The organism is Chromobacterium sp. CCUG 76385, from assembly GCF_059916625.1.
Genome location: NZ_JAUCGU010000012.1, coordinates 33,041 through 90,266 on the forward strand (window position 1 = coordinate 33,041; position 57,226 = coordinate 90,266).

Sequence of the window (57,226 nt, forward strand, 5' to 3'; positions counted from 1 at the left end):
CCCCCCTCTCCGCCAAATAAAAAGCCCCGATTTTATCGGGGCTTTTTGCATTGCGCGTTCGTTCGCGCAGCCGTTTTTGTATGCCCCCGCATGAATTGCGGCCGTCCGATTCATAACCGCCTATTGTCTCAGTTCGCCCGCAGGAAGAATGTGGCCATCTACGAGGCATTGCCGCCCATCACGCGTCGCGGGCGGGAGCATGGCGATGGAGACTGTCCGCCACCCCAGGCACAGTCTGATCCCCGGCGTTGACGACCAGGTACATGTGGCTGTGGCATGTAAGGCACTGGATGTCGCCGGTCTGCCGCAAGGCAGGCAATACGCAGTTTTGCGAGTGGGCTTGCCTAGGGCGTCGTCGGCCAGCTATTCCTGAATGTAGTTTCCGGGTATGGCGGGCGGGGACCGGGTCTCTTTACCCGTTGTCTGCCGGGCTTCTAGGTTGGTGCAGGGAGGGCAAATGTTCAATGAGCGGCTGCGGGAGCCGGAGCGGATTCTGATTATCGACGACTCGCCGAGCAATGCGCGCGTGGTGGCCGAGGCGCTGCGCGGGCAGGCCGAAGTGCATCATGCTTCGGGTGAGCGGGCGGCGCTTGGCATGGCCAGAAGCCTGAAGCCGGATTTGATCTTGCTGGACATCGCCGTGCCTGGCCGGGATAGCCGCGCCGTTTACCATGCGCTCAAGGCCATGCCGCCATTGCGGGATGTGCCGATCATCTGCATCACGGGCAAAGACGCGGACGACGATCAGTTGCAAGCCCTGGGCATGGACGGCGCCGACTTCCTGCGCCAGCCTTTGAGCGTGCAGGAGACCCGCGCTCGCATCCAGACGCACTTGACCCTGCAGCGCAAGGCGCGGCTGCTGGAGAGGGCGGCGCAGGACATGTCCGATATGCGGCGTTATTTTCCGGTGTTCATCGCTTACTGGAACGCCGACTTGCGCAATATTTCCTGCAATGACGCGGAAGGCTGCTGGTTTGGGCTGCCGGCGGCGGACATGGCCGGCCTGCACGCGCGCGACGCGCTTGGCGCAGACAATTACCGGGCAATGGCAGAGCCGCTGCGGCAAGCACTGGCCGGCAGCGACGCCTTGTTCGAATCGCGTTTTTCACGGCCGGACGGCGAGATCTGGTATGGCAGAGTCGCCTTGATCAGCCGCGGAGCGAATGTGCTGATGATGTCGATTGCCGATGTGACCGACGACAAGCGGACCCAGCACGCCTTGTTTGACGAGAAGGAACGCGCTCGCGTCACGCTCAATGTCTTGGCCGACGCGGTGATCGCCACCGACGACGATGGCCGCGTGACTTTCTTGAATCCCATCGCCGAGAACCTGACTGGGTGGCAGTTTGACGACGCGCTGAACCAGCCTGTCGATATGATACTGCTGCTGCGCAACAGCCAGGGGCGAGCCCTGCCCAGTCCGACGCATCTGGCCTTGGCGGAGCGAAGAACCGTTGGCATGGCGCTGGACTGCGAGCTGCAACAGCGAGACGGCGGACTGCTGGCGGTCGTGGGCCGCGCCGCGCCGGTCATGGACCATGCCGGCAGGCCGGGCGGCGCCGTCGTGGTATTCCACGATGTCAGCGAGGCGCGGGCGATGGCCGTGCGGATGACGCATCTGGCCTATCACGACGCGCTGACCAATCTGCCCAACCGCATCCTGCTGCAGGATAGGCTGTTGCAGGCCTTGCAGCAGGCGGAGCAAAGCGGCGAGCGTTTGGGTCTGCTGATGCTGGACCTGGACCATTTCCAACTGATCAACGACTCGATGGGACATGCGGTGGGCGATCAGCTGTTGCAGTTGGTGGCCTTGCGTCTGCAGCAGGGATTGCGGCCTGGCGATACGGTCAGCCGCCAGGGGGGCGACGAATTCATCATTCTGATGCCGGGCCTGGGCAGCATAGAGCAGGCCGGCATGCTGTCGGAAAAGTTGAGGCGGCTTGTCGCCGAACCTTTCCAGTTGGGCGAGTCGCGCTACGATCTGTCCGCCAGCGTGGGAATCAGCCTGTATCCCGATGACAGCCGCGATGCCGATGAGCTATACCGTCATGCCGACGCCGCGCTGTATCACGCCAAGCAGCAGGGGCGCAATCATTGCCGCTTCTTTTCCGGCGAGATAGAAGAGGCGTTGTTGACGCGGCAGGCGCTGGAGCGGCACTTCCGGATGGGCGCGGAGCAAGAGAGCTTTTTGGTCTACTACCAGCCCAAGGTGGATGTGGAAGACCTCAGCACTGTCGGCGTGGAGGCGCTGATGCGCTGGCGCAAGGAGGATGGCGCTATCCTGGCGCCGGCGGAGTTCATTCCGCTGGCGGAAAAAACCGGCCTGATCCTGCCGCTGGGACAGCTGGTATTGCGCCAGGCTTGCCTGGACGGCAAGCGTTGGCATGACGCCGGCTGCGATCTGCACGTGGCGGTCAATGTCTCCGCCATGCAGATCGCCGCGGCGGGGTTCTGCGAACAATTGCGGGCGACGCTGAAGGAAACCGGCATGGCGCCGGACCGCCTGCAGCTGGAGCTGACTGAAAGCGTGCTGGCGCGGGATGTCGAGCTGACGATGGCGATGCTGTCCGAACTCAAAAGCCTGGGCGTTTCCATCGCCATCGACGATTTCGGCACCGGTTACTCCAGCCTGTCTTATCTGAAGTCTTTTCCCATCGATGTGTTGAAGATAGACCAGAGCTTCGTGCGCGACATGCTCAGCGATAGCAGCAGCGGGGCGATTGTGGCGGCCATCGTCCGGATGGCGCAGGCGATGGGGCTGAGCCTGGTGGCGGAGGGGGTGGAGTCGGCCGAGCAGGCCCATGCCCTGGCCAGGCAGGGGGTGCGGATCATGCAAGGGTTTTATTACGGCAAGCCGATGCCGGTCGAGGAAATGGACCGCCGGCTGAGTTGATCCCGCCGACGGCCCTTCTTGGCTGCCGTGTCGCCCGTTCAGCTCGCCGCCGAGCGGCGCAGCAGCACCGGCACCGATTTGGACGTCGGCGTGTTGGAGATGTCGGCCACGCTGTCCAGCGGAATCAGCGGATTGGTTTCCGGGAAGTAGGCGCCCAGACAGCCGCGCGAGATGTCGTACTCCACCAGCAGGAAGCCGTCGGCGCGGCGCTCGATGCCGTCATGCCATACCGTGAAGATATCCACGCGCTCTCCGGCGGCGAAGCCCAGTCGCGCGATGTCGTCGCGGTGGATCAGCAGCACCCGACGCTGGCCGTAGACGCCGCGGTAGCGGTCGTCCAGGGCGTAGATGGTGGTGTTGTACTGGTCGTGGGAGCGGGCGGTCATCAGCACCATCAGCTTGTCGCCGTGCAGCGCGCGGGCGCGGGCGATGGGCGTGTCCTTCTCCAGCGCGTTGACGATGAATTGCGCCTTGCCGCTGGGCGTGAGCCAGCGCCGCTCGCGCGAGGCCGGCGTCAGGTGGAAGCCGCCAGGCTGGGCCACGCGGGCATTGAAATCTTCAAAGCCAGGCAGGCACTTGGCGATCTCGTCGCGGATTTTGGCGTAGTCGTCCGCATAAGACAGCCAGTCCACTTTGCCGCTGCCCAGCGTGGCATGCGCCATGCGCGCGGTGATGGCGGTTTCGGACAGCAGCTGCTTGGACGCCGGCGGATTGATGCCGTAGGACAGGTGCACCATGCACATCGAATCTTCCACCGTCACGCCTTGCGGACCGGTCTGCTGCAGGTCGATTTCGGTACGGCCCTGCGTCGGCAGGATCAGCGCGTCCTGGCCGTGAATCAGGTGGCTGCGGTTCAGTTTGGTGGAAATCTGCACCGTCAGCGCGCAGTTTCGCAGCGCTTCAAACGTGCGCGGCGTGTCCGGCGTGGCCATGGCGAAGTTGCCGCCCAGGCCGACGAAGACCTTGACCCGGCCGTCCAGCATCGCCTTGATGGTGTCCACCGCGTCCAGGCCGTGCTGGCGCGGCGGCTCGAAGTCGTAAACTTGGGCCAGCCGATCCAGGAATGCCTGGCCAGGCTTGTCCTCGATGCCCATGGTGCGGTCGCCCTGCACATTGGAGTGGCCGCGCACCGGGCACAGGCCCGCGCCGCGGCGGCCGATATTGCCGCGCAGCATCAGCAGGTTGGACAGCATCTGGATGGCGGCCACCGAGTCGCGATGCTGGGTCAGGCCCATGCCCCAGGTGCTGATCACCGCCTTGCCCTTGACGTAGACGCGGGTCAGCGCCTCGATATCCTGAAACGGCACGCCGGAGGCGGCGATCAAATCTGGCCAGCTCTCGCCGCGCAGATCGGCGGCGAAGGCGTCGAAGCCGCTGCAGTGTTCGGCCAGGAAATCCACGTCCAGCACGCGCTCGCCGCCGCTGGCCGCGGCCTCGTCATCGAGTTCCAGCACCCGCTTGGCCACGCCCTTGATCAGCGCGAAGTCGCCGCCCAGGGTGGGGCGGATGAAGAGCGAGCTGATCTCGGCCCCGCCGTTCAGCAGGTCCATTGGGTGCTGCGGGCTGGCGAAGCGGTCCAGTCCTTTTTCCTTCAGCGGATTGATCGAGACGATGGTGGCGCCCCGCTTGGCCGCCGCGCGCAGTTCGTTCAGCATGCGCGGATGGTTGGTGGCCGGGTTCTGGCCGAACACCATGATGGTGTCGGCGTGTTCGAAGTCGTCCAGCACCACCGTGGCCTTGCCCACGCCCACCGTCTGCGGCAGCGCGCGGCTGGACGATTCGTGGCACAGGTTGGAGCAGTCCGGAAAGTTGTTGGTGCCGTACAGGCGCACGAACAGCTGGAACAGGAAGGCGGTTTCGTTGCTGGTGCGGCCGGAGACATAGAACGAGGCGCGATTGGGATCGTCCAGCGCCTTCAGATGGCGGGCGATCAGCGCGAAGGCTTCGTCCCAGCTTATCGGCAGGTAGCGGTCGCTGGCGGTGTCGTAGGCCAGCGGCTCGGTCAGCCTGCCGTGCTGCTCCAGTTCGTAATCGCTCTGTTGCAGCAGTTCCGTCACCGTATGGCGGGCGAAGAAGTCCGCGCCTATGCGTTTGGAGGTGGCTTCGGCCGCCACCGCCTTGACGCCGTTCTCGCAGAACTCAAACGTGGACGTGTGCTCGCGGTCCGGCCAGGCGCAGCCGGGGCAGTCGAAGCCGTCCGGCTGGTTTTGGTGCAGCAGCGTCTTGTAGCGGCTGCCGGGTACTTTTTCCTTCAGCAGCGTGATGGTGGTGCTTTTCAGCGAATCCAGGCCGCCGGCCGGCTGTGGGTAGGGCGCGATGCGTGCCTTGCGCTTGTGATCCATGGTGGGTGTTCCTGCGGTAAAACGCGTACCGCCTGGCATGGCTGCGGGCGGCGCGGTGGCTGAGCTTACTAGGGGCTGTTGACGTTTGGTGAGCGGTCGCGCCGGGATGCGTTTTGCGGCGAATCGAGGCGTTTCGCGCGCCGCATAGTCATTCTCTGCCAGCGCGGAACAACGAAGAGTCGGCGCGAAAGGCGCCCGGCCCTGCGGGTTTGGCCGCTTTGGGCCGGAAGCCGCGTTGCCCAGTCCTTGCATAGAATGACTATGCGTCGGACTGCGCGCCTTGCTTCCGGGCCAAATCGGCTCAAACGCGATCCACTCACCAAACGTCAACAGCCCCTAGGATAATTCCTCGTTGCGGGGCGAGGTCAAGTTTTTATACCCATGACATGGCGTGGATGTGTCGACTCATGCAGCCTGCTGGCTCCGCCGCGCATGCAGGGGGATAATGTCAGCCGTGGCCCGCCGCTGCGAACAGCTGGCGGCACAAGGTTTTTCCGTCTTCGGTCAGGCTGGCCTCGCCATGGCCGGCTTCGTCGATGCGGACGGCGGCGAGTTCCAGCTGGCTCAACAGCGTCAGGCCGCGGCGCAAGGTGCTCATGCGCAGGCCGGCTTGCTTGCACAGCCGCGGCAGCGACCAGGGGCCGTCGCTGGCGTGCTCGGCGCGCCACAATTGCGCCAGCAGCGCGGCGATGGCTGGGGCCAGGTGTTCTGCCTGCAAAGGGGCGTCGGCGGTCATGGGAATCAGTATTAACGGAAACGACGCGTAGTCTAGCGTATTCCCGTCGCCAAGGCGCGGGAGGGAGGGGGCGAGTGGAAGGGATGAGCGAGCAGGCCGGGGCCGCCCGGCTGGAGGTGATGCGTCACCGCGATGGCGCGGCGCAGTCCGCCATGGATTGGGTGGCGGAGGAGGTGCCGGTGGCGCTGGTGTTCAACGGCATCTCGCACGCCGTGATGATGGCGACGCCCTGCGACTTGGAGCAACTGGCGGTGGGCTTCGCGCTGAGCGAGGGCATCGTGGCGCGGCGGGCGGAAATTTTCGATGTCGAGGCCGAGCGGGTTTGCGGCGGCGCCGAGGTCCGGCTGGACATCGCCCAGCCGGCTTTCCTGGCCTTGAAGGACCATCGCCGCTCCTTGGCCGGCCGCACCGGCTGCGGCGTGTGCGGCATCGAGAGCCTGGGCCTGCTCGATCTCTCGCCTGGTCGGATCACGCCGCCGCCGCGTCCGCTGGTCGCCGACGCCGCGATCCTTGCCCGCGCGGCTTCCGAGCTGCCGGCGCGGCAGCGTTTGAACCAGCTCACCGGCTGCGCGCATGCGGCCGCCTGGTGCGGCTTGGATGGCGAGGTGAGGGCGGTGTTCGAGGACGTGGGCCGCCATAATGCGCTGGACAAGCTGATAGGCCATCTGGCGCTGCAAGATGCCTCGCCCGGCGATGGTTTCGTCTTCATGTCCAGCCGCGCCAGCTATGAGCTGGTGCGCAAGGCGGCGCGGGTCAACATCCCGATGCTGGCCACCATCTCCGCGCCCACGGCCCTGGCGGTGGACATCGCGCGTCAGGCCGGCGTGGTGTTGGCCAGTTTCTGCCGGCAGAACGGTTTTGTCGAGTACACCGCCGGCCGCTAGTCGCCATTCAGCGCTGTTGCAGCGCGGCCAAATCTTCTGGCGTGTTGAGATTGCGGAACGCTTGCGGCGCGTCGTCGAAATCCACTGCCAGCGCGCCGGCTTGCGCCTGCCACTCGCGCACCCTGCGGCCGCCGCCGCGCAGATAGTCGCGCAGCGATGGCAATAGCGTGATCGATAGCGCCATGCACACCGGATGCGCTTGCCCCGCGCTGTGCGCCACCGCCAGCTGGCTATGGCCATCGCGCAGCGGCGCCAGCAGCCGCGCGGCCAGGTTTTCCGGCAGCAAGGGCAGGTCGCATGGCGCGGCGATCAGCCATGTGGTCTCGCAAGCGGCCAGGCCGGCTTCCAGCCCGGCCAGCGGGCCGCAGTTGGCGAACTCCGCCGTGTCCGTCACCACCCGGCCCAGCGCGGCGTAACGCTCCAGATTGCGGTTGGCGCTGATCAGCAGCGTGTCGGCCTGCGGCCGCAGCCGCGCGGCGACACGCTCCGCCAGCGCGACGCCATCCAGTTCCACCCATCCCTTGTCCACGCCGCCCATGCGCGAACCCTGGCCGCCGGCCAAGAGCAGGGCGGTGATGCTTTCATTTTCCGAGCGGGTAGGCATGGTTATTTCCTGTCTGGGTAAACAAAACAGGCGGCCGGATGGCCGCCTGTCGAATCATAACGTAGCAAGCGCCGCTCAGTGAGCCGGCTGCGTTTGCTCGCCAGAGGACGTCGCCTCCTTGGCGTCGCGGCGCGAGGCGAGGAACATATACATCGCCGGCACCACGAACAGCGTGAACAGCGTGCCGATGGACAGGCCGGTGAAGATCACCAGGCCCATCGCGTAGCGGCCGGCCGCACCGGCGCCGGAGGCGATCACCAGCGGGATCACGCCGAATACCATGGCGGCGGTGGTCATCAGGATGGGGCGCAGCCGGATCGACGCGGCCTGCTCTATGGCCTCGCGCTTGGACAGGCCGGTCTTGCGCAGCTCGTTGGCCACTTCCACGATCAGAATGCCGTGCTTGCTGATCAGGCCCATCAGCGTCACCAGGCCCACCTCGGTGTAGATGTTCAGCGAGGAGAAGCCCAGGAAGATGAAGATCATCGCGCCGAACAGCGCCAGCGGCACCGACACCAGAATCACCACCGGGTCGCGGAAGCTTTCGAACAGCGCGGACAACGCCAGGAACACGATGATCACCGCGAACAGCATGGTCACCAGGAAGCCGCCGGATTCCTGCATGAACTGGCGGGACTGGCCAGCGTAATCCACACTGTAGCCGGAAGGCGCGGCCTTCTGCACTTCGTCGCGCAGGAATTGCAGCGCTTCGTTTTGCGATACCCCGGCCACGCCGGAAATGGTGACCGAGTTGAGCTGCTGGAAGCGGGTGATGGACTGCGGCACCACGCTGTAACTGAGCTTGGCCACGGTGCCGACCGGAATGACGCCGCTGGCGGGCGTCTTGATGTAGTAGTCCATCAGCTGCGACGGGTTGAGACGGTCCACCTGCTGCACCTGCGGAATCACCTTGTAGGAGCGGCCGTCGATGGAGAAGTAGTTGACGTAGCCGCCGCCCAGCGCGGCGGACAGCGCGTTGCCCACATCCTGCTGGGTCAGCCCCAGCGCGGTCAGCTTGTCGCGGTCCACTTCCACCGTGGCTTGCGGCTTGTCGATTTTGAGGTCGCCGTCGATAAAGTAGAATTTGCCGGAGGCGCGCGCCTTGTCCATCACCTGCTGCGCGACCTGATTGAGGTTTTCGAACGGTTCGGTGGTGTTGATCACAAACTGCACCGGCAAGCCGGAGGCGCCGGGCAGCGGCGGGAACTGGAACGCCGCCACCCGCGCGCCGGCGATCTTGTTCCAGCGCGCTTGCAGGTCAAGCTGGATTTCGTGGGCGTTGCGCTTGCGTTCGCCCCAGTCCTTGAACAGCACGCCGCCTATGCCGGCGTTGACGGTGGGCACGCCGGTGATCTGGAACATCTGCTCGTACTCGGGCATTTCCTTGGCCACCTGGAATACCTGGTTGGCGTAGGTTTGCATCTGGTCGGACGTGGCCGTCGGCGCGCCGACCACCTGCGACATCACGATGCCCTGGTCTTCTTCCGGCGCCAGTTCGGACTTGGACATCTTGAACATCACGGCCAACAGGGCGATCAGGATGACGCCCATCACGATCAGCACCGGCCAGGTTTCCAGGAGGCTGTGCAGAATGCGCTGGTAAGCATGGCGCACGCGCTCGAAGGTACGGTCGATGGCATGGACGAAGGGGCTGTTGTCCATGTCGTTGTTGAAGAAACGCGAGCACATCATCGGCGACAGCGTCAGCGCCACCACGCCGGACACGGTCACGGCCGCCGCCAGGGTGAAGGCGAACTCGGTGAACAGCGCGCCGGTCAGGCCCCCCTGGAAGCCGATCGGCACGTATACGGCCACCAGCACCACCGTCATCGCCAGAATCGGGCCGCCCAGCTCGCGCGCGGCGGTGATGGACGCCTCGAACGGCGACATGCCGTCGCGCATGTGGCGGTCGACGTTTTCCACCACGATGATGGCGTCGTCCACCACCAGGCCGATGGCCAGCACCAGCGCCAGCAGCGTCAGCAGGTTGATGGAGTAGCCCAGCATCAGCATGATGAAGAAGGTGCCGATCAGCGACAGCGGCATGGCGATCACCGGCACCAGCACCGCGCGGAAGCTGCCCAGGAACAGGAAGATCACCACGGTCACGATGACCAGCGCTTCCAGCAGCGTCTTCACCACCTCATGGATGGAGGTGTTGATGAAGTCGGTGGAGTCGTAGACGATCTGGCCGGTCAGGCCGGTCGGCAGCTGCTTCTGCACATCGGGGAAGGCCTTGCGCACTCGCTCCGCCACGTCGAGGATGTTGGCCTCCGGCGCCACCTTGATGCCGATGAACACCGAGCGCACGCCGCTGAAGGCGACGTTGAAGTCGTAATTGTCCGAACCCAGCGTCACGTTGGCCACGTCCTGCAAGCGCACGATGGCGTCGCCGTTGCGCTTGACGGCCAGTTGCTTGAACTCTTCCACCGAGTGCAGGTCGGTGGCCGCGGTCAGCGGGATGGTCACCATCTGTCCCTTGCTGGACCCGAGCGCGGCCAGCGTGTTGTTGCTGGCCAGCGCGGCGCTGACGTCGGCCGCGGTGACGCCGTGCGCCGCCATTTTTGCCGTATCGAGCCAAGCGCGCAGTGCGAAGGGCCGGCCGCCCAGGATTTCCGCCGTCTGCACGCCCGCGATGGAGTCCAGCTTGGGCTTGACCACGCGCACCAGGTAGTCGGTGACGTTGTTGGTGGGCAGCGTGTCGCTATAGAAGCCCATGTACATCGCATCGGTGGTCTGGCCGGTCTGCACCGTCAGCACCGGCTGCTGCGCCTGCGGCGGCAGCTGGTTCTTCACCGAGTTGACCTGGGTGTTGATCTCGGTCAGCGCGCGGTTGGCGTCGTAATTCAGCCGCAGCGTGGCGGTGATGGTGGACACGCCGCTGCTGCTGGTGGAGGACAGGTAGTCGATGCCCTGCGCCTGGGCGATGGCGGACTCCAGCGGCTGAGTGATGAAGCCGGCCACCGTCTTGGCGTCGGCGCCGTAGTAAGCGGTGGAGATGGTCACCACCGCGTTCTGCGTGCGCGGGTACTGGTTGATCGGCAGGCCGAACAGCGAGCGCAGGCCGAGCACCACGATCAGTAGGCTGACTGTGGTGGCCAGCACCGGCCGCTTGATGAAAATATCGGTAAAGTTCATGGCGAGCCTCAGTGTTCTTGCGGCGTCGGGTTCGGGCTATTGGCCGGCTGCACCGAGTTGTTGACGGTGACCGGGGTGCCGGTCTTCAGCTTAAGCTGGCCGCTGGTGACCACTTCCTGGCCTTCCTTCAGGCCGGCGGTGATCGCCACCTGGTCGCCGCGGGTATCGCCGGTGGTGACGAAGGCCTGCTGCGCTTCCAGCCCGTTTTTGCCCTGTTTGACGATGAACACGGTAGAGCCGTACGGGTTGTAGGTGATGGCGGTCTGCGGCAGCGTCAGGTGTTTCTGTTTGCTGCCCACGTCGATGGTGGCGTTGGCGAACATGCCGGGCAGCAGCTTGTGCTTGGGATTGGCGATGGTGGCTTCGATCTGAACATTGCGCGTGGCGGGGTCGATCTTGGGGTTGATCGCGTTGATCTTGCCGTGGAAGGCCTCATCGCCAAAGGCATCGCTCTTGACCTTGACCGGCTGTCCCACGCGCACCTGGCCGATCTGGCGTTGCGGCAGGTTGAAGTCGACATACACCGGGTCGATGGTTTGCAGCGTGACGATCTTGTCGCCCGGATTCAGGTACTGGCCGGGATTGACCGTGGTGATGCCCAGGCGGCCGGAGAACGGCGCGCGTATGGTTTTCTTGGCCACCAGCGCGGCTTGTTGCGCCACCAGCGCGGTCTTGCTCTTCAAGTCGGCCATGTCGGCGTCCACCTGGGCTTGGCTGACGCCCTCGATCGCCAGCTGGGCGCGGTCCCGCTTCAGCGTGGTGGCGGCCAGTTCGGCGGCGGCCTGCAGCGAGCGCAGCTGGGCCTGGTCGGAGTCGGCGTTCAATTGCACCAGCACGTCGCCGGCCTTGACGTCCTGGCCGGACTTGAAGTGCAGGCTGCGCACCTGGCCGGCCACTTCGCTGCTGATGTCCACGCCGTGCACGGCGGTGACGGTGCCGACGGAGCTGAGCTGCGGCTGCCATTCGGCCATCTTGGCGACGGTGGTGGACACCGTCTGCGGGCCCGGCTTGGGCGAGCTGGCGATCAGCTTCTGGATGTGCAGGAAAAAGCCCACGCCCAGCACCACAATCAGCAGCACTACGCCGCCCAACATGATCAACATTCGCTTGGTCATGATTCGTCTTCTTCTTTCAATGGCGATTCGGATTCCGTGTTCCCGCGCCGCGGCGCGAGCCTTGTCTTGCTGCGGCTCAGCCGCCTGTCTGGTCTGTGGCCGCCGGGTGGTTCCACCAGCCGCCGCCCAGCGCCAGGAACAGCGCGGCGGTGTCGGCGTAACGCGCCGCCTGCGCCTGGATCAGGCCGATGCGCGCCTGCTGATAGCTGCGTTGCGCATCCAGCAGCGCCAGGTAGCTGATGCCGCCCAGCTTGTATTGCCGGGTGTTCACGTCCAGCGATTCGCGCGCCTTGGCTTCGGCGTCGGCTTGCGCCCTAAGGGCCAAGGCGTCGGCATCGATGGCGCGCAGGCTGTCGGCCACATTCTGGAAGGCCTTCAGGACCGTGGCGCGGTATTGGGCCTCGGCCTGCTGGTAGGCCGCCTCGGCGGCGCGGCGCTTGGCGCTGAGCGCGCCGCCGTTGAACAGGGGTTGGGTCAAGCCGGCGGTGACGCCCCACAGCGTGTTGCCGATGTCCATCGCGGGCAGCACCGTGTGCTGGGTGCCGTAGCTGCCGCTCAGCGTGATCTGCGGATACTGGTTGGCGGTGGCGACGCCGACTTGCGCGGAGGCCTGGTGCAGCAGGGCTTCGCTGGCGCGGATGTCCGGCCGCTGGCGCGCCAGCGCCGACGGCAGCGACACCGGCAATGCGTCCGGCAGCCGCAGCGATTCGAGATGGAATTCCGGCAGGCCGCCCTCGCCGGGGAAGCGTCCGGCCAGCACGGCCAGTTGGTGTCGGGTTTGCGCCAGCGCCTTTTCCAGCGGCGGCAATTGGGCGCGGGTTTGCGCCACCAGCGTGCCCTGGGTCAGCGCCACCGCGCGCGGATGCGCGCCCAGCTCGACTTGTTTCTCGGCAATGCGCAGCTGCGTCTCCTGCGCCTTCAGCAGCTCGCGGGTGGCTTCCAGTTGGCCGCGCAGCGCCGCTTCCTGCACCGCGGTGGTGACCACGTTGCCGATCAGCGTCTGGTAGGCCGCCTCGGCCTGGAAGCGCTGGTAGTCCGCGGCCGCCATCAGGCTTTCCAGCTGGCGGCGCTCGCCGCCGAACAGGTCCAGGGTGTAGGACACGCCGATGGTGCCGCTGTAGACGTTGAATTCGTTGGGCGTCGATCCGCTGAGGATGGCGCGCTGGCGGCCGCCGCCCAGTTGCGCGTTGACGCTGGGGAAATAAGTGGCGCCGGCCGCGGCGTTGTAGTTTTCCTGCGCCTGGCGCAGCGCGGCCTGGGCGGCGTCCAGCGTCGGATTGTGTTCCAGCGCGGCGCGGATCAGTTGGTCCAGCGGTTCGGAGCGGAACAGCTTCCACCACTCGGCCGGCAGATCCTGGCCATTGATCAGCCGCTGGCCGACGCCGGATGGGCCGACGCGGTCGCCATGCGCGCTGACGGTTTCGGCTTGCAATGGCGTTTCGGTGTACGGCGCGTCTGCGGCCTTGGGCAGGACGGGCGTCTTGAAATCCGGCCCGACGGCGCAGCCTGCCAGGGCCAGCGCCACGGCCAGCCCGACGGCGACTTGCCGCAGCGGCGGGCGGCTGCGGCTTGGATGCGGTTTGGAATGCACGGCATGCTCCTGGATGTACGGAAAGCCGACGCGCCGGGCGGGCCCGGCGCCGGCTTCCTGAATGGCTTCCCCTGCAGCGGTGCGCGGGGCGGGTCAGGGGATGAAGTTGCTATGCTCTATGGATTTGCGCCGTATGTCTACTGGGTTGAGGGTAGGGGTATCGAAATGTCGTATTGTTGAATGCTGCTGTCGCGACTGGCCTGGCTGGCGTCATGCCGGCAGTCGGCCGGCCGCCGCGAGAGGCTCCAGCCCTTGGCGCGCGACCAGATGATCCAGGTAGGTCAGGGCTTGGTTGCCCAGCCGCAGGCCGCGCAGCTCAGATGCGGCGGCTTCCGGCAGTCTGGCCAGCGCGTCTTTGCGGATCAATAGCGTGGCCTCATCGCGGCCGCGCAGCAAGCCTTCCGGGTCGGCCAGTTCGCGGATGCGGTGGGACCAATGCAGAAATTGCGGCTGCCACAGCGGCACCACTGCCCAGTCGCGGCGGGCGACTGCCTGTTCGAAGGCGGCGACGCAGTCGTCCAGGCTGCCATGCCGAAAGGCGTAGCCGGCCTGTTCCAGCCCGTAGCGCGCCATGATCTCCAGCGAGAAGCGGCTGATGCCGGCGCCGGGATTGATGCCCTGGATGGTCTTGACCATGCGCGCCGCGACTTCGGGTTTTCGCAGGTCCGCCAGCGTGGAGACGGCTTCTGGCGGCACGTAGTCGGGAACGCCCCACAGGGCGTACGGGGTGTACAGCACGGTCAGTTTTTCCACTTCATGCTCGATGGGCGCCAGGTAGGCGCCGTGGCTGCCGGGCAGCCAGGCGCTGCACAGCAGGTCGCCCTGGCCGCTGGCCAGCAGCTCGAAGGCGCGTTCGTGCGGCACGCGCCATTCGCTGACGGTGACGCCGTGTTTTTGCAAGATGGCGGCCACCACGCCGGCGCTGGCGGCGTGGAAGGAGAGGTCTATGGTGATCAGGGTGAGGTGGCTTCGCATGGATTCTTCCCATCAGTAAAAAGGCTGCGCGCAGGCGGCCGATAGCGGACAAGCAGACGGTCAGAAGCCCGACAGCACGATCTTGCCTTTGGCGGTATTGCTTTCCAGCAGGGCGTGGGCGCGTTTCAGGTTGGCGGCATTGATGGCGCCGAAGCGTTCGGCCACGGTGCTTTTCACGATGCCGGCGTCCACCAGGCGGGCCAGTTCGGTCAGCAGCGTGTGCTGGGCGATCTGGTCGTCGGTGGCGAACATCGAGCGCGTGTACATGAATTCCCAGTGCAGCGAGAGGCTTTTCGTCTTCAGCGGACGGACGTCCAGCGTGGCGGGATCGTCGATCAGCGCGAGCTTGCCCTGCGGCGCCAGCGACTCGACGATCTCGGCGAAGTGCTGCTCGGTCTGGTTCAGGCTGGCGACGTAATCGACGTGCTCGATGCCGATGCGCTTCAGTTCCTGGCTCAGCGGCTGGCGGTGGTCGATGACATGGTGGGCGCCCAGATCCTTGACCCAGGCCTGGGTTTCAGGACGCGAGGCGGTGCCGATGACAGTCAGCCCGGTCAGTTGGCGCGCCAGTTGGACCAGGATGGAGCCGACGCCGCCGGCGGCGCCGACGATCAGCAGCTTCTTGCCGGCCGGTTGGCCGTTGGCCAGCACTTGCAGGCGGTCGAACAACAGCTCCCAGGCGGTGATGGCGGTCAGCGGCAGAGCGGCGGCGGTTTCGAAGTCCAGGCTATCCGGCATCTTGCCGACGATGCGCTCGTCCACCGCGTGCAGCTCGCTGTTGGCGCCGGGGCGCTGCAAGGCGCCGGCGTACCAGACGCGGTCGCCCGGCTGGAACAGGCTGACCTTGCTGCCGACGGCGCGCACCACGCCGGCCGCGTCCCAGCCCAGCACGCGCGGCTGGCCGGCTGGCGGCGCCATATTGGCGCGGACTTTGACGTCCACCGGGTTGACCGAGATGGCTCTCACTTCGACCAGCAGGTCGTGTTCGCCGATGATCGGTTCGGGCAGTTCGACGTCCAGCAAGGCTTCGGCGTGGTCGATCGGCAGGTTTTGGTAATAGGCGATGGCTTTCATGGCATTTCCTTTGTTGCGGTGGCGTGAATCAGTGCCTGCATGGTATTGCTATTTGATTGAGAGAAAATCCAGCTATGATTGGAATCAGTTTCAAAATTAAATTGATAAAATGATCAGATTGGACGATTTGCAGGTCTTCATCCGCGCGGCGGACCACGGCAGCTTGTCGGCGGCGGCGCGCCAGCTGGACCTGAGCCCGGCCGTGGCCAGCGCCGCGCTGAAACGGCTGGAGGCGGAAGTCGGGGCGCAACTGTTGGCCCGCTCCACCCGCAGCCTGAGACTGACGCTGGCCGGCGAGCGCTATCTGGTCCACGCCCGCGCCGCGCTGGATGCGGTGCAGGCCGGCAGCCTGGCATTGGCGCAGGACAGGCAGGCGCTGGCCGGCAGCTTGTCCCTGTCCATGCCGTCCGACCTGGGACGCAATCTGCTGCGGCCGTGGCTGGATGATTTTCTGGCGCGGCATCCGGGCCTCAGCCTGCAGCTGCGCGTCAGCGATCGGGTGGCGGATCTGTACCGCCAGCCGGTGGATGTGGCGGTGCGTTACGGTGTGCCGGATGACTCCAGCCTGGTGGCCCTGCCGCTGGCGCCGGACAACCGCCGCGTGTTGTGCGCGTCGCCGGATTACCTGGCCCGGCATGGCGAGCCGCGTGCGCCGCAGGACTTGCGCGGACACCAGTGTCTGCGCCTGGTGCTGGGCGAGGCGGTGCACGAGCGCTGGAGCTTCGAGCGCGACGGCGAGCGGCAGACGGTGGCGGTGAGCGGGCGCTGGATGAGCGACGACGGCGAGATCGTGCGGCGCTGGGCGGCGGCGGGGCGCGGCATCGCTTACAAGTCCAGATTGGACGTGCTGGCGGATTTGCGTTCGGGCGCCTTGCGGTCCTTGTTGCCGGATTGCCTCACGGAGCCGGCGCCGTTGTATCTGGTGACGCCGCACCGCTTGATGCTGTCGCCGGCGGTGGTGGCGCTGCGCGAGCACTTGCAAACTTGCCTGGCCGGCTATCTGGCTGAACCATAATGAAAAGACGGCCGGGGCAGTCGGTTCCGGAACAAGTTGCGAGAGGGGGCGGGGGCGATGTGTATTTTCCGTAAAGATTCGGGCTATAATCGCGGCCTTGAATCCTAATTCTTGCGAATCCAGTATTCCAAGTCACAATCTTCCACATGATCCGCAAGCTAATCCGAAAAGTTCTGGAATTGCCGGCCGGCATGGCCAAGCGCCGCGGCAAGCTCCGCGTGTATCCGCTGCCGCAGCACGGCGTTCGCCGCGACCAGTTGAGTTCCGCCGCCCTGCGCGTGACCAGCCGCCTGCAAGAGGCCGGCTTTGCCGCCTACGTGGTGGGCGGGGCGGTGCGCGACCTGATGCTGGGCGTGTCGCCCAAGGATTTCGACGTGGCGACCAATGCCACGCCGGAGCAGGTGCATCACCTGTTCCGCCGCTCCCGCATCATCGGCCGCCGCTTCCGCATCGTCCACGTGATGATGGGGCCGGAAACCATAGAGGTGACCACCTTCCGCGGCGGCAGCGTCGACGACACCAATGAAACCGGCCGCATCATGGCCGACAACAGTTTCGGCAGCCAAGAAGAAGACGCGCACCGCCGCGACTTCACCGTCAATGCGCTGTTCTATGATCCGTCCGACGAAACCGTCATCGACTACCACAACGGCGTCAAGGACCTGCACGCCAAGAAACTGGTGATGATAGGCCAGCCGGCGCGCCGCTATCAGGAAGATCCGGTGCGCATGCTGCGCGCGGTGCGCCTGGCCGCCAAGCTGGGTTTCGAGATCGACGACGCCACCAAGAAGCCCATCCGCGCCCACGCCCATCTGCTGAAGAAAGAGCCGCCGGCCCGTCTGTTCGACGAACTGCTGAAGCTCCTGATGTCCGGCCATGCCTATGCCTGCTTGAAGAAGCTGCGCGAGGAAGGCCTGGCGCGCGGCGTGTTCCCGCTGTTGGACGCAGTGATGGACGACAAGGCCGGCGACGATCCTTTCCTGCGCCTGAGCCTGGACAGCACCGACGCGCGGCTGCGCGCCGACAAACCGATTTCCGTCGGCTTCCTGCTGGCCACCTTGCTGTGGCGCCAGGTGAACCAGGGCTGGCAAAAGCGCATGGCGGCAGGCGAGAAGAGCCTGCCGGCGCTGATGTCCGCCATTGCCGACATCGAGGCGGAACAGGACAACGACTTTGCCATCCCGCGTCGTTTCAGCGTCACCATGCGCGAAATCTGGACGCTGCAGGCGCGCTTCGACAGCCGCACCGGCAGCCGGCCATATCGCTTCCTGGAGCAGCCGCGCTTCCGCGCCGCCTATGACTTCCTGGCCCTGCGCAGCGAGGCCGGCGAAGTCCCGCGCGCGCTGGTGGAGTGGTGGGAGCGCTTCCAGCGCGCCGACGGCGCCGAGTGCGAACGGCTGATCGCCGAGGCCAGGGAAAGCGGCGCCGGAGACGAGCCGGCCAAGAAGCGCCGCCGTCGCCGCAGCGGCAGCCGCCGGCGCAGCGAGGGCGCCAGCGAGGGGAGCCCTGAGTGACGCTGGCTTATGTCGCTCTGGGCAGCAACCTGGAGCAGCCGGACCAGCAGGTGAGGGCCGCGCTCGCGGCCCTTGGCCATTTGCCCGGCAGCGCCTTGCTGCGCCACTCTTCGCTGTACCGCACCGCGCCGGTCGGCTACGCCGACCAACCCGATTTCATCAATGCCGTGGCGGCGCTGGATACCCAGTTGTCGCCCGCGGATTTGCTGGAGGCGCTGTTCGCCATCGAACAGCGCTTCGGCCGCCAGCGCAGCTTTCGCAATGCGCCCAGGGTGCTGGACCTTGACCTGCTGTATTACCATGGCGTGGTTTGCGCCGATGAGGCCCTGACGCTGCCGCACCCGCGCATGCGCGACCGCGCCTTCGTGATGGTGCCCCTGGCCGAGATCGCTCGCGGCGAGATTCTGCCCGGCGTGGGCGACGTTTCCGCGCTGGCCGCCGCGCTGAGCGGCGATGGCATTGAAAAGCTGGACGAGGCCGGCTGAACCCGCTCAAGAACAGGAAAAACATGAGTCAACTGCGATATGTGGTGGTGGAGGGGCCGATAGGCTCCGGCAAGTCATCGCTGGCCAAGCGGCTGTCCGCCTACTGGGGCGTGCAACTGAAGGCGGAAGACCCGGCGGCCAATCCGTTTCTGCCGCGTTTCTACCGCAATATGCCGGCGCACGCGCTGTCCACCCAACTGAGCTTCCTGACGCAGCGCGCCGACATCGCGCGCGACATGTTGCAGGGCGAACTGATGACTGCGCCGCTGGTGTCGGACTTCCTGTTCGAGAAGGACGATCTGTTCGCGCGGATGAACCTGGACGAGCATGAGCTGGCGCTGTATCGCCGCCTGGCCAGGCTGGCGCTGCCGGAATATCCGGTGCCGGATCTGGTGATTTATCTGCAGGCGTCCGAGGAGACGCTGCTGCAGCGCGTGGCGGCGCGCGCCATCGACTACGAGGTGAACTTCCCCGAGGGCTACCTCAAGCGCGTCCACGCCGGTTATAACGAATTTTTCCATCAGTACGAGGCCGCGCCGCTGCTGATCGTCAACACCGATCATCTGAATCTGGTGGACGGCGACGAGGACTTCGAGTTATTGATCCGCTGCATTGCAGAAATGCGCGGCCAGCGCAGTTATTTCAACAAGAGCGTCTGACCGGGTTCGTCCCGCGCGGCGCCGCGATGGAACACGAGGAAGTCGAGAAATGAAAATAACCGTCAATACCTTGCACAAGCTGGCGGCTGAAGGCCAGAAGATCACCATGCTGACTTGCTACGACGCCAGCTTCGCCAGCCTGCTGGACGAGGCCGGCGTGGAAATCCTGCTGGTTGGCGATTCGCTGGGCCCGGTGATGCAGGGCATCGATTCCACGCTGCCGGTCAGCGAGGACGAGATGGCCTATCACATCCGCTGCGTGGCGCGCGGCGCCAAGAATGCGCTGATCCTGGGCGACATGACTTTCGGCGCCTATCAGCAAAGTCCGCAGCAAGCCTTCGCCCACGCGGCGCGCCTGCTGCAGGCCGGCGCGCATATGGTGAAGCTGGAGGGCGGCGCCTATATGGCCGAAACCACCCGCTTCCTGGTGGAGCGCGGCGTGCCGGTGTGCTCGCATATCGGGTTGACCCCGCAGTTCGTCAACGCCTTCGGCGGCTACCGCGTGCAGGGCCGCGGCGATGATGGCCAGCGTGTCCTCAATGACGCCAAGGCGCTGGCCGAGGCCGGCGCCAGCATGATCGTGATGGAGTGCGTGCCGGCGGCGCTGGCCAAGGAAATCACCGACACCGTCAATGTGCCGACCATAGGCATCGGCGCCGGCGTGGATACGTCCGGCCAGGTGCTGGTGCTGCACGACATGCTGGGCGTGTATCCGGGCAAGAAAGCGAAGTTCGTCAAGAACTTCATGGAAGAGGTGGGCAGCATCCAGGGCGCTGTCCAAGCCTATATCAAGGCGGTGAAGGACAAGACCTTCCCGTCCGCTGAGCATACCTACTGAGCCCGGGAGACAATAAGCGATGGAAATCATCCGTAGCGTGGCCGACATGCGCGCCTGGCGCAAGCAGGCCGGCAAGCTGGCCTTTGTGCCTACCATGGGCAATCTGCACGAAGGGCATTTGAAACTGGTCAAGGCCGCGCGCGAGCAAGCCGATAAAGTCGTGGTCAGCATCTTCGTCAATCGGCTGCAGTTCGGCCAGGGCGAGGACTTCGACGCGTATCCGCGCACCTTTGAATCCGATTGCGAGAAACTGCGCGCCGCCGGCGTCGACGCGCTGTTCTTCCCGGACGAGCGCGAGCTGTATCCGCGCGTCAAGCAGGACTTCAACGTGGAGCCGCCGCATATCCAGAACGAGCTGTGCGGCGCTTTCCGCCCCGGGCACTTCCGCGGCGTGGCAACGGTGGTGACTAAGCTGTTCAATATCGTGCAGCCGGACGTCGCCTGCTTCGGCAAGAAGGATTACCAGCAGCTGCATGTGATCCAGGCCATGGTGGACGATCTGAACTCGCCGATCGCCATCGTGCCGGTGGACACCGGCCGCGCCGACGACGGCCTGGCGCTGTCGTCGCGCAACGGCTATCTGTCCGCCGAGGAGCGCGCCGAAGCGCCGCGTCTGTATCGCAATCTGTGCGCCATCCGCGACGGACTGCTGGCCGGCAGCCATGACTACGCCGCGCTGGAAAAGACTGCCCGCGACGATCTGAGCGCCGCCGGCTGGGTGGTGGATTATGTCGAAGTGCGCCAGGCCGACACGCTGGAAATCGCCCATGCCGGCGAGAAGCGGCTGGTGGTGTTGGCTGCCGCGCGCCTGGGCAAGACCCGTCTGATCGACAATATCGAAGTGTTCCGCTGAATCCGGAACAAGAAGGAAAGTTGTCATGCAACGCAATATGCTCAAGTCCAAGCTTCATCGGGTGACCACCACGCATGCCGAGCTGCATTACATCGGCTCCTGCGCCATCGATGAAAACCTGCTGGAAGCGGCGGATATTCTCGAATACGAAGAAGTGCAGATCTGGAACGTCACCAACGGCGAGCGTTTCGCCACCTACGCGATCAAGGCGGAGCGCGGCTCCGGCGTGATCTCGGTCAATGGTTCGGCCGCTCGCCGCGCCGCGCCGGGCGATCTGCTGATCATCGCCTCTTTCGCGCAATACGAAGACGCCGAGCTGAAAAACCATTCGCCTAAGCTGGTGTTTGTCGACGGCAATAACCAGCTGACCGAAGTGAAGGGCGCGACGCCTACGCAGCCGGCTTAAATGCGCAGCCGTTTATCTTGAATCGATGCCGCCCCAACGGGCGGCATTTTTTTTGATATAGCTTGGCCGGTGACGTGAATCAGAGGTAATTGTCAGTCAATCGCACAGCACGATTTGGTATTTTTCACGATTTAACCTTTTGGTAATGCAAAATTCATTTTGTATTATATTTCAAACGCTTGAACGAGAATAAAATGCCGACGGCGCTTTATGCCGCATAATAAAGAAAGGCAGTGTGATGACAATGAAGCATCTTGCGCTGTCAGCGATTGCGCTGACAGCATTGGCTGGCTGTTCCAGCACGCCCAACAATCAGCCGGCAGAGGGCAGCAAGGTCGATGTGACTTTGCTGGAAACGACTGATATCCATCAGAATTTGCTCAGCTACGATTATTACAAGCTGGCTGCGAATCCCTCATTTGGCCTGGAGCGCGCGGCCACGCTGATTCAACAGGCACGTGCCCAATATCCAAATAACCTGCTGCTGGACGACGGCGACCTGATTCAAGGAACCGCGCTGGGCGATTATCAGGCAGCCGTGAGTCCAGTGAAGTGCGCCGACACGCTGGCCGTGCATAAGGTGATGAATTACCTGAAGTATGATGCTGGCACCATTGGCAACCATGAATTCAATTACGGCCTCCCATTTTTGTCGCAGGTAACCAATACCGATTTTCGCATGGCCGATATCGGCAAGCCTGCCGGATGCGGCGCCCCGTCTTATCCGCAAGTGCTGGCGAATGTGAATAATCTGGCCGACGGCAAGCCGATCTTCCAGCCGTATACGCTGTTGAAACGAACCTTCACCGGCACGGCGCCGGATGGTTCCAGCATCCAGGTGCCGTTGAATATCGGCGTGATCGGTTTCACGCCGCCCACCATCATGGATTGGGATAAGAAGAACCTGCAGGGCAAGGTCATTACCGCTGGCCTGCTGGAAACCGCTAATACCTATATTCCGCAAATGCGCCAGCAAGGGGCTGATCTGGTGGTGGCGCTGTCGCACGGCGGCCTAGACCCGTCCAGCTACAGCCCGACCATGGAGAACGGCAGCTGGCACTTGACCAAGACCGGCATCGACGCGCTGCTGATCGGCCACTCGCACGACATCTTCCCCAATCCCGGTTCCGCCAGCTCGCAGTTCAACAATATGCAGGGCGTGGACAATACCAAGGGCCTGGTCAACGGCGTGCCCACCGTGATGGGCGGCAACTGGGGCAATCGTCTGGGCTTGATCCACCTGACGCTGAAGTTCACCGGCGGCAAATGGGTGGTGCAAAACGACAAGAGCGCGGTGGAAACCCGTTCGATCAAGAATGCCGATGGAACGTATGTGCCGGCTGATCCGAATGTGGGGCAACTGGTCGCCGCCGAGCATCAAGGCACCATCAATTATGTCAAGACGCCGGTCGGCAGCACCGATTTCGAAATGAATACCTACTTCGCCCTGCTGGGGGATGTCAGCGCGATTCAAGTCGTCAACATGGCGCAGCAGGATTATGTGACGAAGTACATCAAGGCCAACCTGCCGCAATATGCCTCGCTGCCGGTGTTGTCGGTATCGGCGCCGTTCAAGGCCGGACGCAATGGCTCCAGCGACTTTACCGATGTGAAGCAGGGATCGATCGCCATCAATAACGCGGCCGACCTGTATCTGTATCCGAACACGGTGCAGGCGGTGAAAGTGACGGGCGCAGATCTGAAGAACTGGCTGGAGCGATCGGCGCAGATGTTCAATACCATCGATCCGGCGGCGACTGCCACGCAGGACCTGATCAACCCCAACTACCAGGTATTCAATTTTGACGTCATGTACGGCGTGCAGTATCAGATCGACGTGACCAAGCCGGTGGGCAGCCGCATCGTAGGGCTGAGCTATAACGGCGCCCCGGTCGATCCTGCCCAGCAGTTCGTGGTGGCTACCAACAACTACCGCGCCAGCGGCGGCGGCAATTTCCCCGGCATTGACGGCACCAAGACCATCATCCAGGCGCCGGATGCCAACCGCGATGTGTTGATCGCCTACATCAAGGCCAACGGCAATCTGACGCGCGCCCAGTATGGCTCGACGCAGCCGTGGAGCTTCGTCAAGGTCAGCACGGCGGCGCCGGTGCGTTTCAAGAGCATCGCGGGTCAACTGCCGCTGGCGCAACTGGCCGGTCTGAAAGGCTTGAGCGGCGGCAGCGACAATGGCGACGGCACCGGCGATTATCTGCTGGACCTGAGCAAGTAAGGCAGGGAGAGGGGGTGGCTTGCGCCGTCCCCGTCACGCATATGCAGAAAATCATATGGATCGCGCTGGCGGGGTTCTGCCTGGCGCTGTGCGGGTGCGCCGGACGCCCTGGCCAAGCGGAGCTGGACGCGGCCAAGCAGCAGGCGATATACGCCAGCGACGGCGCCGCGTGGACCCGGCTCAACGATTGGGCAAACCAGCATGACCCGGCTGCGGCGCGCAGTCTGGCCGAGGCGTATGCCGCGAGCGGGACGCCGCAAGCCTGGTCTCAGGCGGCGCCGTGGTTTCAGCGCGCCGCGGAGTGGGGCGATGGCCTGGCTGCGTTCCGGCTGGCTAAATTGTACGCCAAAGGGGTGGGCGTGAAGCCTAGCCGCGCCCAGTCCAATCATTGGCTGCACGTCGCGGCGGAAAGACAGCAGGCGGACGCCGCCTGCGTCCTGGGATTGCGCGCCAAGGATGCGGGCGACGTGATGGCGGCGAAGCAATGGTTCGAGCAGGCCGCCGCCCACGGCAGCGCCGAGGCGATGTTCCAGCTCGGCATCGCCTATCAGGAGGGGATAGGCGTTCAGGCCGACGCCAAGCGGGCGCTAGACTGGTACGAGCGCTCCGCCAAGCTGGAAATGCCCGCCGCGCTGCAAACCCTGGCCATGGCCTATCAGGCTGGCGACCTGGGTTTGCCGCGCGACGAAATCAAGGCTTCGGAGATGTTCAACCTGGCCGCGCATGCGATTCATGACTTTGAATCTGAGGTTTTTTGACGAAAATGTGACGCGTCTAGGCTGCAATGCGCCGTCCCGGCAGCTGGGCGGCGCAATTTTTTTGCACTTGCAGCATGGCTGCGGCATAGTGAAAGCGTAAGGTTCTCTTATCGATCCTTTTCCGCCGTTGGCGGCAGGAGAAGCCGATAGGCTCTAGGCCGGCCGCTGGCCGGAGCGATCGAAACGAATGAGCGCGGGAAGAGGGAGGCGACATGGTGGTGGGATTGACCGGTGGCTGTTTGTGCGGTGCGGTCAGATACCGATTACGCGGCATGCCCTACCATGTGACGCATTGCCATTGCCGCAGCTGCCGCCGCGCCAGCGGCGCGGCTTTTGTCACCTGGTTCACGGTGCGGGTGCATGAACTGGAGTGGCGCGGCGAAAAGCCGGTGCAATACCATTCCTCCGCGGCGGTGTCGCGCGGCTTTTGCCCGCACTGCGGCTCCACGCTGACTTATTTTCACGAGTCCGATCCGGAAGAGATCGACGTCACCGCCGCCTCGTTGGACAGCCCGGAGGCCTTGGTGCCGGAGCATCATACCTGGTGGGAGCAGCGGGTGGAGTGGGGCACCGCCAGCGCGCAGAGCGCCTTGCCGGTGCATCAGCGCAGCGGCGGCTAGGGGCTGTTGACGTTTGGTGAGCGGTCGCGCCGGGATGCGTTTTGCGGCGAATCGAGGCGTTTCGCGCGCCGCATAGTCATTCTCTGCCAGCGCGGAACAACGAAGAGTCGGCGCGAAAGGCGCCCGGCCCTGCGGGTTTGGCCGCTTTGGGCCGGAAGCCGCGTTGCCCAGCCCTTGCATAGAATGACTATGCGTCGGACTGCGCGCCTTGCTTCCGGCCCAAATCGGCGCAAACGCGATCCACTCACCAAACGTCAACAGCCCCTAGGCTGTAACTAGTTCCCGCGCGCTGACGATCACCCCGTCCTCGTCGGCGTACAGCCACTCGCCTGGGCGTAGTTCGCAGCCTGCCACGCGTATTGGCAGATCCTTCTGACCGCTTTCCAGCTTCACCGATTTGCGCGGGTGCGCGGCCAGCGCCTTCACCCCCAGCGGCAGTTTGCCCAGCGCAGCGCTGTCGCGGACGCAACCGTCTATCACCAGCCCGGCCCAGCCGTTTTTCACCGCCAGCTCCCCCAACTGGTCGCCCAGCAGCGCGCAGCGGCGCGAGCCGCCGCCGTCCACCACCAGCACTTTGCCGCGCCCATCTTCGCCCAGCGTTTGCCGCACCAGGCTGTTGTCCTCGAACAGCTTCAGGGTGACGACCCGGCCGTGGAAACGGGCATGGCCGCCGTAGGATTGGAAAATCGGGTCCAGCACGCGGATTTCCGCGTCGAATGCGTCGCAAAGATCGGTAGTGGCGAAATCCATAAAATGCTCCCGGGGGATGGCGTGAAAATGCCGCCCGGCCGTGTGGCGGGGCGGCGCTGCCCGCGGGGTATGCAGGCGTTTGCTTGCCGCTTGTGACGGCTTAGTGGAACTGCTCTTCTTCAGTGGAGCCGGTCAGCGCGGTGACGCTGGAGGCGCCGCCCTGGATCACGGTGGTGACGTCGTCGAAGTAGCCGGTGCCAACTTCCTGTTGGTGGGAGACGAAGGTGTAGCCGCGGTCGCGCGCGGCGAACTCCGGCTCCTGCACTTTTTCCACATAGGCCGACATGCCGCGGGCGACGTAGTCCTGCGCCAGGTCGTACATGTTGAACCACATGCTGTGGATGCCGGCCAGGGTGATGAACTGGTACTTGTAGCCCATGGCGCCGAGCTCGCGCTGGAATTTGGCGATGGTGGCATCGTCCAGATTCTTTCTCCAGTTGAACGAAGGCGAGCAGTTGTAAGCCAGCAGTTTGCCCGGATGCTTGGCATGGACGGCTTCTGCAAACTTGCGGGCGAACTCCAGGTCCGGCGTGCCGGTTTCGCACCACACCAGATCGGCGTAGTCGGCATAGGCCACGGCGCGGCTGATGGCTTGCTCCAGACCCTTCTTGGTCTTGTAGAAGCCTTCGGCGGTGCGCTCGCCGGTCAGGAACGGCTCGTCGTTGGGATCGACGTCGCTGGTCAACAGGTCGGCCGCTTCGGCGTCGGTGCGAGCGATCACCAGGGTGGGCGCGCCGTAGACGTCGGCCGCCAGGCGGGCGGCGATCAGCTTCTGAATCGCTTCCTGGGTCGGCACCAGCACCTTGCCGCCCATGTGGCCGCATTTCTTCACCGAGGCCAGTTGGTCCTCGAAGTGCACGCCGGCGGCGCCGGCGCGGATCATGGACTTCATCAGCTCATAGGCGTTCAGCACGCCGCCGAAGCCGGCTTCCGCATCGGCGACGATGGGGGCGAAGTAGTCGACATAGCCCTTGTCGCCTTTTTCCAGGCCCTTGGCATGCTGGATTTCGTCGGCGCGGGTGAAGGCGTTGTTGATGCGTTCCACCACCTTGGGCACGGAGTCCACCGGATACAGGGACTGGTCCGGATACATGGCCGAGTATTCGTTGTTGTCGGCCGCCACTTGCCAGCCGGACAGATAGATGGCCTTGACGCCGGCCTTCACCTGCTGCATCGCCTGGCCGCCGGTCAGCGCGCCCAGACAGTTGATGTAGGGCTCGGTGTTGACCAGTTTCCACAGCTTTTCCGCGCCGTGGCGTGCCAGCGTGTGTTCCACGTGCAGCGAGCCGCGCAGGCGTTCGACGTCGGCGGCGGTGTAGCCACGCTTGATGCCCTTCCAGCGCGGGTTTTCGTCCCAGTCTTTTTGGATGGCTGCAATGCGTTGTTCGCGAGTCGTCATGTTAGAACCCTTCTCGATACGTTTCTCTGCTCGCCGGGCGGGCCCGGCATCCTCAAATAGCGTTTAAGCGCATCCGGTGTTCCGGATTTTTGTCAAACCAGGCCGGATCGGCATGATTTTCTGGTCCGCGTGCAGTGGCGATTTTGCGCCGTCCGCAACGGTTTCTTCCTTGGTGTGGGGCCATTATAAGCACAAAAAAAATCACTTGTGTGCGGTGCAGCACAGATAAAATTCTTGTGTTTTCATAAGCTAACAAGGTGTTCACAAAAACGAATCTTTCATCAGCCAGAAATGTTGCCAATGCGAAAAATCGGCAGTTGAAATTTGCGTATCTTCGTTTTCCATCTTCGCTGCCAGATGTGTCGGCTAGGACTTGAAATCGCTGCAAAAGGCCCTACCTTGGGTCTGGACATCAATTTAGCCGGTGCAATTCCAAGGAAACGTCATGCAAGAAAATCAGAATCCGGCGGCAGAAGCCGTAGAAAACGAAGTGACCGATGCTGCGCATGAGGCGCATACCGAGCTGGAGCAGACCCCCGAGCAGCACATTGCCGGGCTGGAGGCGGAAATCGCAGAACTGAACGACAGCCTGCTGCGCGCCCGCGCCGAGCTGGAAAATCAGCGCCGCCGCGCGCAAGACGAGGTGGCTGCCGCGCATAAATATGCAATCAGCAAGTTTGCCGCCGAGCTGGTGACGGTCAAGGATTATCTGGAAATGGCGCTGCTGGATCAGAGCGGCCAGATCGACACCTTGAAGATGGGCGTGGACATGACGCTGAAGCAGCTGGTGTCGGCCTTCGACAAGGCCCAGATCAAGGACATCGCGCCCAAGGTGGGCGACAAGCTGGACCCGCACCAGCATCAGGCCATGAGCGCGGAAGAGTCCGACGCCGAGCCGAACACCGTGCTGCGCGTGATGCAGAAGGGCTATCTGCTGGCTGACCGCGTGCTGCGCCCGGCGATGGTGGTGGTGGCCAAGGCCAAAGCATAAAAAAGGCGCATGTCGGCCTCTTGAAAAGATCGGCATAGCCAATATTTATTGAGACAACAGGTTCCGGCTATCGCGAGTGACGCAGCCGAAGCCGAAACGGATCGAAGAAAGGAATTGAATCATGGGTAAAATCATTGGCATCGACCTGGGCACCACCAACTCCTGCGTAGCAGTGATCGAGGGCGGCAACCCGAAGGTGATCGAGAACGCCGAAGGCAACCGCACCACCCCGTCCATCATCGCTTACGTGGAAGACGGCGAGATCCTGGTGGGCGCGCCGGCCAAGCGCCAGGCGGTCACCAATCCGAAGAACACCATCTACGCCGCCAAGCGTCTGATCGGCCGTCGCTTCGAAGACAAGGAAGTGCAGAAAGACATCGACCTGATGCCTTTTGAAATCATGAAGGCCAAGAACGGCGACGCCTGGGTCAAGGTGCGCGACCAGGAACTGGCGCCGCCGCAAATCTCCGCCGAAGTGCTGCGCAAGATGAAGAAGGCCGCGGAAGACTACCTGGGCGAGGAAGTGACCGAAGCCGTGATCACCGTGCCGGCCTACTTCAACGACAGCCAGCGTCAGGCCACCAAGGACGCCGGCCGCATCGCCGGCCTGGAAGTGAAGCGCATCATCAACGAGCCGACCGCGGCCGCGCTGGCCTTTGGCCTGGCCAAGCAGGAAGGCGACCGCAAGATCGCCGTGTACGACCTGGGCGGCGGCACCTTCGACATCTCCATCATTGAAATCGCCGACGTAGACGGCGAGCACCAGTTCGAAGTGCTGTCCACCAACGGCGACACCTTCCTGGGCGGCGAAGACTTCGACCAGCGCTTGATCGACTACATCGTGACCGAGTTCAAGAAGGAACAAGGCGTCGACCTGAAGCAGGACGTGATGGCGCTGCAACGCCTGAAGGAAGCGGCGGAAAAGGCCAAGATCGAGCTGTCCTCGGCCACCCAGACCGAAGTGAACCTGCCGTACATCACCATGGACGCCACTGGTCCGAAGCACTTGGCCATGAAGATCACCCGCGCCAAGTTCGAAAGCCTGGTGGACGATCTGATCACCCGCTCCATCGAACCGTGCCGCGTGGCGCTGAAGGACGCCGGCGTGTCGCTGTCCGACATCACCGACGTGATCCTGGTCGGCGGCCAGACCCGCATGCCCAAGGTGCAGGACGCGGTGAAGGAATTCTTCGGCAAGGAGCCGCGCAAGGACGTGAACCCGGACGAAGCCGTGGCCGTAGGCGCCGCCATTCAGGGTTCCGTGCTGTCCGGCGACCGCAAGGACGTGCTGCTGCTGGACGTGACCCCGCTGTCGCTGGGCATTGAAACTCTGGGCGGCGTGATGACCAAGCTGATCCAGAAGAACACCACGATTCCGACCAAGGCGTCGCAAGTGTTCTCCACCGCCGACGACAACCAGACCGCGGTGACCATCCACGTGCTGCAGGGCGAGCGCGAGAAGGCTGCCGCCAACAAGTCGCTGGGCCAGTTCAATCTCGGCGACATCCCGCCGGCGCCGCGCGGCATTCCGCAGATCGAGGTGGAATTCAACATCGACGCCAACGGCATTCTGCACGTGTCGGCCAAGGACAAGGCCACCGGCAAGCAGGCCAACATCACCATCCAGGCATCCTCCGGCCTGTCCGAAGAGGAAATCCAGCGCATGGTGAAGGACGCCGAGGCCAATGCCGAGGAAGACAAGAAGCTGCACGAACTGGTGACCGCGCGCAACCACGCCGAAGGCCTGATCCACAGCATCAAGAAGTCGCTGTCCGAGCATGGCGACAAGATCGGCGCCGATGAAAAGGCCAAGATCGAGTCCGCGCTGAAGGAAGCCGAGGAAGTGGTGAAGGGCGACGACAAGGACGCCATCGAAGCCAAGTCCGAAGAACTGGCCAAGGCCAGCCAGAAACTGGGCGAGATCATGTATGCCCAGGCTCAGGCCGAAGCCGGCGCCCAAGGCGGCGCGCAGCAGGCCGAGGCAGACAAGAAGGACGACGGCAATGTGGTGGACGCCGAGTTCGAGGAAGTGAAAGACAAGAAGTAATCGTCGAATCACGCTGATCGAGGCACAGGGAATGGGGGAGGCATCTCCACCGGCCTCTGTGCCTTTGCCGTATCGAGACGACAGGGTTTGGCCGAACATGGCCGGGCCGACCAGAGAGTGAAAGACAATGTCGAAAAAAGATTATTACGATGTGCTGGGGGTCAACCGCGATGCGTCGGAAGACGACATCAAGAAGGCATATCGCAAACTGGCGATGAAGTACCATCCGGACCGCAATCCGGACAGCAAGGAAGCCGAGGACAAGTTCAAGGAGGTCAAAGAGGCCTATGAGATCCTGTCCGATAGCCAGAAACGCGGCGCCTATGACCAGTTCGGCCACGCCGGCGTCGATCCGCAAGCCGGCATGGGCGGCGGAGGCGGCGGTTTTGGCGGCTTCGGCGATTTCGCCGACATCTTCAGCGACATCTTCGGCGGCGGCCAGCGCGGCGGCGGGCGTTCCAACGTCTATCGCGGCGCGGACCTGCGCTACAACATGGAGATCACGCTGGAAGAGGCGGCGCGCGGCTGCGAGAAGCAGATCCGCATACCGTCGCACGAATCCTGCACCACCTGCAATGGCACCGGCGCCAAGCCGGGCACGCAGCCCAAGACCTGCTCCACTTGCGGGGGCCATGGCCAGGTGCGGATGAGCCAGGGCTTCTTCTCGATCCAGCAGACCTGCCCGACCTGCCACGGCAGCGGCAAGCAGATCACCGATCCGTGCACCAGCTGCCACGGCGCCGGCCAGAAGAAGACCACCAAGACGCTGAATGTGAAAATCCCGGCCGGCGTGGACGAGGGCGACCGCATCCGTCTGGGCGGGGAGGGCGAACCGGGCCAGAACGGCGGCCCGGCGGGCGATCTGTACGTGGTGACCCACATCAAGCAGCACGCGGTATTCCAGCGCGACGGCATGGATCTGCACTGCGAAATGCCGATCTCCTTCTCCACCGCGGCGCTGGGCGGCGAAGTGGAAATCCCGACGCTGGACGGCATGGCCAAGGTCAAGATCGCCGCGGAAACCCAGAGCGGCCGCGTCTACCGCCTGCGCGGCAAGGGCGTGAAAGCCGTGCGCGGCACCGAGTACGGCGATCTGCATTGCCATGTGATCGTGGAGACGCCGGTCAAGCTGACCGAGCGGCAGAAGGAACTGCTGCGCGAGTTCGAGGCGATCAGCCAGGGCGATGTGGCCACCCACAATCCGCGTTCCAAGTCCTTCATGGACAAGCTGCGCGATTTCTTCGAATAAGCGCCGCGTCGATAAAGCCAAAGCCAGCCCGCAAGGAGCTGGCTTTTTTATTGATGGTTCATAAAGCAAAACAGCCACCCTAAGGCGGCTGTCTGCACATTCGAAAACCGGGATGACGGCGCTTAGAAGTTGTGCTTCATCATGGCCCAGGCCAGCGTGGACTTCTCTTGAGCCAATTTGTTTAAGGTTTGCGCATCCTTATTGTCCTTGCGTTCGCCATAACCGACTTGCACCAGGGTGTTCTTGCTCAAGGTGTAGTCCACCGCGGCGGCCCACTGGCTGGCGCCCAGGCTGTAGCGCGTGCCGTCTATCTTGGCGTCGCCGCGCTTGGAGTACACGATGGACGGCTTGAAGTTGCCGATGGTGTAGGCAGCGTTCAGGGCCCAGGTGGTGTTTTCCACCTTGTTGCCGCCGGTATGAGCGATGGTCGGGAGGTTGGCTATGCCGGGCACTTTGTAAGAGCCATCATCATTCTTGGCGTATGCATCGCCATAGGTGGTCAGCCACTGGTAGCTGGCGGCCAAGTACAGGTTGTTGGCGCTGTAGCCGCCTTCCAGACGATTGGTGGTGCTGTTGCTGCCGCCCTTGGTGTTCAGCTTGGTAGCGTTGGCGAAGGCGCCGAAGAAGCCCGAATTCTGGTAAGCCAGGCGCAGGCCATAGCCATCGCCTTGCTTCATTTGGCCGGCAGCCTGGCTTTCGCCCGCGCCGTATTGCAGCGTCAGGTTGAAGCCGTTCCAGGTCGGGGAGTCGTAACGGATGCTGTTCTTGAAGCGGGCGTCGCCGTAGGAGAACAGATCGGTGGCTTCGTACAGCGGGAAGTTGGTGCCCATGCCGTCGCGGCGCGGGCCGTACAGGTTGTCGGTGGCTTCGGTGTCGGCCAGCACGTCGTCCAGATGGCCAACGCGCACCTTGCCGTAAGCGCCATCGATGCCGACATAGCTCTGACGGTTGGCGAAGGTGCCGGAGGCGGATCCGCCGCCAGCCACGCCGTCCATGGCGAAACCGGTTTCCACCTGCCAGATGGTCTTCAGGCCGTTGCCCAGGTCTTCGCTGCCCTTGAAGCCTATGCGGCTGCCAAAGTCATCCACGCCGAAGGTGGAGTTGTAGTTGTTGGTGCTGTTCTTGGTGATGGACACGCCGGCGCGCAGCGATCCGTACAGGTTGACGTCAGCTTGCGCGAGTGCAGGGATGGCTGCGGCAATGGCCGCAACGATAATAGTTTTCTTCATGTTTCTCTAAAGCCCTTTGTTGTCATCAGCCGTGTCGGCCGTTTGTCGGCGATGTGGTTTTTATTCCGCCGTCGTTGGGAGGCTCAGTTTTATCTGTGTCTAAATTGTTGTCAAGAAATACAAATTAACAGCCGATGGCGTTGCGCAGGTTATGCAATTGAAATTTCATGTGATGGTTTTGATCCATTTTGGAATCTTAGATAAATCATCGGCTTAATTCTGGCACTTTTCTTTTTTGATAATCTTTTATCATATTTATGAGATATGAATGAAAATTCATTTCAATTTTTATTGAAAAAAGTTGTGACATTTTTTCCAATGCCCTGGTAGCAGGCTTTCAAGTTCATGCCTTGCGCTGAACTCGAAAATAGACTCATGAGTAAAACTCAATCATTGTACCGAGTAGGCTCATGTCTTGGCCATGCTGTCTGCGAGTGGGGAATGGGCGTACAATTGCCGTTGTCTTTTTGGGGGGACTGTCGACATGATTTTTGCTAATCGTTATTTTCCTGCCACCCGCATGCGCCGCATGCGCAAGGATGAATTCAGCCGCCGCCTGATGCGCGAGAATGTGCTGACCGCCAATGATCTGATCTACCCGGTGTTCGTGATGGAAGGCAGCAATCAGGTGGTGGACGTGCCGTCCATGCCGGGCGCGCCGCGGCTGACGCTGGACAAGCTGTTGTTTGTGGCGGAAGAGGCGCTGGAGCTGGGCATTCCGATGCTGTCCTTGTTCCCTGTGATCACTGGTTCCAAGGATAATGAGGGCAGCGAGGCCTATAACCCGGAAGGCCTGGTGCCGCGCGTGGTGCGCGAGTTGAAGAAGCGCTTTCCTGAGTTGGGCGTGATGACCGACGGCGCCTTGGATCCGTACACCATTCATGGCCAGGACGGCGTGATCGACGCCAGCGGCTATGTGCTGAACGATGAAACGACGGAAATCCTGATCAAGCAGGGCCTGTGCCATGCCGAGGCCGGCGTCGACGTGTTCGGCCCGTCCGACATGATGGATGGCCGTATCGGCGCCATCCGCGAGGCTTTCGAGGAAGAAGGCTATATCCACACCAAGATACTGGCCTATTCCGCCAAGTATTCGTCCGGCTTCTACGGCCCGTTCCGCGACGCGTTGGGTTCGTCCGCCAATCTGGGCAAGGCCGACAAGAACAGCTACCAGATGGACCCGGCCAATATCGAGGAAGCCATCCAGGAAGTGGCGCAGGACCTGGAAGAGGGCGCCGACATGGTGATGATCAAGCCGGGCATGCCGTACCTGGACGTGATCCGCCGCGTCAAGGACACCTTCCATGTGCCCACCTTCGCCTACCAGGTGTCGGGCGAATACGCCATGCTGAAGGCGGCGTTCCAGAACGGCTGGCTGAACGAGGAAAAGTGCATGATGGAAAGCCTGTTGGCCTTCAAGCGCGCCGGGGCCGATGGCATTCTGACCTATTTCGCGATGGATGCCGCGCGCCTGCTGCGCCAGCGCTAAAATGAAACGATGAGCCGCGCCCCCTGCCCGGAATGGGGCCGGGGGCGTTTGTTTTTGAGGGAGGACATCATGGACGTGCTGCATTCCACCTGGTTCTGGGTGGCCATCATCGCCGCGCCTGCCATCACCGTGGTCGGCGTGCTGGCCCGGCTGGCCAAGCGCGAACCGCCGATCCAGCTGCCGCCCGGCGTGACGCCGCTGGCTTGGGATGATGAAGAAGATGCGCCGGCTGGCGAGGCGGAAAAGTTGCGGGAAGGTGACAGAGTTCCGCCAAAACACTGATAACTGTCACTGCTGGCGATGAGTGCGCTGGGCTAGAATGGCTACAGTTTTCGTGGCGCGCCGCCGCGGGCGGGGCGCGGTGCCTTCGGACGCGGGTTCGATTCCCGCCTCCGGCCTATGCAAAGGATTGTCATGAATCATACTTACCTGGCCCATCTGCAGGCCACGCTGGCCCAAATCAAAGCCGATGGTTATGAAAAACCGGAACGCGTGATCGCAACGCCGCAAAGTTCCGACATCGCGCTGGCCGGCGGCGAGCAGGTGCTGAACTTCTGCGCAAACAACTACCTGGGCCTGGCCGACGACAAGCGCCTGGTGCTGGCCGCCAAGACCGGCATGGATCATTACGGCTACGGTTGCGCCTCGGTGCGCTTCATCTGCGGCACGCAAACCATCCACAAGCAGCTGGAAAAATCCATTTCCGATTTCCTGGGCACCGACGACACCATTCTTTACTCCAGTTGTTTCGACGCCAATGGCGGCGTGTTCGAAACGCTGCTGAGCGAAGAGGACGCGGTGATCTCCGATGAGCTGAACCACGCCTCCATCATTGACGGCGTGCGGCTGTCCAAGGCCAAGCGCTTCCGTTACAAGAACAACGACATGGCCGATCTGGAGGCGCAACTGATCGCCGCCGAGGAAGCCGGCGCGCGCTTCAAGCTGATCGTCACCGACGGCGTGTTCTCGATGGATGGTATCATCGCCAACCTGAAGGGCCTGTGCGAAGTGGCCGACCGCCACAGCGCCATTGTGATGGTGGACGACTCCCATGCCGTCGGCTTCATCGGCGAAACCGGCGCCGGCACGCCAGAACTGTGCGGCGTGGCCGAGCGCGTGGACATCTACACCGGCACGCTGGGCAAGGCGCTGGGCGGCGCGTCAGGCGGTTACGTGGCCGCGCGCCAACCGATTGTGGACCTGCTGCGCCAGCGTTCGCGTCCGTATCTGTTCTCCAACACGCTGGCTCCGGCCATCGCCGCCGCCAGCGTGGAAGTGCTGAACATACTGAAGAGCGGCGAAGGCGCGGAGCTGCGCGCCAAGGTGCGCCGCAACGCCGAATTGTTCCGTAAGGAAATGTCCGCCGCCGGCTTCACCCTGGTGCCGGGCCAGCACCCCATCATCCCGGTGATGCTGGGCGATGCCCGCCTGGCCGGCGAGATGGCCGCCAAGCTGCTGGCCGAAGGCGTGTACGTGATCGGCTTCTCCTATCCGGTGGTGCCCAAGGGCAAGGCGCGCATTCGCACCCAGATGTCCGCCGCGCACAGCGAAGAGCAAGTGCTGAAAGCGGTGGCCGCGTTCACCAAGGTAGGCCGCGAACTGGGCGTGATTTAAATTATTGAGCTGAAAGAACAACGAGTTTGTGCCACGAAAAACACGAAATGACACGAAATGTAAATCAAGGGCGGATTTCCTGTAATGGATCGGTCGCCTCGTTTGTTCGTGTCGTTTCGTGGGTTTCGTGGCAAAGATGGCTTGTGGTTCTCGCTGCATAGAGGTTTCCATGAAAGCACTAGCCAAACTGCAGGCCGCTCCCGGCCTGACCATGACCGATGTTCCGATGCCGGAAGTCGGTCATAACGATCTCTTGATCAAGATCACCAAGACCGCGATCTGCGGCACCGACATCCATATCTGGAACTGGGACGAGTGGTCGCAGAAGACCATCCCGGTGCCGATGCACGTCGGCCATGAATACGTCGGCGTCGTGGCCGGCATGGGCTCGGAAGTGCAGGGCTTCCAGATCGGCCAGCGCGTGTCCGGCGAAGGCCATATCACCTGCGGCTACTGCCGCAATTGCCGCGCCGGCCGCCGCCACTTGTGCCGCAACACCACCGGCGTCGGCGTCAACCGCGAGGGCGCGTTCGCCGAATACCTGGTGATCCCGGCCTTCAACGCCTTCCCGATTCCGGACGACATCTCCGACGACCTGGCCTCCATCTTCGACCCGTTCGGCAACGCCGTGCACACCGCGCTGAGCTTCAATCTGGTGGGCGAGGACGTGCTGATCACCGGCGCCGGCCCGATCGGCATCATGGCGGTGGCCATCGCCAAGCACGTCGGCGCGCGCCATGTCGTGATCACCGACGTCAATGATTACCGCCTGGAGCTGGCCAAGAAGATGGGCGCCACCCGCGCCGTCAATGTCGCCAAGGAAGACCTGAAGGCGGTGATGCAGGAACTGCACATGACCGAGGGCTTCGACGTGGGCCTGGAAATGTCCGGCAATCCGCAGGCCTTCCGCCAGATGCTGGAGACGATGAACCACGGCGGCAAGGTGGCGCTGCTGGGCATCCCGCCGTCCAACACCGCCATCGACTGGAACCAGGTGATCTTCAAGGGCCTGGAAATCAAGGGCATCTACGGCCGCGAAATGTTCGAGACTTGGTACAAGATGGTGGCCCTGATCCAGTCCGGCCTGGACATCCGCCCCATCATCACCCACCACTTCAAGGTGGACGAATTCGAGCAAGGCTTCGCCGCCATGCTGTCCGGCCAGAGCGGCAAGGTGATTCTGGACTGGCAGTAAATCCGCGCCTGTCCTTACCGGAGGGCCGCCCGATTGCCGGGCGGCCTATTTGTTTTCTGGCGCGCAAGGATTGGGCGATCAGGCTCATGGCAAAGCCCTCGGCTTGACCGCCATCAACGAGCGCTGGACCGCTAGCTGGATAATCAGAAGCTAATAAATATCCTGTTCAAGGAGAGGCTGATGATTGCGGTGATAGGCGCCGGCGTGTCCGGCTTGTCGTGTGCCTGGTGGCTGCAGCGCCAGGGGGCGGCGGTAAGCGTGTTCGAGGCCGCCGACAGCGTCGGCGGCAAGGTCAGGACGGAGCAGGGGGAAGCGCTATGCGAAGCGGGGCCGCATACCCTGCTGGCCGATGAGGAGCTGTTGCAGTGGCTGCCGTCGCTGGGGCTGGAGCCGGTGTGGCCGCATAGCGACGGCCGGCAGCGCTACATCCTGCTCAATGGCCGCTATCGGCGGCTGCCCGCCGGCCCCTTGCAGCTGCTGGGAGGCGATTTGCTGAGCTGGCGCGCCAAATGGCAGGTCGTAGCCGGCATGCTCAGGTCCGGAGAGGAGACGGCTGGCCTGGATAGCGTCGCCGCCTTCTGCGATTCGCGTTTTGGCCGCGAGGTGCTGTCGCGGGTGATGGAGCCCATGGTGGGCGGCATTTTCGCCGGCGATCCGCGCGAGCTGAGACTGGAGGAGACCTTGCCGGATCTGGCAGAGGCGGCGCAATGCCGCGGGCCCTTCTTAGGCGGCTTGATGCGGATGAACCGCCGGCTGGGTCGCCGCCGCAGTTGCACCCTGCGCGGCGGCTTGCAGCAATTGCCGCGCCAGTTGGCACGCGACCTCGATGTCCGGCTGAATACCGCGGTGACTGCGCTGAGGCGGGAGGGCGCCGGCTGGCGCCTGCGCACCGCCTCCGGCTGGACCTATGCGGAGCAGGTGGTGTTGGCCTTGCCGGCATCCCAGGCCGCCATGCTGCTGCACCCGTTGGCGCCTGGCCTGGCCGATGCCTGCCGGCGCATTCCCTATGCGCCGCTGGCGGTGGTGTCCACCTTGCTGGATGCCGATGCCTTGGCCAGCCCCTTGCCCGGCGGCGGCGCGCTGCATCCGCATGGCGAGGACACCTTGACGCTGGGTTATCTTTCGGTCAGCTCCAGCTACCCGCATGTCTGCCGGGACGATAAGCGGCTCTTGACTTGTTTCATCGGCGGGCGGCGCCGTCCAGACTTGCTGCGTTTGAGCGACGAAGACTTGTTGTCTCGGGTCAATGCCGAGCTCGACCAGTTGTTCGGTTTGCGCGCGCCGCCGTTGTCGCAACGGATTACCCGCTGGTCTGAGGCGCTGCCGCAAGGGACGGCCTTGCAGGGGAGGGTGCGGCGTCTGGCGCAGCCGCTGGCGGCGCAGGGCCTGCATGTCTGCGCCAACTGGCTGGATGGCGTCTCGCTGGCGGATTGCCTGCGCAAGGGGCGTCGTCTGGCGGACCGTTTGGGCGGCGTCAGCCCGTCCGGCTTTGCGTGAGCGGCGGCAGGCGGTAGAATCGACGTTTATTTGTCAATTCTTCCAACGACACATTTATGCTTACCTTCCAGGAAATCATTCTCAAGCTCCAGCACTACTGGAACCGCCAGGGCTGCGCGCTGCTGCAGCCCTACGATACCGAAGTCGGCGCGGGCACCTCGCACACCGCCACCTTCCTGCGCGCGCTGGGTCCTGAGCCCTGGAACGCCGCCTATGTGCAGCCCAGCCGCCGTCCCAAGGACGGCCGCTATGGCGAGAACCCTAACCGCCTGTTCCAGCACCACCAGTTCCAGGTGGTGCTGAAGCCGTCGCCGTCCAATATCCAGGAGCTGTATCTGGGATCGCTGCAGGAGCTGGGTCTGGATCCGACGCTGCAGGATATCCGCTTTGTCGAGGACGACTGGGAAAACCCGACGCTGGGCGCCTGGGGCCTGGGTTGGGAAGTGTGGCTGAACGGCATGGAAGTGACCCAGTTCACCTACTTCCAGCAAGTGGGCGGCCTGGATTGCAAGCCGGTGCTGGGCGAGATCACCTATGGCCTGGAACGTCTGGCGATGTATCTGCAGGGCGTGGAGAACGTCTACGACCTGATCTGGACCCATCTGCCGGATGGCCAGCCGGTGACCTACGGCAATGTGTTCTACCAGAACGAAGTGGAACAGTCGAAGTACGCTTTCGAGCACAGCAATGTCGAGCTGCTGTTCCGCCAGTTCAATGATTACGAGGCGGAAGCCAAGAAATTGCTGGAAGCCAGCCTGCCGCTGCCGGCCTACGAGATGATCCTGAAGGCCGGCCACACTTTCAACCTGCTGGACGCCCGCGGCTCCATTTCCGTGACCGAGCGCGCCGCCTACATCGGCCGCATCCGCAATCTGTCGCGCGGCGTGGCGCAGGCCTATTACGACGCGCGCGAAGCATTGGGCTTCCCGATGTGCCGCAAGGACTGAAGCTGCCAGCGGCGTATCGCCTATGCTGTTATGGTTGGCAAGCCCAGCCTGACCGATAGGAGTGGAAAATGAGAGCTTTTGCTGCGATGTTGTTGCTGGCGAGTTTGCCGGCCTGGGCCGAATCGCCCGCCGACTGGGTGGTGTACCAGGATGGCCGCCAGCTGCAGCTGGCGGTGGACGGCAACTCGCTGTGGCTGGGCAAGGACGGACTGGTGCACTTCATCAACCAGGAGCGTTTCGCCAAACAGCGCTACGAGAAGCCGTACAAGCTTCACTACTATATCCGCCGCACCACAGGCTACGCCGATTGCAAGCAGTACCAGTATGTGTTTGTCGGTTCCGAGTATTTCGACCAGAACAACAAGCACCTGTTTTCCACGATGTTCCCGGTGCCGCGCTATGCCTGGAAGTGGCAGCCGGTGAACGAGGATTCCGTCGCCCACGCCATGATGAAGGTGATCTGTGACGCGGCGGGAAACGCCTCCCAATAATTGAAATCGAAGAGAATGAACGCAACCCTGCTGATCGAACTCCTGACCGAGGAGCTGCCGCCCAAGGCCTTGCCGCGTCTGGCCGCGAGCTTCGCCCAGACCATCTCCGAAGAACTGAAGAAGGCGCAGTTCGCCGCCGCCGACGCCGCGCCGGTGGTGTACGCCTCGCCGCGCCGCCTGGCGGTGCAGCTGCCCGGCGTGCTGGCCGTGCAGCCGGACCAGCACATCACCCGCCAAGGCCCGGCCGTGGCCGCCGGCTTGAAAGATGGCCAGCCGACCCCGGCCCTGGCCGGCTTCGCCCGCTCTTGCGGCGTGGATGTGTCCGACCTTTCCATCGTCAACAACGGCAAGCAGGATGTGTACGCCTATTCCAGCACCAAGGCCGGCGAGGCGCTGTCCGCCGTGCTGGCCGACGTGGTGGCGCTGGCGCTGAAGAAGCTGCCGGCGCCCAAGCTGATGCGCTGGGGCGATTCCGACGTGCAATTCGTGCGTCCGGCGCATGGCCTGATCATGCTGCATGGCGACAAGGTCATCGCCGGCGAAGTGCTGGGACTCAAGAGCGGCAACGTCACCCGCGGCCACCGCTTCCTGTCGCAGGGCGAGGTGGTGGTTGCCCACGCCGACGATTACGCTCGGACCCTGCATGAGTCCGGCAAGGTCATCGCCAGTTTCGCCGCCCGCCGCGAGCTGATCGGCCACAAGCTGGCCGAGGCCGCCGCCCGGCTTGGCGCCACCATCGCCGCCCCGGACGCGCTGTTCGATGAGGTGACGGCGCTGGTGGAATGGCCGGTGGTGCTGGAGGCCGGTTTCGAGGCCGAGTTCCTGCAAGTGCCGCAGGAGTGTCTGATTCTGACCATGCAGCAAAACCAGAAGTATTTCCCGCTGCTGGACCAGAGCGGCAAGCTGATGAACCGCTTCCTGCTGGTGTCCAATATCGCGCCGCAAGATCCGACTTTCGTGATCGGCGGCAACGAGCGCGTGCTGCGCGCCCGCCTGTCCGACGCCAAGTTCTTCTTCGAGCAGGACAAGAAGCATCGCCTGGACAGCCGCCTGCCGCGTCTGGCCAATGTGGTGTACCACAACAAGATCGGCACCCAGCTGGAGCGCGTGGAGCGGCTGCAAAGCATCGCCGGTGCCATCGCCCACGAGCTGGGCGCCGACACCGCGCTGGCCGCCCGCGCCGCCTATCTGGCCAAGGCCGACCTGGTGACCGATATGGTCGGCGAATTCCCGGAGCTGCAGGGCATCATGGGCATGTATTACGCCCAGCATGACGGCGAGCACGCCGAAGTGGCCGCCGCCATCGAGGGGCACTACCACCCGCGTTTCGCCGGCGACACGCTGCCGGCAGGCAAGATCGCCACCGCTGTGGCGCTGGCCGACAAGCTGGAAACCATCGTCGGCATCTGGGGCATCGGCCTGATCCCGACCGGAGATAAAGATCCGTTCGCCTTGCGCCGCGCCGCGCTGGGCGTGGTGCGGATGGCTTTGGAAGCCGATCTGGACCTGAAGCAGCTGCTGGCCATCGTGGCCGCCGCCTTCCCGGAGGGCAAGCTGTCCGCCACGGTGGCCGACGAGGTGTTCGGCTTCATGATGGACCGTCTGAAGAACTTCCTGGCCGCCGATTGCAAGGGCGACGAGATCGACGCCGTGCTGGCCCTGGCGCCGAGCCGCATTCACGAAGTGCGCGCCGTGCTGGCCGCCGTGGCGCAGTTCAAGGCGCTGCCGGAAGCGGCCGCGCTGGCCGCCGCCAACAAGCGCGTCAACAACATCCTGAAGAAGGCCGAGGGCGGCATTGGCGAGGTGAATCCCGCCCTGCTGCAGGAAGCCGCCGAGCAGGCGCTCTACGCCGCGGTGCAGGAGCTGGCCCCGGCGGTGGAAGCCAAGTTCGCCGCCCACGACTTCGCCGGCGCGCTGGCGCAGCTGTCCAGCCTGAAAGCGCCGGTGGACGCCTTCTTCGACGGCGTGATGGTGATGGCCGAGGATGCCCAGGTTCGCGCCAACCGCATCGCGTTGCTGGCTCGTCTGGCCGCCTTGTTCAACCGCGTGGCGGACATCTCGCTGCTGGCGGAGTAAGCGCAAGGCGGAAGCCCGGCCATGCCGGGCGTTCCGCCAAGCCGCCAGCCGGAAAGCGTGCAAACGGCGGAACGCCCCGGCGGGGCTTCCGCCCTACTCATTGGAGAAAGCGTGAAGCTAGTCATTCTGGACCGGGACGGCGTGATCAATCAGGATCGCGACGATTTCGTCAAGAACAGCGTGGAATGGGTGCCGATCGAGCATAGCCTGGAAGCCATCGCCAATCTGACCCAGTCGGGCTGGCGCGTGGTGGTGGCCACCAACCAGTCCGGCATCGGCCGCGGCCTGTTCGACATGCACGCCTTGAACGCCATGCACGAGAAAATGCACCGGCTGGTGGGGCAGGCGGGCGGCCGCATCGACGCGGTGGTGTTCTGTCCGCACGCGGCGGACCACGGCTGCGAATGCCGCAAGCCGCTGCCGGGCATGGTGCTGGAGATCGCCGAGCGCTTCAACGTCAAGCTGGAAGGCTTGCCGCTGATCGGCGACAGCCTGCGCGATCTGGAAGCGATCGCCGCGGTCGGCGGCCAACCCATGCTGGTGAAGACCGGCAAGGGCGTCAAGACGCTGGCGGCCGGCAAGCTGCCGGAAAACACCCTGGTGTTCAACGATTTGTACGATGCCGCCGAGCATCTGATCAATCATCACTGAGGCAGATACTGCAAGCATGATCAGTCTTTTGATACGCAACCTGCTGTACTGGCTGGTTCTCATCGTCATTACGCCGCTGTTTTTCTGTCTGTTGCTGCTGGCCGCGCCGCTGCCGCGCCGCGCGCGCCACGTATTCGGCGTCAGCTGGGCGCTGACCTTGCTGTGGATGCTGGAGCACGTCATCGGCCTGAAATACAAGGTGCTGGGGAGCGAAAACATCCCGACCGAGCCGTCGGTGATCTGCTCCAAGCATCAATCGGGCTGGGAAACGCTGGCGCTGCAAAAAATCTTCCCGTGGCAGGTGTACGTGGCCAAGCGCGAGCTGGCCTGGATACCGCTGTTCGGCTGGGGCCTGGTGTTGATGAACCCGATCATGATCAACCGCTCGGACCGCTCGCGCGCCAATCAGCGTTTGCTGGAGCAGGGGCTGGAGCGCAAGCGCCACGGCTTTTGGATCACCGTGTTCCCGGAGGGCACCCGCACCAAGCCGGGCCGCATCGGCAAGTACAAGCTGGGCGCGGCGCGCATGGCCAAGCAGTTCGACATGCCCATGGTGCCGGTGGCGCATAACGCCGGCGAATTCTGGCCGCGCAACGCCTTTCTGAAATATCCGGGCGAGGTCACCGTGGTGGTGGGCCCCGCCATCCGTCCGTCCGAAAGCGTCGGCCCCGAATCCATGATGGCCGAAGCCGAAGCCTGGATCGAAGCCCGCCAGCGCGAAATCGGCGGCGTCGGTCCGTTTGCCGATCCCGATGAAAAACGCCAGCGTCTGGCATCGCCTGCCTCTGCCTGACGGCGACGTGCCGGTGCTGCTGACGCGGCGGACGCGTCAGAGCATAGGCATACGGGTGCGCGACGGCGTGGTCGAGCTGATCGCCGCGCCCGGCGTCAGCCAGGAGCGCCTGCATCAGGTGCTGCGGCAGCGCCACGACTGGATCGTGGGCCATGTGCTGCGCCAGCGCAGCCAGCAGGCCAAGAGCGAGGATCTGAGCCGGTTGACGCTGCTGGGCGAAGCGCTGGGCTTGCGCCTGGTCGGCGGCGGCCGCAAGACGGTGCGGCGCGACGGCGACGTCCTGCTGGTGGCCGGCGTGGCCGAAGGCGACGCCGAGGCGCTGAAGGCCGTGCTGGCTAAATATCTGAAACGCGAGGCGGCGCTGCTGTTCCCCGGCCGCCTTGCCCTGTTGGCGGCGCGTTGCCGCCGCAAACCGAGCCGATTGCAGCTGTCTTCCGCGCGCACGCGCTGGGGCAGCTGCAGCGCCGACGGCGGCATCCGCCTGAACTGGCGGCTGGCGCAGGCGCCGTTGGCAGTGGTCGATTACGTCATCGCGCACGAACTGGCTCATCTGGAACACATGAATCACTCGCCGGCGTTCTGGGCGGAGACCGAGCGTCTTTACCCAGGCTGGCGCGAGTCTCGCCGCTGGCTGCGCCAGCATGGCGGCGAGTTGTTTGCCTTTGGCTGATTTTGAGGATTTTGTCATGAGAATGCTTCACACCATGTTGCGCGTCGGGAACCTTGAACGCTCGATATCGTTCTATCAGGAAGTACTCGGCATGAAACTGCTGCGCCGTTCCGATTTTCCGGAGGGCCGTTTCACGCTGGCCTTCGTCGGCTATGGCGACGAGGCCGATCACACCGTGCTGGAGCTGACCCATAACTGGGACACCGAATCCTACGAGCTGGGCAATGGCTACGGCCACATCGCCATCGAAGTGGAAGATGCCTATGCCGCCTGCGACATGGCGCGCGCCAAGGGCGGCAAGGTCACCCGCGAGGCCGGCCCGATGAAGCACGGAACCACCGTGATTGCCTTCATCGAGGACCCGGACGGTTACAAGATCGAGTTCATCCAGAAGGGTAGCCGCTAAGCGCGGCTGACAAAAATCCTGGTGCCGCGTTGCGCCGCCTGGCCGTACTTGCGGGTACGGCCAAGGCGGCGCGTTTTGCCTGCGGCGTTTTGTGGATTTTTGTCAGCGACTCCATGTTTTCGCGCGTCTGGCAGGACTTGCGACACGCACAGGCCGGCACCCGGAAGCCCGGCCTGCGCCGACAAGCACAACCGGGAATGCTCTGGCAGCTTCGCGCTGCGTTTTTATCTACGGGCCATGCCCGCGGGAAGGACTGATGAAAAATAAACTGATTACTCTGGCGGGCGCCATGCTGTTGCCCGCCGTCGCCCAGGCAGCGGATCTGGATGGCGCCTCGCTGAGCCTGGGTTGGGCCGTGCCGTTCGCCGGTATCCTGCTGTCCATCGCCTTGTTTCCTATGTTGGCGCCCGGCGTGTGGCACCATCATTTCGGCAAGATCACCGCCGGCTGGACCGCCTTGTTCCTGCTGCCGTTCGCCGTGATGTTCGGCCTGGGGCAAACCGGCGAGCTGGTGCTGCACGCGCTGTTCACCGAATACATTCCCTTCATCGTGCTGCTGTTCGCGCTGTACACCGTATCCGGCGGCATTCTGGTATGGGGCTCGCTGCACGGCTCGCCCAAGCTGAATACCACCATCCTGGCCATCGGCACCGTGCTGGCTTCCATCATGGGCACCACCGGCGCGGCGATGCTGCTGATCCGCCCGCTCTTGCGCGCCAACGAGGGCCGCAAGCGCAATGTGCACGTCGTGGTGTTCTTCATCTTCCTGGTGGCCAATGTCGGCGGCGGCCTGACGCCGTTGGGCGATCCGCCGCTGTTCCTGGGCTTCCTGAAGGGCGTGACCTTCGGCTGGACCTTCCTGCACATGCTGGCGCCGGTGGCCTTGCTGTCCGCGCTGCTGCTGACCATCTTCTACTTCCTGGATCGGCACATGTACGCCAAGGAAGCGGCGGGGGGCACGCTGAAGCCGGTGGACACCAGCCATGACAAGCCGCTCAAGCTCTACGGCAAGCGCAACTTCTGGCTGCTGGCCGGCGTAGTGGGCGCGGTGCTGATGTCCGGCTTGTGGAAGCCCGGCATCGTCATCCACCTGCCGGGCGCGCATCTGGAGCTGCAGAACCTGCTGCGCGACGGAATCCTGGTGCTGCTGGCCTTCGCCTCGCTGTGGATCACGCCGAAACAGGTCCGCGCCGGCAATGAGTTCAACTGGCTGCCGATTCTGGAAGTGGGCAAGCTGTTTGCCGGGATTTTCATCACCATCGCGCCCGTGATCGCCATCCTGCGCGCCGGCGAGCACGGCCAGCTGGCCAGCCTGGTGCACGCGGTATCCGGTCCGGAAAGCGAGCCGCTGGAGATCATGTACTTCTGGATGACCGGCATTCTGTCCAGCTTCCTGGACAATGCGCCGACCTATCTGGTGTTCTTCAATCTGGCATCCGGCGACGCCGCCACCATGATGGGCCCGCTGGCCGATACGCTGCTGGCCATTTCGATGGGCGCGGTGTTCATGGGCGCGATGACCTATATCGGCAACGCGCCTAACTTCATGGTCAAAGCCATCGCCGAGCACCGCCACGTCAAGATGCCGGGTTTCTTCGGCTATATGATGTGGTCTGGCGCGGTGCTGCTGCCGTGCTTCGTGTTGCTGACGGTGGTGTTCTTCTAGATCCGCCAGCCCTATCAAACCAAAAGCCCGCCGCGATCGCGACGGGCTTTTTGCTGGCTGATCAGAATCAGGCTTCAGACAAGGCCGGCTTCAGTTCCGGCTGCGGGGCCGGACGGCTCAGCAACTGTTTCCAGCGGCGGCAGGCGGAGATCAGAATCACCAGGCCCAGGGCCAGCATCACGATGGAGATGCCGGCATTGAACAGGTTGTAGCCCTTGGCAGCCGGATTCAGGTACACGTTTTTGACCATCCAGTAGCCGGCGTAGTTGACGGTGACGTACAGGTAGGCCAGCGGCACCAGGCAGGTCATCATATAGCTGCGCTTGTGCGACAGGCGCAGGATGATGGTGGCGCCGATGATCAGGCCGATGGAGGCCATCAGCTGGTTGGACACGCCGAACAGCGCCCACACCGAGTTGATGTCGCCGGAGTTAAGCAGGTATCCCCACATCACGCAGGCCACGACGGAGGCGCCGATCGCGCCGGGCATCCAGTCGGTGCGCTTCAGCGGCGCCCACAGATCGCCGACGAAGTCCTGGATCAGATAGCGGGCGACGCGGGTGCCGGAATCGATGGCGGTGAGGATGAACACGGCCTCGAACATCACCATGAACTGGAAGAAGTAGGACGCCAGATTGCTGAACCACGGGATGCGGGTGAAGATGTCCGCCATGCCCACCGCCAGCGTCACGGCGCCGCCGGTGCGGCCGTACAGATCGAGGCCGATCTCCTCGGACAGCTTGGGCAGATTCACCACGTCCATGCCCAGGGTGTGGAAAACGGCCGGCGCGGAGTTGATGGCGAAGTAATCAGCCGGGTGCAGGGCGGTGGCGGCGATCAGCGCCATCACGCCCACCACGCATTCGGCCAGCATGGCGCCGAAGCCCACCGGCAGGATGTCGCTCCATTTGTCGATCTGCTTGGGCGTGGTGCCGGAGCCGATGAAGGCGTGGAAGCCGGAAATCGCGCCGCAGGCGATGGTGATGGAAATGAAGGGCCATACCGGGCCGGACAGCACCGGGCCGCCGCCGTGGATGAACTGGGTCACGGCCGGGAACTGGATTTGCGGGTTGATGAACACCACGCCGACCACCAGCAGGCCGAACACGCCGATCTTCATGAAGCTGGACAGGCAGGCGCGCGGGGTCAGCAGCATCCATACCGGCAGCGCGGTGGCGAAGAAGGCGTAGATGGGCAGCAGCAGCGACACGGTCGACGCCTGCAGCGACAGCCATTCGCCCAGCGCGGTGTGCTGGATGTAAGGGCCGGCGAACACACAGGCCATGATGGCGGCGATGCCCACATAGCTGGCGTTCTTCATGCTGCCGGTCACGCGTTCCCACAGGCCCACGGCTATGGCGATGGGGATGGTCATGAACACGGCGAAAGCGCCCCACGGGTTGCGCTCCAGCGCATGCACCACCACCATGGACAGGCCGGCCATGGTGATGGTGATGATGAACAGCATGGCCAGGCCGGTGCACCAGCCGGCCAACGGGCCGAGCTCGGCCTTGGCCACTTCCGATAGCGATTTGCCGTGGTGCTTCATCGAGGCGAACAGCACCACGGTGTCGTGCACCGCGCCGCCGATGACACAGCCTATCAACAGCCACAGCATGCTGGGCAGGTAGCCGTACTGGGCGGCCAGCACCGGGCCGACCAGCGGGCCGGCGGCGGCGATGGCGGCGAAGTGGCCGCCGAAGGCCACCCACTTGCTGGTGGGCACGTAGTCCTTGCCGTCTTTCAGCTCATGGGAAGGGGTGACGGCGCTGTCGTCGACGCCCAGCACCTTGCGCGTGAAGAACACCCCGTACAGGCGGTAGCAGATCGCAAGAATGCACAGGCTGCCGATCACAAAAGTCAATGCGTGATCCATGATCATGGCTCCGGTGAAATAGTGGCTTCACCTTACGCCTTTAAAGAAAGGACCAGGGGCGCCGGCTGCGCCAGCGGCAGCCTGGCGGCGCGAACGGCGGGAAAACGGGGGGCGAGCGGCGGCGCAGTCGCTCAGCCAGGAATCCCCAACGCTTCCTTCAGCGGCCTCAGGAAGCGGCGGCTGACCGGCAGGCTGCGGCCGCCCAAGGTCACGATATCGGCCACGCCATTGTCGCCGAGACGGATTTCGCGGATGGCGCGCAGATTGACCAGATGCTGGCGATGGCAGCGGAACAGGCCGCTGCGCTCCTCGAAGGTGCGCAGCGTCAGTTCGGTGAAGTGTTCGCGCCCATCGGCGGCCTGCACGAACACGCCGCTGACGCGCGAGGAGACAAATTCCACTTCGTCCAGCCTGAGCAGGGCGATGCGGTTGACGCCATGGCAGGGCACCAGCTCCAGCGGCGCCAGCGGCAGGCCGTCCAGCGCGCGCGGCGCGGCCTCGCGTTGGAGCCGGCCTATGGTCTTGGCCAGCCGCTCTGGGTCCACCGGTTTGAGCAGGTAATCGAAGGCATGTTCCTCGAAAGCCTGAATGGCGTAGTCGTCGAAGGCGGTGACGAACACCACGCGCGGCAGCTTGTCCGGGTCCAGCATGGCCAGCATTTCCAGGCCGCTGACGCGCGGCATCTGGATGTCCAGAAACACCACGTCGGGCTGCTGGCGGTGGATGAAGGCGATGGCCTCGATGGCGTTGCCGCATTCGCCGACGATGTCGAAGCCGGCATGCGCGGCGAGGAGCTGGCGCAGTTCGTCGCGCGCCAGCGGCTCGTCGTCCACCAGCAGGGTCTTCAGCATGGTTGTTCTCCGGGGCAGGGGCAGGGCACCGTCAGCGTGACGCGGGTATAGGCTTCCGGCTGGCACTCCACCGACACGCCGTAGCCGGCGCCGTGGCGGGCGCGGATGCGGCGGTCCACCAGCGACATGCCCATGCCGTCGCTGGGTCCGGCCGGCGCGTACAGGCCGGCGTTGTCCTCCACCGTCACCCGCAGCGCGCCCTGGTCGCAGCGCGCGCCAATGCGGATGCGGCCGGGCTCCAATAGCTGCGAGGTGCCGTGCTTGATGGCGTTTTCCACGATGGGTTGCAGCGAGAAGGCCGGCAGCTGGACCTTGCGGGCGTCCTCCGCCAACTCGATATCCACATGCAGCCGCCCGGCGAAACGCGCCTCTTCGATGTGCAGATAGGCGCTGACATGTTCGATCTCGTCCGCCAGCGTCGCCACCTCGCTGGAGCGCTTCAGGTTCTTGCGGAAAAAGGTGGACAGATATTGCACCAGCTGGCGCGCGTGCTCCGGGTTGCGGCGGATCACCGCCGACAGGGTGTTCAGCGCGTTGAACAGGAAGTGAGGGTTGACCTGGGCGTGCAGCAGCTTGATCTCGGTCTGCGCCAGCAGCTGCTTCTGCTGGTCGTAGCGGCCCTGCAGGATCTGGCTGGACAGCAGGCGGGCGATGCCTTCGCCCAGCGTCAGATTGATGTGGGAGATCAGCTTGTTGCGCGGCTCGTACAGCTTGATGGTGCCGATCACCCGCTCGTCTTCGCCGCGCAGCGGAATCACCAGCGACGACGCCAGCTTGCACTGCGGATGCAGGGAGCAGCGGTAGGGCACTTCCTCGCCGTCGGCGTACACCACCTGATTGTGTTCGATGGCGCGGTGGGTGTGCGGCGAGGTGATGGCGGTGCCGGGCTTGTGGTGGTCGTCGCCGATGCCGATGAAGGCGAGCAGATGTTCGCGGTCGGTGATGGCCACGGCGCCGACGCCCAACTCCTCGTACAGGATGCGGGCGACGGTCATGCTGTTCTCGCGGTTGAAGCCCTGGCGCAGAACGCCCTCGGCGCGGGCGGCGATCTGCAGCGCCTTGCTGGAGAAGGCGGTGGAGTATTGCGTGGCCAGCGCGCGGCGGTCCAAGAGAATGCGCATGAACATGCCGGCGCCCAGCGTGTTGGCGATCATCATCGGCAGGGCGATGCTTTCCACCAGATGCTCGGCCGCATGAAACGGCCGCACCAGGGCCAGCAGGATGGCCATCTGGCACACTTCGGCGGCCAGGGCCGTCAGCGCCACCACCAGCGGGTCGAACAGCTTGGCCCGTTTGCCCTTTCTCACCAGATACAGATGCACCAGCCCGCCCAGCAGCCCTTCCACCATGGTGGAGACCATGCAGGCCCCGGCAGTGAGGCCGCCCAGCGAGTAGCGGTGCAGGCCGCCGGTGAAGCCCACGGCCAGCCCCACCCATGGTCCGCCCAGCATGCCGCCCAACACCGCGCCGATGGCGCGGGTGTTGGCGATGGAATCGTCGATGTGCAGGCCGAAGTAAGTGCCCATGATGCAGAACATCGAGAACACCACATAACAGGCCAGCCGATGCGGCAGCCGCAGGGTCACCTGGGTCAGCGGCATGAACAGCGGCGTTTTGGACAGCAGATAGGCGATCACCAGATAGACGCACATCTGCTGCAGCAGCGATAGCACCAGGGACAGTTCGACAAGCATGGGCGGGATTTTGGTTTGGATGTGAACAGTTTAGCGGGCTATCGCGCGGCGCAACTTTGTCCTGGCGCAAGGGTGGACGGCATCGGGCCGGCGGTGACGCGGCGCTGTGCTTTCCGGTATCCTTGCGCTTTCGACGTTTTCCCTGCTGAACCGATATGCACATCCACATCCTGGGTATCTGCGGTACCTTCATGGGCGGCATCGCCGCCATCGCCAAACAGGCCGACCACAAGGTGACCGGCTGCGACGCCAACGTCTACCCGCCGATGAGCACCCAGCTGGAGGCGATGGGCATTGAGCTGGTGCAGGGCTTCGGCGCGGAACAGGTGGATTTGAATCCGGATGTGTACGTGATCGGCAATGTGGTGACGCGCGGCAAGCCGCTGATGGAGGAAATCCTCAACCGCGGCCTGCCGTACATCTCCGGCCCGCAGTGGCTGGCGGAGAATGTGCTGCGCGACAAATGGGTGCTGGCGGTGGCCGGCACCCACGGCAAGACCACCACCAGCTCCATGCTGGCGTGGATACTGGAAGACGCCGGCCTGGCGCCGGGCTTTCTGATCGGCGGCATCCCGGAAAACTTCGGCGTGTCGGCGCGCTTGCCGGGCAAGCCGGCGCTGGATGCGGCCAGCGTCAGCCCCTTCTTCGTGATCGAGGCCGACGAGTACGACACTGCTTTCTTCGACAAGCGCTCCAAGTTCGTCCATTACCGTCCGCGCACGGCGATTCTGAACAATCTGGAATTCGATCATGCCGACATCTTCGCCGATCTGGCCGCCATCGAGACCCAGTTCCACCATCTGGTGCGCACCATTCCCGGCAACGGCCGCATCGTCAGCAACGGCCGCGAGGCCAATCTGGACCGCGTGCTGGAGAGGGGCTGCTGGACGCCGGTGGAGCGTTTCGGCGCCGACGCCGGCTGGCAGCTGGGCGCGCTGCATGACGATGGCGCCTTCGACGTATGGCTGGAAGGCAAGCTGCAAGGCACGGTGCGCTGGGATCTGATGGGCGAGCACAACCGGCTGAACGCGATCGCCGCCATCGCCGCCGCGCGCCATGCCGGGGTGGCGGTCAAGGACGCCATCGACGCCTTGTCCCGTTTCGCCAACGTCAAGCGCCGGATGGAAGTGAAGGGCGTGGCGGGCGGCGTCACCGTCTACGACGACTTCGCCCACCACCCGACGGCCATCGCCACCACGCTGGAAGGCCTGCGCCGCAAGGTCGGGGCGGCGCGCATCCTGGCGGTGCTGGAGCCGCGCTCCAACACCATGAAACTGGGCACCATGAAGGACGCGCTGCCGGGCTCGCTGGCGCTGGCCGACCGGGTATTCTGCTCGGCGGCGGGGCTGAACTGGAACCCGGGAGAGGCCTTGCAGCCCATGGGCGACAAGGCGCAGACCTTCGCGGACTTTGACGCGCTGCTCGGCGCCATCGTCGCCGAGGCCAAGCCAGGCGACCATGTGCTGGTGATGAGCAACGGCGGTTTCGGCGGCATTCACCAGAAGCTGCTGGACAAACTGGCCTGATCGGGTCCGCCCGGACGCAACAGAAACGCCGATGGTCTATCATCGGCGTTTTTCATTCCCGCTGACGCAACGGATCAAGGCAGGCGGATGATGTAGTTGGCGCCGCCTTCCTGCGCTTTTTGCAGCGCATATTCCAGCCGCTCCAGCATGGGCTTGGGACCGGCCTCGTCCGGCCGCAGCTCGCTGAGCCCGACGCAGGCCGCCGCCTGGTGTTCCTCGCCCTGATACAGAAAGGTCAGCTGGCGCAGCGAGGTAATCAGCCGGCGCGCCAGTTCGCTGGCGCCGTTCATGTCGGTGCTGGGCAGCAGGATGATCAAGGCATTGTCGTCGCGGCGCGCCACCAGATCGCTGTCGCGTATGCTTTGCAGGCACAGGCTGGCGGCCAGCCGCAGCAGATGATTGTAGGCCGAGCCGTCGTCCTCCCTGGGCACCATGTCCGGAGCGTTGACCAACACCAGCGCCAGGATAGACAGCGTGCCGCCGTAACGCAGCACGCGGCTGGTTTCGGCGTGGGCGGCGGCCATCATCCGGTGCATGCCAGCCACGCCGGTCAGCCTGTCTTCGTCCTGGCTCTGGCAGCCTTCTTCTTTCAGCGTCTTGACGATATTCAGCGAACGCTGCACCAGTTGGCGCTCATAGTCCAGCAACTGGCTCATCACCTTGGCCTCGGTGCGGTCGGAGAAGCTGAATACCAGCATCGCCGCATCGTTCAGGCTGACCTTGCGCACCGAGAGCTGGACATCGAAGTTGCGGCCGTTGACCGTGCGCAGCTGCATGCCGCGGTTGTAGATCATGCTGTGCGCGTCCAGATCCTGGCGTATGGCGTCGACGTCGGCGGGGTGGGGCAGGAAGTCGTACATCGAGCGGTCCAGCAACTCGTCGTGCGGGCAAGCCAGCAGGATGCTGGCCAGCTGGTTGGCGGACACGATGCGGCCATCGTCCGGCGAGGACAGCACCAGGCAACCCTGCACCGTGTCGATCAGGGGCTGCAGCGTCTGCAAAGCGGTCATGGCTGTTCCCCCATCCGTGGCAAACAGGCGTGTCATAGCCGCGCGCCGGATGACGCCGGCGCGGGCTAAGTTCTTCTACTTAGTTTATTCGCTGACGGCGGCGATTTCACGGACGCAATGTGTTGTCGATGCCCGCATCGGCATGCTGACCGGGTAATTTGCAGGGTGGGCTGGCGAAACAGTAGAAACTGTCCGCAATCGTTGTTACATTTTGAAACGTATCCAGGATACATCTAGAGGACTGCGCGGCGCCACCACCCCCGGCGCAGCAGTAGTGTCGTTCAACCAACGATTCCCTCTCCCGGATTGGACCTGCCAGCGCCTGGTCCGCCGCCGCATCGGCGCGCGGGGCGGCGCAGCGCGTCCGGCCATCCCTTTCCGCGGCAGCCTCAATCGGGCCGCTGCCGGAAGACCCCGCCGTCCGCCTTGCGCGGCGGCCGCCATGTCTGCTTCCCGCGCGAGGTTTTCGCCGACCCATGCAGGCATGGCAAGCACCTTCAATAACAGCAATACGACAAAGAAGATTCAAACATGGCTAGATCTCAATGGGGCTCGCGCCTCGGTTTCATACTCGCGGCGGCCGGCTCGGCCATCGGGCTGGGCGCCATCTGGAAGTTCCCTTATGTGGCCGCCACCAATGGCGGCGGCGCGTTTCTGTTTGTTTATCTGGGCATTTGCCTGACGCTGGGCCTGGTGCTGATGCTGTCGGAAATGGCCTTGGGACGGGCCGCCAACGCCGGCGCAGTCGGCTCGTTCCGCAAGCTGGCCGGCGGCTTCTGGCCGGTGATCGGCTATATGGGCGTGCTGGTGTGCTTCCTGATTCTGTCGTTTTACAGCGTGGTCGGCGGTTGGACCATCGCTTACATCGGCAAGTCGCTGGACGGCAGCATCCTGACTTCCGACGCCAAGGTGCTGGGCGACATCTTCGGCGGCTTCATCAGCCATCCGTCGCTGCCGCTGGCCTATCACGCGGGTTTCGCGCTGCTGACGCTGGCCGTGGTGGTGGGCGGCGTGCAACAGGGCATCGAGAAGCTGTCCAAGTTCCTGATGCCGGCGCTGTTCGCCCTGATGCTGCTGCTGATCGTCCGCGGCCTGACCTTGCCGGGCGCGATGGACGGCTTGGCTTATTTCGTGGCGCCGGACTTTTCCAAGCTCAGCGGCGCCATGCTGATGGATGCGCTGGGCCTGGCCTTTTTCTCCTTGTCGCTGGGCCTGGGCATCATGATCACCTACGGCTCTTATGTCGGCCGCGAGTCCAATCTGGTGGGGTCCGCGCTGTGGGTGATCCTGCTGACGGTGGCCACCTGCTTCCTGGCCGGCTTGATGGTGCTGCCGGCCGTGTTCGCCTTCGGTTTCGATCCGTCGGCCGGCCCTGGTCTGACTTTCATCACCATGCCGGCAGTGTTCGCCCACCTGCCGCTGGGCCAGCTGTTCGCCGTGATGTTCTTCTGCCTGTTGTTGCTGGCGGCGCTGACGTCATCGGTGTCGCTGCTGGAAGTCATCACCAGCTTCGCCATCGATGAAATGGGTCTGTCGCGCCGCGCCGCCGCCTGCGGCATGGCTGCCGCCACCTTCCTGTTGGGCATTCCGGCTTCGCTGTCGCTGGGCGTATGGGGCGATTACCAGCTGTTCGGGATGAATTTCTTCGATTTGCTGGACTTTGTGACTTCCAAGCTGCTGATGCCGCTGGGCGAGCTGCTGCTGGCGCTGTTCGTCGGCTGGAAGGTCTGGCCGGTGGTGCGCGACGAGTTGTCCGCGGTCTGTCCGCCGCGCGCGATGACGGCGATGCGCGGTTTCAGCATGGCGCTGGCGCCGGCCTTGATCGGTTGGATTCTGATCAGCGGTTTCTGATAGCCAGATTGCAGCGCAAAGCGATTGACGGGAGGCGCGCCTCCCGTTTTGCTATCGTTGAACCTGAATCGTCGCTGCGGGAGGCGGCATGAAACGATGGTGGGGGTTGCTGCTGGGCTTGCTGGCCTTGCCCGGCCATGCCGAGTCCTTGCGCATGTTGCTGGTGCCGGTGCCAGGCATCATGGAGCCGGGCTCCAATGGCAAAACACAGGGCGGCGGCGCGATAGAACTCATGCGGGAGATATCGCGCCGCGCCGGCATTCCGTTTGCTTACGAGTTTTATCCGCAGGCTCGCGCCATGTTGCTGGTGCGGCAGCAGGCTGACTCTTGCATGCCTATCGCGCAGATGCCTGATCTGCGGCCGATGTTCAAATGGAGCGTGGCCATTCTGCCTATTCAAATCGTACTGATGGCCAAAAACGGAGATGATAGGCAATGGCCCAGCCTGGAACGGGCGAAGAGGCTAAGAATCGGCGCGCTGCGCGGCAGCATGGTGGCCGACCGTCTGCGGCAACTGGGCTTCCAGCCTGAGGAAAGCGCCGACTATCTCACCGGTTTGCGCAAGCTGCAGCTGGGACGGCTGGATTTGTGGGCCATGACGGATGTAGGCGTGGCCTCGGTGTCGTCGCGGCTGGACATGCCGCCGCCCAAGGTGGCGATCGTGGTGGAGAAAAGCGATATCGCCTTTGCCTGCAACCATGAGGTTGGAGACGAAGCGTTGGCCAGCATCAACCGGGCCATTGTCTCCATCCAGGAGGATGGCAGCATTCATAAGTACCGCTTGCGTTGACGCCCGGCATGTTCCGATGGCACGCGCTGGGCTACACTCTGGCTTTTGCCCGTTTGCGAGATGCCGTTGAAAGCCCGTCTGACCCTGTTGGCAGGCAGTTTGCTCGTCGCCGCCTGCGCCACGCCGCCCAAGTCTCCCATCGTATCCGCGCCCGCCGCGGCGCCTATTGAGCCGGCCTCCGCTCCGGCGGTTGAGCTGCCGCCGCCAGCGGCCTCCGCGCCGGTTGCCGCTCCCGTTGCGCCCAGGCCGGTGGTCAAGCCGGTGCAGCCGCCGCCGGCCATCGCCGAAAGCCAGGGCCGCGCCTTGCTGGACCGTTTGCTGCCGCCCGGCATCCCGGACCGCAAGGGCTGGACCAACGACATCATGGGCGCGTTCAGCCATCTGAAAATTCCGTACACGCCGCAGTTCTTCTGCGCGGTGCTGGCGGTGGCGGAGCAGGAGTCAGGCTTCAGCCCGGACCCGGTGGTGCCCAATCTGTCCAAGATCGTCTGGGGCGAGATCGAGCAGCGCCGGCAGAAATATCTGATTCCGCAGTTTGTGGTGGACGCGGCGATGAGCAAGACTTCGCCGGACGGCCGCACCTTCAAGCAGCGGGTGGACGCCTTGCGCACCAAGCGCGAGATGAACGCGCTGTACGAAGACATGGTGCGCGAACTGCCGTTCGGCCAGACCATCTTCGAGCACAAGAATCCCATCCGCGACGGCGGTCCGATGCAGGTCAGCGTGGCCTTCGCCGAAACCCACGTCCGCGCCTGGCCGTATCCATACAGCTACTCCAGCCTGCGCGACGAGGTGTTCACCCGCCGCGGCAGCGTCTACTTCGGCACTGCCATCCTGCTGCAATACCCGGCGCCTTACCATGACATGGTGTACCGTTTCGCCGACTACAACGCCGGCCGCTACGCCAGCCGCAACGCGGCCTTCCAGCAGGCCGTAGCACGGCTGTCCGGCCGCAGGCTGGCGCTGGATGGCGACATCATGCTGTACAGCGACAAGATGAACCGCGTGCTGTCCGGCGCCACCAGCGACACCCAGCGCGCGCTGCAGGGCATGGCGGGACGCTTGGGCATCAGCGACGCCGACATGCTGCGCGATCTGAAGCAGGAAAAGCTGTCCGGCTTCGCCCAAACCGCGCTGTATCAAAAGGTGTTCGCCCTGGCCGGTCCCGCGGCGCCGCGCGAGATCATTCCGCAGATCGTGCTGGTCAGTCCCAAGTTTACCCACAAGCTCACCACCGAGTGGTTCGCGCGCCGGGTGGACGGCCGCTACCAGCGCTGCCTGGCGCGCGGCGGCTGATCCGCCGACGCCCGTTTCCCCGGCGCCGCATGGGCTATCCTGAGACGGATGCCTGAACGGGAGATGGGCGCGTGCGAGCGTGGTGGTGGGTGGTGCCGGCGGGCCTGGCGCTGGGATCGGCGTCGGCCTGCCTGGGCGGAGAGATCGTGTTCGGCGACCGGGCCAGCGGCCTGGGAGACGGCGTGGATGCCGCGCTCGGCGGCGGCTGGACCGCCAAGTGGCAGGGCGCGTTCGGCGTGGGCAATATCTGGCGCGCGGACAGCCCTTCCGCCAAGCTGACCAGCGGCGCCGGCATGGCGACCCGCAATGACGGCGACCTCAACTACGGCAAGGGCGATACCGTATCGCGCAGCGTGGACGCCTATCTGCAATTGCGGCTCGATCATGGCGGCTACGGCGTCTTGCTGAGCGCCAAGGGCTGGTACGACCAAGCGCTGGC

General features: G+C 64.0%; 49 protein-coding genes (1 of these 49 only partly in view). 33 read left to right on the forward strand and 16 right to left on the reverse strand.

Annotation, left to right across the window (positions count from 1 at the left end):
- Positions 1-457 precede the first annotated feature (457 nt).
- Entirely contained in the window at positions 458-2,893 is a 2,436-nt protein-coding gene (locus QUG01_RS10065) for a two-component system response regulator (RefSeq protein ID WP_500830013.1), read from the forward strand.
- Between the two features lie 38 nt (positions 2,894-2,931).
- On the opposite strand, the gene QUG01_RS10070 is transcribed toward QUG01_RS10065, so the two are convergent.
- Complete coding sequence (locus tag QUG01_RS10070) at positions 2,932-5,235, reverse strand: FdhF/YdeP family oxidoreductase (RefSeq protein WP_500830014.1); 2,304 nt, start codon at positions 5,233-5,235, stop codon at positions 2,932-2,934.
- A gap of 448 nt (positions 5,236-5,683) precedes the next feature.
- A complete protein-coding gene (locus QUG01_RS10075; RefSeq protein WP_500830015.1) occupies positions 5,684-5,971 on the reverse strand; it encodes a hypothetical protein in 288 nt (95 codons plus the stop codon).
- A gap of 83 nt (positions 5,972-6,054) precedes the next feature.
- Between QUG01_RS10075 and fdhD the strand changes: the two genes are divergently transcribed.
- A complete protein-coding gene (gene fdhD / locus QUG01_RS10080; RefSeq protein ID WP_500830016.1) occupies positions 6,055-6,855 on the forward strand; it encodes a formate dehydrogenase accessory sulfurtransferase FdhD in 801 nt (266 codons plus the stop codon).
- A 7-nt stretch (positions 6,856-6,862) separates the two neighbouring features.
- Here the strand turns inward: fdhD and mobA are convergent, their stop codons facing one another.
- From mobA to QUG01_RS10110, 6 genes are all read right to left on the reverse strand, one after another.
- On the reverse strand, positions 6,863-7,459 hold the full coding sequence (gene mobA / locus QUG01_RS10085; protein ID WP_500830017.1) for a molybdenum cofactor guanylyltransferase MobA: 597 nt from the start codon (positions 7,457-7,459) through the stop codon (positions 6,863-6,865).
- Positions 7,460-7,534: 75 nt separating this feature from the next.
- On the reverse strand, positions 7,535-10,597 hold the full coding sequence (locus tag QUG01_RS10090; protein WP_500830018.1) for an efflux RND transporter permease subunit: 3,063 nt from the start codon (positions 10,595-10,597) through the stop codon (positions 7,535-7,537).
- 8 nt (positions 10,598-10,605) lie between these two features.
- Positions 10,606-11,712 (reverse strand): efflux RND transporter periplasmic adaptor subunit, encoded by a 1,107-nt coding sequence (locus tag QUG01_RS10095; protein ID WP_500830019.1) that lies wholly within the window; start codon positions 11,710-11,712, stop codon positions 10,606-10,608.
- 76 nt (positions 11,713-11,788) lie between these two features.
- Positions 11,789-13,303 (reverse strand): efflux transporter outer membrane subunit, encoded by a 1,515-nt coding sequence (locus QUG01_RS10100; protein ID WP_500830020.1) that lies wholly within the window; start codon positions 13,301-13,303, stop codon positions 11,789-11,791.
- Between the two features lie 210 nt (positions 13,304-13,513).
- Positions 13,514-14,278, reverse strand: a complete 765-nt coding sequence (locus QUG01_RS10105; protein ID WP_500830021.1) for a glycine betaine ABC transporter substrate-binding protein — start codon at positions 14,276-14,278, stop codon at positions 13,514-13,516.
- Positions 14,279-14,338: 60 nt separating this feature from the next.
- Positions 14,339-15,352 (reverse strand): zinc-binding alcohol dehydrogenase family protein, encoded by a 1,014-nt coding sequence (locus QUG01_RS10110; protein WP_500830022.1) that lies wholly within the window; start codon positions 15,350-15,352, stop codon positions 14,339-14,341.
- Positions 15,353-15,461: 109 nt separating this feature from the next.
- On the opposite strand from QUG01_RS10110, the gene QUG01_RS10115 reads away from it, so the two are divergent.
- From QUG01_RS10115 to QUG01_RS10160, 10 genes are all read left to right on the forward strand, one after another.
- Positions 15,462-16,367, forward strand: coding sequence for a LysR family transcriptional regulator (locus QUG01_RS10115; protein ID WP_500830023.1), 906 nt, complete (start codon positions 15,462-15,464; stop codon positions 16,365-16,367).
- A 146-nt stretch (positions 16,368-16,513) separates the two neighbouring features.
- Positions 16,514-17,881 carry a polynucleotide adenylyltransferase PcnB gene (gene pcnB, locus QUG01_RS10120; protein WP_500830024.1) on the forward strand — a complete coding sequence of 456 codons (1,368 nt, stop codon included), beginning with the start codon at positions 16,514-16,516 and terminating at the stop codon, positions 17,879-17,881.
- Positions 17,878-18,366, forward strand: coding sequence for a 2-amino-4-hydroxy-6-hydroxymethyldihydropteridine diphosphokinase (gene folK / locus QUG01_RS10125; RefSeq protein WP_500830025.1), 489 nt, complete (start codon positions 17,878-17,880; stop codon positions 18,364-18,366). Before pcnB ends, folK begins: the two co-directional genes overlap by 4 nt.
- Before the next feature lie 23 nt (positions 18,367-18,389).
- On the forward strand, positions 18,390-19,025 hold the full coding sequence (locus QUG01_RS10130) for a deoxynucleoside kinase (RefSeq protein ID WP_500830026.1): 636 nt from the start codon (positions 18,390-18,392) through the stop codon (positions 19,023-19,025).
- Positions 19,026-19,074: 49 nt separating this feature from the next.
- Complete coding sequence (gene panB / locus QUG01_RS10135; protein ID WP_500830027.1) at positions 19,075-19,863, forward strand: 3-methyl-2-oxobutanoate hydroxymethyltransferase; 789 nt, start codon at positions 19,075-19,077, stop codon at positions 19,861-19,863.
- 19 nt (positions 19,864-19,882) lie between these two features.
- Positions 19,883-20,716, forward strand: a complete 834-nt coding sequence (panC, locus tag QUG01_RS10140) for a pantoate--beta-alanine ligase (RefSeq protein WP_043629690.1) — start codon at positions 19,883-19,885, stop codon at positions 20,714-20,716.
- A gap of 25 nt (positions 20,717-20,741) precedes the next feature.
- Complete coding sequence (gene panD / locus QUG01_RS10145; RefSeq protein ID WP_500830028.1) at positions 20,742-21,122, forward strand: aspartate 1-decarboxylase; 381 nt, start codon at positions 20,742-20,744, stop codon at positions 21,120-21,122.
- Between the two features lie 238 nt (positions 21,123-21,360).
- Positions 21,361-23,355 carry a bifunctional 2',3'-cyclic-nucleotide 2'-phosphodiesterase/3'-nucleotidase gene (locus QUG01_RS10150; RefSeq protein ID WP_500830029.1) on the forward strand — a complete coding sequence of 665 codons (1,995 nt, stop codon included), beginning with the start codon at positions 21,361-21,363 and terminating at the stop codon, positions 23,353-23,355.
- 41 nt (positions 23,356-23,396) lie between these two features.
- Complete coding sequence (locus QUG01_RS10155) at positions 23,397-24,113, forward strand: tetratricopeptide repeat protein (protein WP_500830030.1); 717 nt, start codon at positions 23,397-23,399, stop codon at positions 24,111-24,113.
- 212 nt (positions 24,114-24,325) lie between these two features.
- Positions 24,326-24,733: a GFA family protein gene (locus QUG01_RS10160; protein ID WP_043621308.1), complete on the forward strand. Its 408-nt coding sequence runs from the start codon at positions 24,326-24,328 to the stop codon at positions 24,731-24,733.
- A 264-nt stretch (positions 24,734-24,997) separates the two neighbouring features.
- On the opposite strand, the gene rraA is transcribed toward QUG01_RS10160, so the two are convergent.
- From rraA to QUG01_RS10175, 3 genes are all read right to left on the reverse strand, one after another.
- Positions 24,998-25,483, reverse strand: coding sequence for a ribonuclease E activity regulator RraA (gene rraA, locus QUG01_RS10165; RefSeq protein WP_500830031.1), 486 nt, complete (start codon positions 25,481-25,483; stop codon positions 24,998-25,000).
- A 100-nt stretch (positions 25,484-25,583) separates the two neighbouring features.
- The gene (gene aceA / locus QUG01_RS10170) at positions 25,584-26,882 is read right to left on the reverse strand and encodes an isocitrate lyase (RefSeq protein ID WP_500830032.1); all 1,299 of its coding nucleotides are present in this window, start codon (positions 26,880-26,882) and stop codon (positions 25,584-25,586) included.
- A gap of 52 nt (positions 26,883-26,934) precedes the next feature.
- Entirely contained in the window at positions 26,935-27,270 is a 336-nt protein-coding gene (locus QUG01_RS10175) for a hypothetical protein (protein WP_500830033.1), read from the reverse strand.
- Positions 27,271-27,327: 57 nt separating this feature from the next.
- On the opposite strand from QUG01_RS10175, the gene grpE reads away from it, so the two are divergent.
- From grpE to dnaJ, 3 genes are all read left to right on the forward strand, one after another.
- Positions 27,328-27,873: a nucleotide exchange factor GrpE gene (gene grpE, locus QUG01_RS10180; protein ID WP_233163931.1), complete on the forward strand. Its 546-nt coding sequence runs from the start codon at positions 27,328-27,330 to the stop codon at positions 27,871-27,873.
- 121 nt (positions 27,874-27,994) lie between these two features.
- Positions 27,995-29,920: a molecular chaperone DnaK gene (dnaK, locus tag QUG01_RS10185; protein WP_500830034.1), complete on the forward strand. Its 1,926-nt coding sequence runs from the start codon at positions 27,995-27,997 to the stop codon at positions 29,918-29,920.
- Between the two features lie 127 nt (positions 29,921-30,047).
- Positions 30,048-31,169 carry a molecular chaperone DnaJ gene (dnaJ, locus tag QUG01_RS10190; protein ID WP_103319715.1) on the forward strand — a complete coding sequence of 374 codons (1,122 nt, stop codon included), beginning with the start codon at positions 30,048-30,050 and terminating at the stop codon, positions 31,167-31,169.
- 122 nt (positions 31,170-31,291) lie between these two features.
- Here dnaJ and QUG01_RS10195 read toward each other — a convergent pair whose 3' ends face one another.
- Entirely contained in the window at positions 31,292-32,398 is a 1,107-nt protein-coding gene (locus QUG01_RS10195) for a porin (RefSeq protein ID WP_500830035.1), read from the reverse strand.
- A gap of 484 nt (positions 32,399-32,882) precedes the next feature.
- On the opposite strand from QUG01_RS10195, the gene hemB reads away from it, so the two are divergent.
- The 13 genes from hemB to QUG01_RS10260 all read left to right on the forward strand — a co-directional run bounded on the left by hemB (position 32,883) and on the right by QUG01_RS10260 (position 45,893).
- Entirely contained in the window at positions 32,883-33,887 is a 1,005-nt protein-coding gene (hemB, locus tag QUG01_RS10200; RefSeq protein ID WP_500830036.1) for a porphobilinogen synthase, read from the forward strand.
- A 69-nt stretch (positions 33,888-33,956) separates the two neighbouring features.
- Complete coding sequence (locus tag QUG01_RS10205) at positions 33,957-34,169, forward strand: hypothetical protein (protein WP_500830037.1); 213 nt, start codon at positions 33,957-33,959, stop codon at positions 34,167-34,169.
- 132 nt (positions 34,170-34,301) lie between these two features.
- Complete coding sequence (locus QUG01_RS10210) at positions 34,302-35,501, forward strand: glycine C-acetyltransferase (RefSeq protein WP_500830038.1); 1,200 nt, start codon at positions 34,302-34,304, stop codon at positions 35,499-35,501.
- A gap of 169 nt (positions 35,502-35,670) precedes the next feature.
- Positions 35,671-36,696 (forward strand): L-threonine 3-dehydrogenase, encoded by a 1,026-nt coding sequence (gene tdh / locus QUG01_RS10215; protein WP_500830039.1) that lies wholly within the window; start codon positions 35,671-35,673, stop codon positions 36,694-36,696.
- A 180-nt stretch (positions 36,697-36,876) separates the two neighbouring features.
- Positions 36,877-38,193, forward strand: a complete 1,317-nt coding sequence (gene hemG / locus QUG01_RS10220) for a protoporphyrinogen oxidase (protein WP_500830040.1) — start codon at positions 36,877-36,879, stop codon at positions 38,191-38,193.
- Positions 38,194-38,249: 56 nt separating this feature from the next.
- Positions 38,250-39,140, forward strand: coding sequence for a glycine--tRNA ligase subunit alpha (gene glyQ, locus QUG01_RS10225; RefSeq protein WP_043621275.1), 891 nt, complete (start codon positions 38,250-38,252; stop codon positions 39,138-39,140).
- Positions 39,141-39,208: 68 nt separating this feature from the next.
- Positions 39,209-39,631: a surface-adhesin E family protein gene (locus tag QUG01_RS10230; protein ID WP_500830041.1), complete on the forward strand. Its 423-nt coding sequence runs from the start codon at positions 39,209-39,211 to the stop codon at positions 39,629-39,631.
- Positions 39,632-39,646: 15 nt separating this feature from the next.
- Positions 39,647-41,707: a glycine--tRNA ligase subunit beta gene (glyS, locus tag QUG01_RS10235; protein WP_500830042.1), complete on the forward strand. Its 2,061-nt coding sequence runs from the start codon at positions 39,647-39,649 to the stop codon at positions 41,705-41,707.
- 111 nt (positions 41,708-41,818) lie between these two features.
- Positions 41,819-42,358, forward strand: coding sequence for a D-glycero-beta-D-manno-heptose 1,7-bisphosphate 7-phosphatase (gene gmhB, locus QUG01_RS10240; RefSeq protein ID WP_043621266.1), 540 nt, complete (start codon positions 41,819-41,821; stop codon positions 42,356-42,358).
- Positions 42,359-42,374: 16 nt separating this feature from the next.
- The gene (locus QUG01_RS10245) at positions 42,375-43,151 is read left to right on the forward strand and encodes a lysophospholipid acyltransferase family protein (protein ID WP_199153736.1); all 777 of its coding nucleotides are present in this window, start codon (positions 42,375-42,377) and stop codon (positions 43,149-43,151) included.
- Complete coding sequence (locus QUG01_RS10250) at positions 43,111-43,821, forward strand: M48 family metallopeptidase (protein ID WP_500830043.1); 711 nt, start codon at positions 43,111-43,113, stop codon at positions 43,819-43,821. Before QUG01_RS10245 ends, QUG01_RS10250 begins: the two co-directional genes overlap by 41 nt.
- Positions 43,822-43,837: 16 nt before the next feature.
- Complete coding sequence (gene gloA, locus QUG01_RS10255) at positions 43,838-44,227, forward strand: lactoylglutathione lyase (protein WP_043621258.1); 390 nt, start codon at positions 43,838-43,840, stop codon at positions 44,225-44,227.
- 256 nt (positions 44,228-44,483) lie between these two features.
- Positions 44,484-45,893: a sodium:proton antiporter gene (locus QUG01_RS10260; protein ID WP_500830044.1), complete on the forward strand. Its 1,410-nt coding sequence runs from the start codon at positions 44,484-44,486 to the stop codon at positions 45,891-45,893.
- 67 nt (positions 45,894-45,960) lie between these two features.
- Here the strand turns inward: QUG01_RS10260 and QUG01_RS10265 are convergent, their stop codons facing one another.
- From QUG01_RS10265 to QUG01_RS10275, 3 genes are all read right to left on the reverse strand, one after another.
- Positions 45,961-47,769 (reverse strand): carbon starvation CstA family protein, encoded by a 1,809-nt coding sequence (locus QUG01_RS10265; protein ID WP_500830045.1) that lies wholly within the window; start codon positions 47,767-47,769, stop codon positions 45,961-45,963.
- Between the two features lie 131 nt (positions 47,770-47,900).
- Entirely contained in the window at positions 47,901-48,620 is a 720-nt protein-coding gene (gene btsR / locus QUG01_RS10270; RefSeq protein ID WP_500830046.1) for a two-component system response regulator BtsR, read from the reverse strand.
- Positions 48,614-50,314 (reverse strand): LytS/YhcK type 5TM receptor domain-containing protein, encoded by a 1,701-nt coding sequence (locus tag QUG01_RS10275; RefSeq protein WP_500830047.1) that lies wholly within the window; start codon positions 50,312-50,314, stop codon positions 48,614-48,616. The genes btsR and QUG01_RS10275 overlap by 7 nt, the downstream gene beginning before the upstream one ends.
- A 155-nt stretch (positions 50,315-50,469) precedes the next feature.
- Between QUG01_RS10275 and mpl the strand changes: the two genes are divergently transcribed.
- The gene (gene mpl, locus QUG01_RS10280) at positions 50,470-51,840 is read left to right on the forward strand and encodes a UDP-N-acetylmuramate:L-alanyl-gamma-D-glutamyl-meso-diaminopimelate ligase (RefSeq protein WP_500830048.1); all 1,371 of its coding nucleotides are present in this window, start codon (positions 50,470-50,472) and stop codon (positions 51,838-51,840) included.
- Between the two features lie 74 nt (positions 51,841-51,914).
- Here the strand turns inward: mpl and QUG01_RS10285 are convergent, their stop codons facing one another.
- Positions 51,915-52,850, reverse strand: a complete 936-nt coding sequence (locus QUG01_RS10285; RefSeq protein ID WP_500830049.1) for a diguanylate cyclase domain-containing protein — start codon at positions 52,848-52,850, stop codon at positions 51,915-51,917.
- A gap of 531 nt (positions 52,851-53,381) precedes the next feature.
- Here QUG01_RS10285 and QUG01_RS10290 point away from each other — a divergent pair.
- From QUG01_RS10290 to QUG01_RS10305, 4 genes are all read left to right on the forward strand, one after another.
- Positions 53,382-54,701, forward strand: coding sequence for a sodium-dependent transporter (locus QUG01_RS10290; RefSeq protein ID WP_500830050.1), 1,320 nt, complete (start codon positions 53,382-53,384; stop codon positions 54,699-54,701).
- 88 nt (positions 54,702-54,789) lie between these two features.
- On the forward strand, positions 54,790-55,491 hold the full coding sequence (locus tag QUG01_RS10295) for a substrate-binding periplasmic protein (RefSeq protein WP_500830051.1): 702 nt from the start codon (positions 54,790-54,792) through the stop codon (positions 55,489-55,491).
- Between the two features lie 60 nt (positions 55,492-55,551).
- On the forward strand, positions 55,552-56,787 hold the full coding sequence (locus QUG01_RS10300; protein WP_500830052.1) for a DUF1615 domain-containing protein: 1,236 nt from the start codon (positions 55,552-55,554) through the stop codon (positions 56,785-56,787).
- A gap of 71 nt (positions 56,788-56,858) precedes the next feature.
- Positions 56,859-57,226: the 5' end (the start) of a DUF1302 domain-containing protein gene (locus tag QUG01_RS10305; protein ID WP_500830053.1), read on the forward strand. It continues 1,450 nt past the right edge of the window; only the first 368 of its 1,818 coding nucleotides appear in the window; the start codon lies at positions 56,859-56,861; its stop codon lies beyond the right edge, outside the window.

What these genes read in the sequence shown, in the direction of transcription:
- QUG01_RS10065 (WP_500830013.1), top strand. Translation starts at nt 458, where the DNA reads ATGTTCAATGAGCGGCTGCGGGAGCCGGAGCGGATTCTGATTATCGAC.
- QUG01_RS10070 (WP_500830014.1), bottom strand. Translation starts at nt 5,235, where the DNA reads ATGGATCACAAGCGCAAGGCACGCATCGCGCCCTACCCACAGCCGGCC.
- QUG01_RS10075 (WP_500830015.1), bottom strand. Translation starts at nt 5,971, where the DNA reads ATGACCGCCGACGCCCCTTTGCAGGCAGAACACCTGGCCCCAGCCATC.
- fdhD (WP_500830016.1), top strand. Translation starts at nt 6,055, where the DNA reads ATGAGCGAGCAGGCCGGGGCCGCCCGGCTGGAGGTGATGCGTCACCGC.
- mobA (WP_500830017.1), bottom strand. Translation starts at nt 7,459, where the DNA reads ATGCCTACCCGCTCGGAAAATGAAAGCATCACCGCCCTGCTCTTGGCC.
- QUG01_RS10090 (WP_500830018.1), bottom strand. Translation starts at nt 10,597, where the DNA reads ATGAACTTTACCGATATTTTCATCAAGCGGCCGGTGCTGGCCACCACA.
- QUG01_RS10095 (WP_500830019.1), bottom strand. Translation starts at nt 11,712, where the DNA reads ATGACCAAGCGAATGTTGATCATGTTGGGCGGCGTAGTGCTGCTGATT.
- QUG01_RS10105 (WP_500830021.1), bottom strand. Translation starts at nt 14,278, where the DNA reads ATGCGAAGCCACCTCACCCTGATCACCATAGACCTCTCCTTCCACGCC.
- QUG01_RS10110 (WP_500830022.1), bottom strand. Translation starts at nt 15,352, where the DNA reads ATGAAAGCCATCGCCTATTACCAAAACCTGCCGATCGACCACGCCGAA.
- QUG01_RS10115 (WP_500830023.1), top strand. Translation starts at nt 15,462, where the DNA reads ATGATCAGATTGGACGATTTGCAGGTCTTCATCCGCGCGGCGGACCAC.
- pcnB (WP_500830024.1), top strand. Translation starts at nt 16,514, where the DNA reads ATGATCCGCAAGCTAATCCGAAAAGTTCTGGAATTGCCGGCCGGCATG.
- QUG01_RS10130 (WP_500830026.1), top strand. Translation starts at nt 18,390, where the DNA reads ATGAGTCAACTGCGATATGTGGTGGTGGAGGGGCCGATAGGCTCCGGC.
- panB (WP_500830027.1), top strand. Translation starts at nt 19,075, where the DNA reads ATGAAAATAACCGTCAATACCTTGCACAAGCTGGCGGCTGAAGGCCAG.
- panC (WP_043629690.1), top strand. Translation starts at nt 19,883, where the DNA reads ATGGAAATCATCCGTAGCGTGGCCGACATGCGCGCCTGGCGCAAGCAG.
- panD (WP_500830028.1), top strand. Translation starts at nt 20,742, where the DNA reads ATGCAACGCAATATGCTCAAGTCCAAGCTTCATCGGGTGACCACCACG.
- QUG01_RS10150 (WP_500830029.1), top strand. Translation starts at nt 21,361, where the DNA reads ATGACAATGAAGCATCTTGCGCTGTCAGCGATTGCGCTGACAGCATTG.
- QUG01_RS10155 (WP_500830030.1), top strand. Translation starts at nt 23,397, where the DNA reads ATGCAGAAAATCATATGGATCGCGCTGGCGGGGTTCTGCCTGGCGCTG.
- QUG01_RS10160 (WP_043621308.1), top strand. Translation starts at nt 24,326, where the DNA reads ATGGTGGTGGGATTGACCGGTGGCTGTTTGTGCGGTGCGGTCAGATAC.
- rraA (WP_500830031.1), bottom strand. Translation starts at nt 25,483, where the DNA reads ATGGATTTCGCCACTACCGATCTTTGCGACGCATTCGACGCGGAAATC.
- aceA (WP_500830032.1), bottom strand. Translation starts at nt 26,882, where the DNA reads ATGACGACTCGCGAACAACGCATTGCAGCCATCCAAAAAGACTGGGAC.
- grpE (WP_233163931.1), top strand. Translation starts at nt 27,328, where the DNA reads ATGCAAGAAAATCAGAATCCGGCGGCAGAAGCCGTAGAAAACGAAGTG.
- dnaK (WP_500830034.1), top strand. Translation starts at nt 27,995, where the DNA reads ATGGGTAAAATCATTGGCATCGACCTGGGCACCACCAACTCCTGCGTA.
- dnaJ (WP_103319715.1), top strand. Translation starts at nt 30,048, where the DNA reads ATGTCGAAAAAAGATTATTACGATGTGCTGGGGGTCAACCGCGATGCG.
- QUG01_RS10195 (WP_500830035.1), bottom strand. Translation starts at nt 32,398, where the DNA reads ATGAAGAAAACTATTATCGTTGCGGCCATTGCCGCAGCCATCCCTGCA.
- hemB (WP_500830036.1), top strand. Translation starts at nt 32,883, where the DNA reads ATGATTTTTGCTAATCGTTATTTTCCTGCCACCCGCATGCGCCGCATG.
- QUG01_RS10205 (WP_500830037.1), top strand. Translation starts at nt 33,957, where the DNA reads ATGGACGTGCTGCATTCCACCTGGTTCTGGGTGGCCATCATCGCCGCG.
- QUG01_RS10210 (WP_500830038.1), top strand. Translation starts at nt 34,302, where the DNA reads ATGAATCATACTTACCTGGCCCATCTGCAGGCCACGCTGGCCCAAATC.
- tdh (WP_500830039.1), top strand. Translation starts at nt 35,671, where the DNA reads ATGAAAGCACTAGCCAAACTGCAGGCCGCTCCCGGCCTGACCATGACC.
- hemG (WP_500830040.1), top strand. Translation starts at nt 36,877, where the DNA reads ATGATTGCGGTGATAGGCGCCGGCGTGTCCGGCTTGTCGTGTGCCTGG.
- glyQ (WP_043621275.1), top strand. Translation starts at nt 38,250, where the DNA reads ATGCTTACCTTCCAGGAAATCATTCTCAAGCTCCAGCACTACTGGAAC.
- QUG01_RS10230 (WP_500830041.1), top strand. Translation starts at nt 39,209, where the DNA reads ATGAGAGCTTTTGCTGCGATGTTGTTGCTGGCGAGTTTGCCGGCCTGG.
- glyS (WP_500830042.1), top strand. Translation starts at nt 39,647, where the DNA reads ATGAACGCAACCCTGCTGATCGAACTCCTGACCGAGGAGCTGCCGCCC.
- QUG01_RS10245 (WP_199153736.1), top strand. Translation starts at nt 42,375, where the DNA reads ATGATCAGTCTTTTGATACGCAACCTGCTGTACTGGCTGGTTCTCATC.
- QUG01_RS10250 (WP_500830043.1), top strand. Translation starts at nt 43,111, where the DNA reads ATGAAAAACGCCAGCGTCTGGCATCGCCTGCCTCTGCCTGACGGCGAC.
- gloA (WP_043621258.1), top strand. Translation starts at nt 43,838, where the DNA reads ATGAGAATGCTTCACACCATGTTGCGCGTCGGGAACCTTGAACGCTCG.
- QUG01_RS10260 (WP_500830044.1), top strand. Translation starts at nt 44,484, where the DNA reads ATGAAAAATAAACTGATTACTCTGGCGGGCGCCATGCTGTTGCCCGCC.
- QUG01_RS10265 (WP_500830045.1), bottom strand. Translation starts at nt 47,769, where the DNA reads ATGGATCACGCATTGACTTTTGTGATCGGCAGCCTGTGCATTCTTGCG.
- btsR (WP_500830046.1), bottom strand. Translation starts at nt 48,620, where the DNA reads ATGCTGAAGACCCTGCTGGTGGACGACGAGCCGCTGGCGCGCGACGAA.
- QUG01_RS10275 (WP_500830047.1), bottom strand. Translation starts at nt 50,314, where the DNA reads ATGCTTGTCGAACTGTCCCTGGTGCTATCGCTGCTGCAGCAGATGTGC.
- mpl (WP_500830048.1), top strand. Translation starts at nt 50,470, where the DNA reads ATGCACATCCACATCCTGGGTATCTGCGGTACCTTCATGGGCGGCATC.
- QUG01_RS10285 (WP_500830049.1), bottom strand. Translation starts at nt 52,850, where the DNA reads ATGACCGCTTTGCAGACGCTGCAGCCCCTGATCGACACGGTGCAGGGT.
- QUG01_RS10290 (WP_500830050.1), top strand. Translation starts at nt 53,382, where the DNA reads ATGGCTAGATCTCAATGGGGCTCGCGCCTCGGTTTCATACTCGCGGCG.
- QUG01_RS10295 (WP_500830051.1), top strand. Translation starts at nt 54,790, where the DNA reads ATGAAACGATGGTGGGGGTTGCTGCTGGGCTTGCTGGCCTTGCCCGGC.
- QUG01_RS10300 (WP_500830052.1), top strand. Translation starts at nt 55,552, where the DNA reads ATGCCGTTGAAAGCCCGTCTGACCCTGTTGGCAGGCAGTTTGCTCGTC.